Raw genomic sequence first — 43,806 nt, 5'->3', positions numbered from 1 at the left:
TGGCGCACAGTTCGTTGGCAGATTCCACGACTGAAAGATGCTTGTCTCTCCGAGGTCGGCGTTGTGCTCCACAACACCGGTGAAGTCTGGGAAACAGGCAGTGTCTACCTCGAGTCGCTCGATTGGGGTGGCCCGCCGAGCTGGCTACCCCACCACGTCCGCCGGAGCGTTCCCTGAATCCGGCGGCATCAGCCAATGGACGCGCCTGCGCGGTTACTGGCTGGAAGACGGCGCGTATCACGGCAGCGGCGTTGGGGAATGCGAGTCGTATTCTGGGGATATCGAGTGGTCAAATTACGCGCTCGAAGTGGCGCTCGTGAGCCGCTAATCGGTGACCATCATAACATCCATGTGCGCGTGCAGGTGCGCTGCGGAGCTTGCGTTTCGGGCTTTTGCAGCGCCGAATGGCTGCGTCGCCTTGTCAAGAAGGACAAAACCTATCAGCCAGTCGCGACTGCGCCGTTCGCATGGCAGTCCAACACCCGCTATACCTTGCGTTTGACTGTGAAAGACAACTCGCTGACGGCGACTGTCACTGCGCCGGATGGCACAGCGCAGACGCTCACGTGGGCCGATGATCTGCGCGATTACCAGCACGGGCAAATCGGCTTATCGACATGGCACGGCGGCCACACCCGCTTCGAATCAGTTCGGTTGACACCAACATGACACGTTTACACGAATACCAAGGCAAAGACATCCTCCGGCAGTTCGGCATTCTTGCCCAAAGGTGCAGCGGTCGCCACGCCGAATGAGGCGCGCCTGCTGGCGATTGGCATTGGCGCTCGGTCGTCATCAAGGCGCAGGCGTGGGTGACCGGGCGCGCCAGGCAAAACCTGATCCACTTCCGCCGATCGCCCGACGCAAGAGCCGCGGCGCCATCGGCTGCCGATTCTTCTGGGGCGACAGGTGGGCGGGAACTTCCGCGTCGACCGGATTCTGGTCGGAGAGCGGCGAAGCTGACACCAGGATACGTCGGCGTGATCGTCGACGATGCGGCGCGCGCCCCGGTCGTGATCTTCAGCAGCCGGGGCGGTACAGGCATCGAGTCATCGCGGCGGAGCACCGACCAAGTCGCGCGGCAGGTGGTCGATATTCGCCTCGGCCTGCAGCGGATCCGAGGCGCGCGATCTGGTGCGGCGCACGGGCATCGACGGCGAACTGCAGAGCCAATGGCGGCGTTCCTGCCCGGGGTCTACCGGCAGCGCGGACGTACGAAGCGCGTACCGCCGAAATCAACCCGCTGGCGCTCACCGAACGTGGCGAGCTGATCGCGCTGGATGCCCGCTTCACGATTGACGATTACGCCGTCTACCGTCACCCCGACCTCGGCATTGAAATCGCCCGCGAATTCGACCGCCCACCAACTGAGTTGGAGAAGATCGCGTGGAACGTCGAGAAGCATGACTATCGCGGCACCTTCTATTTCATCCAGATGCAGACCGACTTCCGCAAGGGCGAGCGCGTGATCGGCTTTCACGGCGCGGGCGGCGGCGGCAGCATGATGAACCATGGGATGCGCTGCTCGCCCACGACTTCAAGATCGCCAACTTTGTCGATACCAGCGGCAACCCGCCCGCCAGCAAAGTCTACCGCGCGGCGTGCATCATCTCAGCCAGCGCGGCATTGACGGTTATTACGCGGGCGGGAGCGGTGTCGCCAGTCGGGAACAGTTCCACTCGGCGCGCGGGCTGGTCAAGGCGTTCATGGACCAGAGTTTAGACGTCCCCGTGCTGCGCGTGGGCGGCAACGCCGAAGATCAGGCGAGCCATTCTGCTGCGCGCGAACGGGGCCTTCCCGCGCCCATCGAAGCGTATGGTCGCGACGACTCGCCCGATTTCTGTGTGGATCGCCTGCAAACGCTGGTCGAGAGCTATACCCCTGCCGAGAATCCGCCGCCGCGCCCGCCCTTCGCGCCGCAGGAGCCGTACAGCTTCGCGACGGTCACGGGCGGCACGGTGACGTATGATCACGCCGTGTGCCGCACTTGCGCCAGCAAAGCCTGCGTGCAGACCTGCGTGCCGCAAATCCTCTCGGTCGTCAATGACGTGCCCGTGCTCAACATTTCGCTGGAACAGGCGAAAAAAGGCGGCTGCACCGAATGTCTGGCGTGCGAAGTCGAATGCCATTTCCTGGGCAACCGCGGCGGGCGGATCTTCCTGCCGATTAGCGGCTTACCCGACGTAGGGGGCAACCATGTCCATTCTGATTGATCCCGACCAGCGCGTCATCATTCAGGGGATCACGGGGCGCGAAGGTCTGACGCGCGCGCGGTTGATGCGCGGCTACCATACACAGGTGGTCGCGGGCGTGACCCCCGGCAAAGGCGGCGGATGCCGAAGCCGGCGTCCCCGTATTCGACTCAGTGCGCGGCGCACGGAAGCGGTCGGTGAGGATCGACATCAGCGTGCTGTTTGTGCCTGCCGCGCTTAGTCAAATGCGGCGCTGGAAGCCATCGACGCGGGTCAAGCGCCCGGATCGTGCCGGATCGCGTGGCCGATCTACGATGTGGTAATCGACAGACGCGGCGCGGGCGGGCGCGCAGTTCATCGGCCCCAACACGCTCGGCGTGCTCAGCCCGGATAAAGGCGTGCTCGGCATGATGGGCGGGCAGGGCCGCCAGCGCGAAAGACTGCTTCTCCCCCGGCCCGGTCGGTGTGACCAGCCGCGCAGCGGCGCCATGACCAAGCACCGCACTACCTTGCCCATGCGGGCATCGGCGCATCGACGCTCGTGCACGTCGGCGGCGGTGCCATCGTCGGCCTGCCGCATGCCGAAGTGCTGAAGCTGTTTCAGGCCGATCCCCAGACCGAAGCGGTCGTCATGTTTGGCGAGATCGGCACGTCGCAGGAAGAAGCCGCCGCCGCGCTCATCGAGTCGGGCGCGTTCACCAAACCGCTGATCGCCTACATCGGCGGCAAGGCGGCCAAGAGCGGCACACGCTTCAGCCACGCCGGCGCGATCATCGAAGGGAATCGCGGCACGCATGCCAGCAAAGTCGCGCGCCTGCGTGAAGTCGGCGCGCACATCGTCGAGTCGTTCGCGGACATCCCCCGCGTGACCGCGAGCATCGTTAAGCCGAGAAAGGTCGTTCCGGTGAGCAAACCTGAGAAAGATGAAGACAGTCTGCACTGGAAGACGGCCATCACCGACATCAAGCCCAACGAGATTCGCCTGCGCGGGCAGCGTATCGACGACCTGATGGGGCGCGTCTCCTTCAGTCAGGCGATCTATCTCGCGCTAACGGGCGATCTCCCATCCGAACCCGTCGGGCGGCTGCTCGATGCGCTGCTCGTCTCCTCGCTGGACCACGGCGCGAGTCCGCCGTCGGCGCTGGCGGCGCGGACTTCGGCCAGCACGGGCGCGCCGATCAATGCGGCGGTCGCCGTCGGGCTGTTGAGCATCAACAAGCATCACGGCGGCGCGGTCGAAGACTGCATGCGCCTGATTCAGTCGGCGCTCGACCTCGCCCGGGCTGATAGCCTCACGCCGGAAGCAGCGGCGGATAAGCTGGTCGAAGCCAAGCGCGCGGCGAAAGCCCGCCTCCCCGGTTTCGGTCACCGCATCCACACCGCGGATCCGCGTACCGCCCGCCTGCTCGATCTCGCCACCGAAGCGGGCGTCGCCGGGGCGGCCGTGGCGATGGTCGCGGCGCTGCGGGATGCGTGGGCGCGGCAGTCGGGCAAACCGCTGCCGATCAACGTGGATGGCGCGATGGCGGCGGTGCTCCTCGACCTGCACATTCCCATCGAACTGGGCAACACCTTCTTCATGATGGCGCGCGTGCCGGGCTTAGTCGCACACGTGTACGAAGAACAGACACGCGAGCGCCCGATGCGCCGCATTCACCCGACCGATCATGAGTACGATGGACAGTGACCATGCTGGCAAAATTTCTGTGGATCGCCGTTCTGTGTCTATGGTTGATCGGGGGACGCGCCGTGGCGCAAAGTGAGGGCAGCGTGCTCATCCGCGAAGATTTCCAGTCGGCGACGCTCGGGCGGACGTATCAGTACACCGCCATCCTGCCCGCGGGCTATGCTGCGAGTGATGTCCGCTATCCCGTGATCTATCTGCTGCATGGGCGCGGCGACGTCATGGACTCGTGGCTCGAAGCGCGCGACATACTCGACCGTCTCATTGCGGACGGTTCGATCCCGCCGCTGATCGCCGTGCTGCCGGATATGCCGTCCAGTGACCGGGCGGGCTACTACATCGATTCGCAGTACACCGGATCGCTCTACCGCGGTGAAGCGGTCGAAACGGCCTTCATGCAGGATCTCATCCCGCACATCGACGCGACGTACCGCACCTCCACCAACCGCGAGGCGCGGCTCGTCGGCGGCTATTCAATGGGCGGCTACGGCGCGATCCGCTACTCGCTGGCCTACCCGGAGCTATTTGGCGGCGCACTTGTGCTCAGCCCGGCGGTCTATGTCCCCCTCCCGCCCGCCGATTCGAGCACGCGCGAGTTTGGCGCGTTCGGCAGCGGCGACGCCTTGTTCGACGAAGCGCTCTATCAGAGCCTGAACTATCCCGCCCTGCTGGATTCTGTCGCGGCGAGCGGCCTGCCGCTGTCCTTGTTCATCGCAGTGGGCGACGACGAGTGGAAGAACCCGAATCCGGAAGACTATCTGCACGACCTCGACATGGAAGCCCATCTGTTCTTCAATCACGTGGCGCGGGTGAGCAACATCCGCTCCGAATTCCGCGTGTATGATGGCGGGCACGATTGGGGCGTGTGGGGCGCGGTCTCGACGAAGGCTGCGCTTCCTCGCGGATTTCATCACCACGGACGGGGCACGGGCTGACGCACGGCCTGTTGCAGAGATGAAGGACAGCCTCTTTTAAAACAATCAACAATCAGGGGGATTGTAGGGACGCCCAACAGGGCGTCCGCAAATCAAACAGCCCACCCCGAATCCAGGGAGGGGAGCCAGCAAAGCCTCTTTCTCCCCTCTTTTTTCGGTTGAGGACAGGACACTTTTAACAGTTGAGCCATTGTAGGGACGCGCTTCTGCGCGTCCGTGGTCAGCGGACGGCCAGAAGGCCGTCCCTACAAGGTGTCATTTAAGGGAAGATAGTCTCGAAATATTAAAAATATCCTGCCGTGAATCTCTTCGTAGAAGGGCTGGTGGCGAGGTCGCCTTTGGCCTCACCCCAGCCTGAGCACGACCCCGTCGACCACTTTATCAACCAACGAGTTCGAATGCAGTATACTCACTACGACTCCGGATGAAGCCCTCTGCCTCGTTCCGGATGATCGAGAACGACTCATGTTGATGATGTACTTCCTCTACGGATTGTCCTTCAGTGGACTGGGACTGGCCGCCCTGCTTCAGTGCCCCGCCGGGGCTGGCGTTCTGCCGCTGCACCGCCAATTCCTTCGTTGGCCGCATTTGGCTTAGCCTATGCGGGCGTCGGCTGACCGATATGTTTCTCATCAGCGGGACACAGCCGGAAATTCAGGGGGTTCTCCATTTCCTGCGCATGGTCTTACAGCCGATCTCCGGGCTGCTGCTGCTGCGCTTTGGCTGGGGCATGCTCACGCAGATGACGCCGCTGCCCTCGTGGACGCGCATCATTCCGAGCATTTTGACCGTCCCGCTGGCCTTTGTGATCACCTACGCGGCCACCACCTTTGTGACACCTTCGCCAATCCACATCCCCATTGACATCTGGTCACGCTACCTGCTGTATCTGCCGGGCAGCATCATGGCCGGAATCGGCTTCATCCGCCAGAGCAACCAGCACAAACAGCGCGGCTTCCCCGATGCCAGCTACCTGATGATGGGCGCGGCGATCGCCTTTCTGAGCGAGGCGCTGGTCGTCGGGTTAATCGTCCCGGCGGCGCCCTATGGTCCCGTATCGTATTACGACTATGATCGCGTACATTTCGACCTCGATTGTGCCGGATCTGGACGCGCCGACCGACCCCTTCACCATCGTCGACTGGTCGACTACGCGCATGTCCTGCAAGCCACCGGCCTCCCGATCCATTCTGGCGCATGCTCGGCGCTCGCACTCCTAGTGTTCGTCGTGCGCAGCCTCGACGTATTCGATGCGATTGAGCGCCGCCGCATTCAACCCTTGCAGGAGGAACGCGATCTCGCCCAGTCCAACGTTGATTCTTGAAGTGCTGCAAGCGGCGCAAGCCTATCGTACCGTAGGGACAGAAGCGGCTGGTTGGCAAGCGGATCTCTGCCTGTGGGTCGAGGCGACGGTCAGCGAAGCGGCATTTGTCCCCCTGCTCCTCAACAATGTGGCTGTGGGTGTCCTCTGGAGCGCCCGCACCAAGTCCGATCCGTATACGGCGGATGATCTGCTCGGGTTGGAACGACTCGCCAACCAGTCGGTGATCGCCATTCAGCACAGCCTGATGGCCGCGCAGATTCAATCGCTGGCGGTCGTCGGGGAGCGCGCCCGCATCGCCCGCGAAATGCATGACAGTCTGGCGCAGATTTTGGGCTATATGAATTTGCAGGCGCAGACGCTCGAAGCGCTGTTGAAGCAAAACAAGCAGGAAGCGTTGTTCGCGGAGATTAAACGGATGCGCGAAGCCATCCAGACCGCGCACGCCGACGTCCGCGAAAACATTCTGAGCCTGCGAACCACCCTGTCGACCGAGGCCGGGGTCGCGTCGGCCATGCTCGAATATCTCGACGGCTTCAGCTTACAAACCGGCATCGACATCAAGCTAGAGAACCAGCTCGACGGTTACCTGGGCTTGTCGCCGCTCGCGGAAGTGCAGTTGGTCTGTGTGCTGCAGGAAGCGCTGGCGAACGTCCGCAAGCATGCCCGCGCCACCGGAAGTCTCGGTCAACTGACGCGGCGGGTTGGGTGCGTATCTGGAAATCACGGATAACGGCGTCGGCTTCGTCGAACCGGAACGAGGATGACTCCCCATGGTTAACTTACGCGAATGGGCGCTGCCCGTCTACACCATCATGATGCAGATGTCAGCGGGCAGCATGCTGGCTCTGTGGGTCCTGTATACGGTGGCTTTGCGCCGCTATGGGCCGGAGATCGCCACTAAACTCACCAAGAACCCGCTCATCGTCATCGTCGTGACGGTGATAACGGCGATGATTGGCTCGCATTATCATCTCAGCCGCCCCGCCTTCTCGCTGTTCGCGGTGCTCAATTTTCAGTCGTCGTGGCTGAGCCGCGAAGTCGGTTTTACGGTGGTCTTTGCGGGCTTGGCGGGCTTATTGCTGCTCGTGCTGTTGTACCGACCGAGCGGTCAAAGGCCAACTGGCGCTCGGTTGGGACGCGGTGACGATGGGCGTGGTCACGGTCTGTGCGATGTCACGGGTGTATTTGCTGCCCACTCAGATCGCGTGGAATTCCGGTCGCCACGCCGATCGCGTTTTTCTGTGCGATGGTGCTGTTGGGCGTCATCGGCATGGCGGTCGTCCTGTTGATCAATCCGTATCTTCACCTTGAACAAAGATAGCGATCTGGTGCTCATTCGGGCTGTGACCCGCCGCGTGTTAACCCTCGCCTGCGGGTGGCGATCCTCGTGGGGCTGATTGAGCTGGCGAATTATGGCCTTCCAGATTGTATTTGTACAACCAGGGTCAACCGCTCACGCCAGCCTGTATCTGCTGCTCGGCTTGTATCGCGCTCTGTTTGTCATCCGCGTCGCACTGCTGATCGCTGGCGTGCTTGCCCTGTCACTGGTTACACTCTGGCAGCAAAGACGATCCAAACCGGTCGTGCGCTTTCTGGCATCGATCTATCTGACGTTCCTGATGGTTTTGATCAGCGAAGTGCTTGGGACGGTTTCTCTTCTATGCAGTCCATGTGCGGACGGGTATCTAGTGCGACGAAAGAGTCTACCATGACCATTAAAGTGCTGATTGTCGACGATCATAAGCTCTTCCGGCAGGGTCTGCGCAACGATGAGTACCCGCGATGACATCGTCGAGGTGGTGGGTGGTGGCCACCGCCGCCGAAGCCATCAAACTGGCGGGGGCAAGCTTCCGGCCTGATGTCATCCTGATGGATATCTACATGCCTGAGGTCGATGGGCTGGAGGCCACGCGCGCTATCAAAAAACTGTATCCTGAGATCGCCGTGGTGATCCTCACATCTTCTGAAAAGGACAGCCATTTATTCGAGGCTGTGCGCGCTGACGCGGCGGGCTATCTGCTGAAAAATCTGGATGCCGACGAACTCTTCAATATGCTGGAAGGTGTGGCGAAGGGCGAAGCGGCGATGACGCGCGCGATGGCCTCCAAGGTGCTGAAGGGGATCGCCCGTCAGCAAATCGGCGGCCCCGACGAGAGATCGAAACGCTGACCGAACGCGAGATCGTGGCGTTGCATCTGGTCGCGCAGGGCGAAAGCAACCCGCAGATCGCCGAGAAACTCTCCATCTCGACCAATACGGTCAAAACCCACCTCAGCAACATCCTCAAGAAGCTGCAGCTCGATAACCGCGCGCAGGTCGCCGCCTACGCGGTCGAGCACGGGATCAAGTCGTCACCCGATTAGCGGACGGCCAGGATCTCCTCACAACCTGTGGACAAGCTGTGGGGCCATTTCCAATCGGACCGCAGTTTGCCTAACCTCACCCTATATCCCCTCTCCGAAAAGAGGAGAGGGGACTTAAAACTCTGCTTGGCAGACCTCACCTCTAGGGAAGGGAGACAACATCGCTTGCCAAACCGAATTGGTTATCGTTGGACGCGCAACGGCGCGTCCGCTGTCTTCGACCCTAACCATTAGCGGCGCTTATCACCCGATTGGGTGAGATCGAGAAATGCTCCACCCTGTTGATGTCCCCACTTGTGAAAAAAAAAGCATAATCAGCCATCGTGTGTCAGCATTGACACGGCTCGTCTCTCCTTAGTGATTCCAGCATGGGAGGAATTCTATGGCTGCCAGAGAATTTATTAATGACCTAATCACAAGTAGTATCATGTCCCGCCGCAGCTTCCTTAAATGGAGCGCCATCTTCGGTGGCACAGCGGCGGTTGCGAGCATTTGACCAGCCTCCCCGGCCAACAAGGGGTCGGCAGTGTCGCAGCGCAGGAACAGGCCGAAGAAAACGTGGTCTGGACGTCCTGCGTGGTGAACTGCGGCAGCCGCTGCCCGCTGCGCCTCCATGTCAAAGATGGCGTGGTCGTCCGCGTCGAAACCGACAACCTCGGCGACGACGAATTGGCAATCATCAGGTGCGCGCCTGCGTGCGTGGCCGCTCGGTTCGCCAGCGCATTTACAATCCCGACCGCCTCAAGTACCCGATGAAGCGGGTTGGCGCCCGTGGCTCCGGCGAATTTGAGCAGATTAGCTGGGAAGAAGCCTTTGATCTGATCGCCAACAAGATTAAAGAGCTGGTTGAGAATTATGGCAACGAATCGATTTATCTGAACTACGGCACGGGCACGCTCGGCGCGACCGTGGCGAAGTCGGCCGCCCAGCGCCACCCCGATTGCCCGCCTGATGAACTGCTTGGTGGCTACCTCAATCACTATGGCGATTACAGCGCCGCCCAGATTGAGTCCGGCCTACCGTATACGTTTGGCAACACGTGGGCGGATACGTGGGTGACCAACAACAGCATCGAAGACATCGTCAACAGTAAACTGCTGGTCTACTTTGGCAACAACCCCGGCGAAACGCGCATGAGCGGCGGCGGGATGGTCTACAGCCTCCAGCACTACAAGCAGGTCAGCGGCGCGAAGATGATCGTCATCGACCCGCGCTATACCGATACGGCGGTCACCGCCGCCGACGAATGGATCCCCATTCGCCCCGGCACCGACGCCGCGTTGATCAGTGCACTGGCCTACGTCATGATCACCGAAAATCTGCACGATCAGGCGTTCCTCGACACCTACTGCGTCGGCTTTGACCGCGCGCATATGCCGGAAGGCTACGAAGATCAGGACAGCTAATCCGACTATATCCTCGGTACGGGCGCGGATGGCGTCGCCAAGACTCCGGCCTGGGCCGCGGCGATTACGGGCATTCCCGCGCAGAAGATCGTGCAGCTGGCGCGCGAAATCGCGCTGACCAAGCCGTGCTTCATCACGCAGGGCTGGGGGCCGCAGCGTCAGGCGAACGGCGAACAGACCAGCCGCGCCATCCCCATGCTGGCCATCCTGACCGGCAACATCGGTATCCACGGCGGCGGCACCGGCGCGCGCGATCGGGTTACGGCATTGGCATGGCGGGCTTCCCGCCCCTGCAAAACCCGGTTCAGACCTACATCTCCGTGTTCAACTGGCCGGATGCCATTCTGCACGGCCGGGAAATGACCGCCACCAAAGACGGCGTGATCGGTAAAGACAAGCTCGATGTGCCGATCAAGTTCATCTGGAGCTATGCGGGCAACGCGCTGATCAACCAGCACGCCGATGTCAATCACACCCGCGAAGTTCTGGGCGATGACACCAAGTGCGAAATGATCGTGACCGTGGACGTGCATATGACGCCCAGCGCCCGCTGGTCGGACATTCTGCTGGCGGACACCACCAATCTCGAAAAGATGGACATCGCCCTGAACGGTGATACCAGCAGCATGGGCTACGCCATCTTCTGCGAGCAAGCCATTGAACCGATGTTTGAGACGATGCACGTCTACGACATGTGCGCCGAAATCGCCAAGCGACTGGGTGTCGAAGACCAGTACACCGAAGGCCGCACGGTCGAAGACTGGCTGCGCTTCTGCATCGACGAAACCCGCGCCACCAACCCGGATTGGCCGGACTTTGAAACCTTCCGCGAAATGGGCATCTACAAGGTCACCAATCAGGGTGAACCCTACGTCGCCTATCAGGGTTTCCGCGAAGACCCCGCCTCTAATCCGCTGTTGACCCCCTCGGGCAAGCTGGAAATCTTCTCGGCGCGCCTGCATGAGATCGGCCAGACGTGGGAACTGCAGGAAGGCGATGTGATTTCCGGCCTGCCCATCTACATGCCGACGTGGGAAGGCGTCGCCGACCCGCTGCGCGAAACCTACCCGCTGCAGTTGATCAGCGCGCACTTCCAACAGCGCACGCACTCGACCTACGGAACGTGCCATGGATGAAGGAAGTCGCCCCGCAGGAAGTGTGGATTAACCCCATCGACGCCGAAGCCCGCGGTATCCGCAACGGGGATCGCGTCTTCGTATACAACGGTCGTGGTAAGACGCACGTGCCGGCTCGCGTCACCCCGCGCATCATCCCCGGTGTGGTCCATCTGTCCGAGGGCGCGTGGTATACCCCGGATGCGGACGGTACCGATCAGGCAGGTTGTGTCAATGTGTTGACACGTTATCGCCCCTCCCCGCTGGCAAAAGGCGACCCCATGCACACGGTTCTGGTTGAAGTTGAGAAAGCGTAAAGGGGAATACTCAAATGGCTAACAAATTGGGATTCTACTTCAATGGCGGCGCGTGCACGGGTTGCAAGGCCTGCCAGATTGCCTGTAAAGATAAGTCGGATTTGCCCATTGGCGTCAACTGGCGGCGCGTCGCCGAATATACGGGCGGCGAGTGGGTGACCAACCCCGATGGCTCGGTTGTGCAGAACGTCTTTGCCTACTACACGTCGATGGCCTGCAACCACTGCGAAAACCCGATCTGCGCCGAAGTCTGCCCCACGCAGGCAATGTTCAAGCGCGAAGACGGCGTCGTCATGATCGACGAGAGCAAATGCATCGGCTGCCGGTACTGCGAATGGGCGTGTCCGTATGGCGCGCCGCAGTTCAACGAGGAAGCGGGCGTCATGACGAAGTGCAACTTCTGTCAGGACTACCTCGCGGAAGGCAAGTCACCGGCGTGTGTGGCGGCTTGTCCGTCGCGCGCCCTGTTCTTCGGTGAGATCGACACGCTCCGTGCCGAACACGGGACGCTGGCGGAAATTGCTCCGCTGCCCCCGGCTGACATCACCAACCCGAATCTCGTCATCCAACCGCATCACCATGCCCGCGCAGTCGGTTCCACGGCTGGCAAACTGATTAATCCCGAGGAGGTCTAGAGCGATGCAAGGGAATGAATGGTCACTCATCATCTTCACGACGGTCATGCAAATGGCCGTTGGCTCATTCGTCATTCTGGGTGGCATCCACTTTTTTGCGACGCGGCGCTATGATGCTAAAGCGGCGGACGCCCTGAGCGACCGCGCCTTACTGGCGATTGGCCCCGTAGTCGTGCTGGCCTTGCTGGTCACCTTCCTCCACTTGGGAACCCGCTCAACGCGCCGCGCGCCGTCACCAATCTCGGCACGTCGTGGTTGGTCGTGAAATCACATTGGCGCTGGTGTTTGCGGTCGGTGGCGCGGTCTTTGCGCTGCTGCAGTGGCGTAAAATCGGTTCAGCCAGTGTGCGCAATGTGCTCGGCTTGCTGCTGGCGGCGGTCGGTCTGGTGCTGGTCTGGTCGATGGCGCAGGTCTATCTGCTGCCAACCGTCCCCGCGTGGAACTCACCCGCCACCATCGTGACGTTCTTCATCACTACGTTGTTGCTAGGGTCACTGGCGGTTGGTTCGGCCTTTGTCATAACCTATCAGTATCTGCGCGGTCGCGGCAAGCTGCCAGATACCGACATCCAGTTCGACATCCTCTCCACCACCCTCCGCTGGATCGTCCTGATTTCGCTGGTGCTGCTCGGGGTTCAGTTCGTGGTCATCCCGCTGTATTTTGCCAGCCTTGCCCAACAGGGATCGGCGGCGGCGCTCAGCAGCATCTCGTTGATCCTGAACGAAGGCGGCGCTCTGCTGGCTCTGCGCTTGGTTCTGTTGTTTGTCGGCGCGGGCATCTTCTCGATCTTCATGTATCGCAGCGCGTCCAACCAGGCCAAAACCCGCGTGACGGCTTATCTGGCCTACAGCGTTCGTTTGTGTGCTGGTTTCCGAAATCGTCGCGCGCTTCCTGTTCTATCAGAGCATGGTGCGCATCGGGCTGTAGATCAAGGCGCAGCCTGACCTGTGAATAGAGAGAGATAAGCGCGAGCGGCTTTACTCCCCACTCACGCTTATCTCTATCGATCAACTATTTGGAGTAATCCATCATGGAAAATACGGACACTGTCGCACTCTCAGACAAGCTCATCGCGACCTACCTGGCCTATCGTTTTCTGGGCACGGCGTTTTTGAAGCCCCCACCGTCGACCTGCTCGAACAGTTGCAGCAGGATGATCTCTTCGCCGATTGGCCGCTGGAAAGCACGAACGACGCCCTGAAAACCGGGCTGGAGACCTTGCAGGCCTTTTTCCGCGGCTGGCAGGCGGAAGACTTCGACGCGGTCCGGCGCGACTTTGCCCGCTTGTTCATCGGCCCCGGTCACTTACCCACCCCGCCGTGGGAATCGGTGTACCGCAATGAAGAACGGCTGATCTTCGACAAGCAGACGCTGCAGGTGCGGCTCCTGTTTCGCCAGTTTGGGATGGTCGTCCCAACGGTGCGCCATGAGCCGGAGGAGTCACTTTGGGCTGGAAATGCTGTTCGTCGCGCATCTGTGTCAGGTGGCGCTGAGGGCATTCGCACCGACCAACCGTATCACACGGACATCGCTCTCGCCGCGCTTGACAGCTTCTTTGGCGAGCATATCGGCCAGTGGGCGCTGCCTTCCTCGCCGATGTCAAGGAAGCGGCGCAGACACCCTATTATCGCGGTTTGAGCTGGCTGGCGTCCGGAAGCATCCAGCACACGCTGGAAGCCTGGCACATCGAGAGCGACTCAGTGGCTTCGACATGAACCTGATCGAGCTGGCGCTGGCCGCCGAGGCCTTCGTCCAACAGCAACCGGTTATCCAACAGACGACGGCGCAGTGCGTGCGCACGAAAATGTGCACGCGGCCTGTGACCGGTGCGCGGCCCCTGTGCCGACCGGAGCCATTCGGCTGGACAGTGATTTACCCAGTGACTCCCGAGCAATGCATCAAATGCGGTGTGTGTTTACATACCTGCCCGTTGGGCGTCTTCGAACGCCCCGACGGTTTTCAACGCCTGATCTCTAATGCCCACGGCCTACGCAAGCATCAGGTGGTCGACATTGCCTGTGTGCGTCACCCTGCCCCCCAAACCACCGCGCCTGCGGTCGCTGGAGTCGTTCAAACCAAGAACTGTCTCGCCGAACTTGGCGTGTCCGCCTGGGTGGGGCTGCTCGCGGTGGGGGTTGAGCAGGTGCGCGTGCGCCTCGATGCCTGTGCCGACTGTCCGCTGCGCGTCTTATATCCCAGCATTGAACAGGGCATCGCCGCGACCCGCCAGCTGCTCGCCGAGCTGGACCGGGCGGATGCGGTCGTCCCCGTCTATGCCGCCGACGCCGATTGGGTCGAACGCCCGTTACACCATAACACACCCGCGCGTCTGTCACGGCGCGGCCTGTTCGCGTCACTGGTGAGTCCCGAGGCCGCCGCGCAGCAGCAGGCCATCAACCTCATCGATGAAGGCGATGGCTCTGACCAACTCTCCCGTGAGCGGCGCTTACTCAGGTTTTGCGCCTGCTCACGGAGCAGATGCCCGATCTGCCCGAAGCGGCGCGCCTAGACGGCGCTGGTTTCGTGCAGTTGGTGGTTTCCGATGCCTGTAACGCCTGCGGTTTATGTGAGCGCGTTTGCCCGACCGCTGCGCTGCATGTGACCAAGACCGAGGATCAGTTTATGGTCATCTTTGCAGCGCAGCGCTGTCTGGATTGCCACTTGTGCGTCGACTACTGCGAACCGCGCGCCCTGACGGTGTATGGTGCGCCGTCGCTGCGCCATGTACTGGACGAGGCGCGTCTGCTCCTGCATACCGGGCACATGAAGGAGTGCACGCGCTGCCAGACGCGGTTCGCTGGCTCACCAGAGCAAACCTTGTGCCCAACATGCACTTTCCGCCGTGAACATCCCAGCGGTGTGCATCTGCCCGAGGCGGTGCTGGCGCAATTGCCCGCCGCCACCCGTGAACGCTTACTGGCTGTGAACGCCAACCGCGCTTCAGCGCTCGAGCCTAAAGCAAAGGTAGATAGAACCAATGGCAGACCTACACGAAATTTTGGCCATCACCGAGGCGCAGCATAAACACCTGTGTCCGCGTCAGGTCCTTGGTGTGCGCATGGGGTTGTACGCGGCGGAACTGCTTGGGCTGGATCTCCCCAGTCGGATAAGCGCGTGCTGACCTTTGTCGAGACGGATGGCTGCTTCGCGGACGGCATCGCCGCCGCGACTGGCTGCACGCTCGGACATCGCACCTTGCGCCATATCGATCACGGCAAATCGGCGGCGGTGTTTGTAGATACCCAAAACCGGCTGGCGATCTGGATTCACCCTGCGCCCGAAGCGCGTCAACTCGCGGCCTCTTCCCTGCCGGACGCGAAGAGCCGCTGGCACGCGCAGTTGGAAGCCTATCAGGTGTTGTCGAACATGGATTTGTTCGTGGCTCAGGAAGTGATCTTGAACCTCTCCGTGCACGATCTCGTCAGCCGACCGGGCATCCGCGTGACCTGTGCAGTCTGTGGCGAAGAGATTATCAACGGGCGCGAGGTCATCAGCGGCGGTCAGCCGCTCTGTCGTCACTGCGCGGGTGAAGCCTATTTTCAGGTGAAGTGTGATTCAGCGTGGTTGGCCGACCCCGCAGTGATCAGCCCTGACGAGCGGATCCTGAGCCAGATCGGTGGTTGAACCGATGGCGGCGCAAATCGCGATTCTCGCGGGGGGGCAGTCCCGGCGCATGGGCACGGACAAGAGCTTTGTCCGGCTGAACGAAAGCCGCTGCTCCAACACGTGATCGAGCGCGTCTCAGCCTTGCAACTGCCGCTCGTGTTGATCGCCAATGACCCCGCGAAATACGCTGATTTTGGCCTGCCGGTGATCACCGATGTGCTTCCCAACGCTGGATCGTTATGCGGGATCTACACGGCGGTGCAGCACGGGGACGCCGAATACACGCTGTGCGTCGCCTGTGACATGCCCTTCCTCAACCCGGCGCTCCTCCGCTACCTGCTCGATCAAGCGACTGGTGTCGATGCCGTGGTGCCGTTCGTCGACGGCACCGCCCATGCCCTGCACGCGATCTACCGCCGCACGTGTCACGCCGTCATGCGGGAACAGATTCTGAGCGGCGATCTGACTATTCGCCGGGTATTTCCGCAAGTCAACACCCGCTGGGTGAGCGCCGACGAGCTGTGCTTGCTGGATCCCGATTTGCGCTCGCTGGTCAACGTGAACACGCCGCAGGAGTTGGCACAGTTTCACACCGCCAAGCCTGAATAATGGTTCAATCGGCGGTAAATTCAGAGTGATGGGTGACTGCACTCACTTCACCGTGATATAGCGCCGAACCACAAAGATCGCGACCAGATTCAACCCAATCGCCACCAGACAATTCGCCAGCAGCCCGGAAGCGAACAGCAGCGGAGCAACGGGGGTCAGCAGCGCGCGCCCAGCGTGACCGCGGTCATCAGCACCGTCATATACATCGCGCGGGCATTCGGGCTCAGCTCGGTGGCGAGGGGAATGCTGGCGACGACGCTCAATTCAAACGTGAGATAGAAGAAGAACAGCCCGACCAGCGCCAAATTCAGATTCCCCCCGGTCAACGGCAGAATGAGGCACGCCACAATGTTGCCGCTCACGCCAAGCAGCACCAGGCGCCGCTTGCCAAACTTATCGGCGAAAAAGGTCACGATGCCCTCCCCGCCCAGTTCCGACAACCCGATAACCGCCGCGGCCACTGCCAGCGCGGCCAGTTGAATGCCGAACGACGCTTCAATCCACGTGCCGAAAACCACACTCACCAGTTGATTCGCCGCGCTGATGCTGAAGCCGAGGCATAGCCCGGCCAGCGCCATCGGGCTGCTGACGGCGGCGCGCAGCGCGGGCAGCAGCGCCCCATGCTGCGCGATAGGTGCATCGCGCTCAACCCGGAACCATACCAGCAGAAAACTCAGCCCAGCGAGCAGCGCCAGCGCCAGAAACGGCGTCTGCCAGTTGTAGGTCGCGAGCAGCCACGTCATGGCCGGGACGCCGAACAGGAAGGCGCCTGACCAGGCCAGTTCGACCATACCTAGGTACAGGCCGCGCCGCTGATACGGCACTTTGTCGCCGATGTACGCCTGCATCGCCGGGCCGAGCGCCGTTCGTCCCAGGCGCCCGAACAGTAGCGCCAGCGCCAGCCCGGTGAAATCGGGCGGGATGAACACGCTGACCATGCCCGCCACGTACAACAGCAGCCCGAGGGAGCATAGTGAATTTGCGCCCGCGCTGTTCGGAGACACGCCCCATGAACGGCGAAACCAACCCGAGGAGCTGCATCAGCGTGAGCACGCTCACAATGGCGCCGACTTCGACGTTCACGCCGCGCGCGAACACGGGCAGCAGCGGGTAGATCATGCGCACGCCCGTGTCGGTGATCGTGCGCGTCCCGGTCAGCAAGGCGACGACCGGCAGCATGGGCGAAATCTTCCGCTTTTCGACCGAAGACGACATCATGAGCGCTGTCCTAAATCACTGGGAAATGGGTAGGCCCTCAGTATGGCACAGGGTCAATCAGTTTGTCTAGGGTTCAGAATAGTTCTGATGTCTCAATTGCTGGACGATGCCGGGCGCAAACGAAGGATGTGGCATTGCCTATAGGTACGCTCATTCGATGTGACCGATTTGATGCGCCGCTCCGACGTCGCCATTCGTCATCAGGAACGCTAGAAAAACCGTACATAGCGTTCATATTTGAGAGTGGAGATATGAACGGTATGTAGAATAATTTTTATGTGTCCGACTTTGGTTTACGCTTGGGCAGTCAACCCTTTCTACCGCTTAACCGGCTGGTACGGTGACCGTACACACCGGCGAATAGTGCAGGCGATCCCCTTCAATGATACGTCCCGGGAGCCGCCTCCCAGATGATGTAGAAACGCCGCACGTAGCGGTCATCGGTGGTGCGAGGCGAAGCGGTTCGCTGGCTTGCCCGGTACGTGCGGGAGCCGATGCGAATGCGCCCCCGGATCGATCTGGGCGGCGTCGCGCTTCGCCAAAGTTGTCGAAGGCCGGTGTGAATGATGGTAACCCGCTGCCCGGCCCGCAGCGGCCGTTGATCGGTTCACACGTCTCCAACGAGAGCGTATTGGTTCCCCGGCGGACGCACATTGTCGACGAAGGGGAGGTCGGCGCACAACCCGCTGACCGCGACCCGGTCAGCACGCAGCCAACTGCCGCTGCGTAACTGCCACCACACATGCCCATCAGGATCGGTCGTTTGCGGCAGCGGGTCGACCCGCTCTCCGGTTTGGAGGCTGGCGACCACTTCGTAGAAATCGCCCGGTCCGCCATACAGATCCGCGAAGCGCTGGACAGTGCGGCGGCAGGTCGTGTCCTCGGTCGCGCGGGCTTCCGGCGTGACCGCCGCTTCCATCTGTGAATGAATATAGGCTGCGCGGGCCGCGGCGATCCCCTCGGCGGAGAGCGGCTCGGCGACGGTGACGCGCGTGGGCAGGTTAGCGACGGGCAAGCCATTCACGATGGCTGGGGTATACGGCGCTGCGGCGCTGATGGTTTCCCCGGTGGCGGTGCTGTAGGAGCCCGCGGGCAAAAATTCCTCCACACCGTCCGCGCCGATCACCGCCTGCCCGTTCAGCGCATAGACGGTGAGCGCCCCATCCGCCGTGAGAAAGAAGGTTCCGGCGAGGGTTAGGTTGACGTCGTTGACACGCAGTCGGACGGCTTGCTCGACATTCGGTGTTTGCAGGAGCAGACCGGAGGTGAGTGCCCCACCGCAAAACGCAGCCGCATCGCTGTGGAGCGTCAACCGCTCAAAGGGTCGCTCGATGATCGAGGCCGCATCGGCGACCGCCAGCGTGCTGACCGTGCCGCTCACGGTCACCAGTTCGGCTGCGATCCAGCCATATTCATCTGTATTGGGAATTTGTGCGCGCAGCCACGCGCCGTCAGCGGTGCGCCCGCTGACGACCACACCTTCATTGACGCCCAGGCGGGCGAGAATCTCCCCGGAGGCGTCCGGCGTTTGGCGAAGGTTGAGCGTGCCGAGCGAAAGCGCGTTCAGCGTGACCAGCGGCGGGATCAGGTTGGTCAGTTCGGCGTTCCCGAACAGCATCAGCCACACAGCGCGTTCCTGAAGCGTGGGCAGATCGGCGCGGATGGTCAGGTGGGCGATACCGAGTTCATCCTCAGTGGAAGTGACGCGCAGCTCGTGGAACGTGTCGGCGGGCGCGCGGTCGCCGGGGAGTGCCGGGGCCAGCTCCGCCGCGAACGTGCCGATCTGCGCGCTGCCGTTGCCAATGCACACGCTTTCGCCTTGCAGTCCGTAACAGGTCGAGGACGCCCGCGCCAGATCGATCAGCACGGTGGGCGGGCAGGTGGGTACATCTTGTCCGAAAGCCGGGGATACAAGCAGGAGGAGCACCAGCACACTCAGCAGGAATGGGTTTAGCTTCATCATATCCCCCTTGATCCGACGACCGCAGCTACTGCTAGACTACCGCAAATTTCCCCAGCGTAGGTCAAGCGTCATGGTCGGCGGCGGAAATCGTATGGTAAGCGCCGCATCGATTTCCCGCATAATGAGGGTAGTCGGCGCACACGGGAGTAGCCCATGAAGCAAAAGTGGCTGCTGGTTCTGTTCCTCCTCTTATTATCCGCTGTTGGCATCACCTGGGCCCAATCCGGCCCGCCGCCGGAGGTGTTTGTCCCCTACCGGCAGATCGGCGAGCTGCGTCCGTTTGGTGTGCAGTACGACCCGACTTTTGATCGCTTCGCGTGGGTCGACCGCGACGGGCGATTGGTGCTCGTCGATGCCGCCACTTACACCGTGCAGCACGTCCTGTATGCATCGGGCGCGTTTAACGCCTACCGCTTCAGTCATGACGGGACGCTGCTGGCGCTGGCCATTGACCGCCGCGTCGAACTGTGGGACACGGCAGGCGGCGAACGCCGGGCGGTCTTCGAGCCGAGCGGAGCGAATCTGGTGCAGGGTCGCCTGCACTTCACGAACGATGATTCGTGGCTGCTGCTGGACACCGTGGTGCCCGCGCCGCCGGAAACCCGGCGCAGCGAAAATGACACCAGCATCATCCCGTGGCTGTGGGATGTCAACGCGGCGCTGGAGCGCGCCCCTTCGCGCGTGGCCAATGGCGAAATCGCGCAGCCGTTTTTCAACTTCCGCAACGGGCTGGTCGTCGGCGCGAACACCTTTCTGATCGCGGGGCTGCCGGGACGGTTGCAGGTGCTGGATGGGCGCGATAATGACTTCCCGGTCAGCGCCGAAATCCTGTCCTCCCGCTTCGAACGCGACCCGATCACGGTGTGGGAGAGCGCAACGGATGAGTTGATGTATGTCGATCCGGTGCTCGACAACGTGCTCGCGCAGGTGAACACGCGCACCGGAACGGTCTTCAATGTGCCGCTCGGACGCGATCTGAGTCAGGCCAACCTCGCCGATCTAGCGGACTTCACGCTCAGCGACAACGCGCGCACCCTGTGCGGGATCGGGTTACAGCACGAAACGTCACTGCTGCGGCTGATCTTCGGGGATAACTATGGGTCATATCAAGGTGGCGATCCGCTCACGGTGACGCTGCTCGACGTGCTGCAGCCCATGACCATGGAGGCAGATCGCGGCGCGCTCCTCGTATCGACCTTTAATGAAACGCGCGGACGCGGCGTGATCGAACTGCTGCGCCCGGTGGATATTCTCGGAATGGCGCTCAGCCCGGATCGCGCGCATCTGCTGGTCCGGCGGGCGTCCGGCGCGCAGCCCGTCGAGGTATACGGCCTCGATTCATGTGCGCTGGAACAGATCATCTACCCGACCGAACCCGATCCCGGCGGTGGACTGCTGGCGTTCAACGCCACAGGCAATGTCATCCTCGCCGACTTCGAGCGCTTTGACGCGGCGACGGGCGAACGCTTGGCGGGCGTGCCGACCTATACCACGCCCTTCGATTACTACGTGTTCAGCGCCGACAACCGCAGCCTGATCACCCTGCGCGGCGGCGAATGGCTGCGCTGGGATATCGAAACCGGCCGCATCGCCGAGCGCAAGTCGATTGCGCTGCACGGCGAGGTGCTGGCGGTCACGCCGGATCAGAGCCGCTACCTGACGCGCGCCGATGCGGCGGACGGGATCACGCTGGAAATTGTCGACATTCGCGCCGACCAGCGCCGCACTCTCACGATCCCCTACCCGACCGACGGCACCATCGAGCAGATTATTCCGTCCGACGACTGGGAAAACGCGCTGGTGGTCTACGGCCTCAACCAGACGAGCCAGCATTATCCCGGCAACGCCATCGCGGTCTACAATTTTGATCGTGGTCAGCTCGTCTACGCGGCGGGCGACGATCTGCCGCAGCCCGAAGACCGCGCTTATGGGTGGCTGGATACGCGCACGGTCTATATCAGCAGTTTCAATACAGAGTATCGGTCACAGCCCGAGCGTGTTTACGGGATTGAGTACCACGAGTCCGGCTTGCCCGCTTGCCTGGTCGCGGCGTTCCCTGATGATTGGAGGCGCTGGCAGCCCGTGTGGGAAAACCTCACGCTGACGCTGCGCGCGGACAGTCTGAACCGGTTGGCGGCGCGGATGTGCGCGGCGCTGCCCGCCGCGGCGAGTGACGTGATCGCCGCGCTGACGCCGACGCCGCGCGCAACCTATGTGTCGCTGGCGACGCCCGCCGCTTACGTGATCCCCGGCGTGCCGACCTGCCTGACTCGCGCGTTTCCCGGTCAAGCGGTGGATTACGCAGCGCTGTGGCGTGAAATGACCACCGATCTCACCCCGGAGGCGGTCGCCACTCTGGAAACGATGCTGTGCGAAGGGCTGATCACGTCGTTGAGCGGCATTGAGCCGACGGCGACGGTCAACCCGAATATGCTCGTGCCCCCCACGGCGACGCCGGTCGATGCTGCGCCCGAATCGGTGGAAGGAGCCGACCGCTATCGCCCGGACGTGATCGCTATCGACATACTGACCGGCAATCGGACGCGCGGTGACTATCTGCCGCCGCAGGGCAGTTCCACGCCCGGTTTGGACCGCGACCTCCTCAGCGAACTGTGGCTCAACCAATTCGGTACGTATCTGGGCGAGCGCGCGGTCAGCGCGGATGGGACTCTGCTGGCGGTACGCGATCCGAACGGCTTCGTGCAAATCTACCGCCTCACGCGCTCGTACAACGACTTCATCGCAGATGAGTTGAACGCGATTGCCACGCGCGCGGCAGGCGGCGGTCCGTCGATTGGCCTCCTCCCGACCGCGACGCTGCCCTTCGATCCGATTGGGGAGATTCGTCCCACACTCACGCCGACGATCACGCCGACCCCGCCGCCGCTGCCATCCGCCACCGCTGTTGGGTCGCTGGTGGGCGTAACCGAGGACGTGTGTCCGGCGCGGACATTGAGCACGCTAGACGCGCTCCCGCCCGGTTTCGCCCCGCCGGGGCGCCTCTTCACCGCGCCGCCACCCGAAACGTTCGATGCGGTGTGGGTGCTCAACCCGCGCACGGGCACTTTTCATCCCGACAATACGATCCCGCGCTGCCACTTGAATGGATCATGCTACCTCTCCCCGAATGGCGCGTGGATGGTGTATCAGGCCGACGGGGTGCTGGTCGCGCAGCCGGACGGATCGGCGGCGCGCACGCTGTTCCCGTTGGAAGCCGCGAATTACTTCCCCGAGGCGTATGCGTGGGCGGGTTCGACGCTGGTGCTGCGCCGCCGGGAATGGCTGCCGGATGAACGCGATCCGGTCATGGTACTGCGCGACTTTGACCCGACGACCGGGCTGGTCTCCGCGCCCTATCGCCGCGATCCGCCCGTGGAGATCGCCGGACTGCCGACGACCGAACTCGCGTGGCAGCCCGGCGGCTCGCTGGCCCTGGTCAGCACGCCTTACGGCATCGGCGGGGCGAAATACTACCTGTATGACGCGGTGAGCGGGACGGCGGAATACTTCGCGCGCAGCGAGGACAGTTCGCTGTGGTATGAGTGGCGTCCCGATGGCGGCGCGCTCTACTATCATGTGAGCGGATCGGACGCGCTGTGGAACGTCTATGACGTGCGCACTGGGGAATATACGGTTCTGGGCGACACGCCGCCGGGTGGAACCTGGTCGCCGGATGGTCGCTATCGCGTCGAGGTGGCCTTTCTGCCCGCCGATGAAGTGCGCGCGCGGGTCGCGGCGGGTGATCTGCCGCCGCAGTTCCAAATCTGGGATAGTCACACTGGGGTGACGCGGCGCTTCTGCGTGCCGGAAAGCGGGCTGTCCAGCAATGCGCCGCTGGATTTCACCTGGTCGCCCGATAGTCGCTACGTGGCCTTCCTCGCCTATCTGCCGCCGCAGGGTGACGCGCCGAACCCGACCGGGACTCCGGACGAACCGCCGCCGACCGCCACACCGATCCCGTTGGAGCAGCAGTACCAGTTCAGCGCGGCGCGCACCATCATCGTGGATACGCAGACCGGGCAAGCGGTCGTCGTGCAGACCGGGATCGGCGATCTGCTGCTGTGGACGGAGGGCGGAGAATGATCTCGAAATCGCACACCCGGGAACGCCGCTGCTGGCTGAGTGCCGCGCTGTTGGTGGTCTTGCTGTTGTTCGCCGTGCCGCTGGCATCAGCGCAGGAGACCGCGCTCGCCTATGTCACCACGCAGGATTTCGTCGCGCTGCGGCATGGCCCGGGGCGCGCCTTCGAGCGCATCACCGTGGTGCCGCCGGAAGTCACGCTCCCGGCCTACGGGCGCTCGTCCGACACGCAGTGGATTCAAGTCGAGTATGAGGGACAGCGTGGGTGGATTGCGTCGATTCTGCTCGTGTGGAGCGGTGACGTGATCAACCTGCCCGTTGACGGGGTTGATCCGGAACCATTCATCCGCCGCGCCGCCGCGCTCGGCATGACCACGCGCGAAACGCCCATCTACCCCGCGTTCACGCACATGCTGCCGCAGTATCAGGTCGGGACCATTCCGGAGGGAGTCGCGCTGGAACTGACCGGGCGTGTCGGCGAAACGGGCTACTTCCGCTTTCAGGTACGCTACGAAGGCCAACTGTACTGGGTGGGATCGTGGGACATCCGGCTGATCGATGGCGATTATCACCGCCTGCTCGATCTGGCCTATCTGTTCCCGTATGGGCGGCTCGTGCAGTCGCTGGAGGAAAACTTAGCCTTTTCGCTGAGCAGCTACACGCGCATTCTCAGCGTGTGGCAGCGCTTACAGCGCGGCGACCGCGTCGCCTGCGACCCGCTCCCGACATATGTCGAACGCACACTCACCGACGGCGATGTGCTGAAAGAACCGCTGTTCGCGCCCGTCATCGTCCCGCTCGACAACGCGGTGAGCGCTATCAACCGGACGATCAGCGTCTTCGCCGATGCCTGTACCACGCCGGGCTACACACTCACCCCGGAGATCATCAATACCCAGCTTGTCGAACTTGCCAGCGCCCAGCGCAACCTGATCCTCGCCGGATCGCTGCTCGAACCGCTGCGCGCGCGTAATCCGCTGTTGGACAGCGGGACTTAACCGACCTCATTCGAAGGAGACGCTTGAACCATGAAACGCCTGTCTGTGCTGTTCATCATCGTCAGTGTGCTGCTGCTCGTCGTCCCGGCCTTCGCGCAGGACGCCACCCCGACGCCGCTCCCGCCTGAACCGATCCCCGACTGCCCGACGTTCGAGACCGAACCAACGGACATCCGCGTCGGCTACTACATGGGGCAAGGGAGCGCCTATCTGGCGACTAGTCAGTTGATCGAGGCCAAAATCGCGTTCGCCTGCGTGGTCGAAGTCATCGAGCCGAGCTTATATCGCCGGATGGATGGGACGCGCCGAAACCTACTTCCATCTGCGCGAGTTTGTCCGCGCGCAGTACGACTACAATACGGCACTGGATTACGACCCCAACCTGAAGGAAGCATTCAACAATCGCGGCGTAGTCTTCGCGGCGCAGTACGATTTTGCCCGCGCCGAAGCGGATTTTCAGCGCGCGATCGAACTGGATGGCACTTATCTGGTCGCCGTGAGCAATCTGGCCATGATCCGCGCGGCGCAGGGGGATTACCGCGGCGCGCTCAGTGTGCTGGAAGACGCGGTAGTCGCCTCTGGCATTGACGGCGTGATCGCGGAGTATGCTGACCCCGAACGCCCCGACAACGCCACGCCGATCCCGTTCGATCCGCTCGCGGCACGCCTGTACGCGCTGCTCGGCATCATCAGCGAGGCGCAGGCACGCGATCAGTTCAACGCGTATTTGTACCTGTACAACGAATCGCAGCAGTTCCCAGATCAGCGCATTGCCGATGTGGCTGGCGCGCTCGACTCGCGCTTCACCTTTGATCTACGCTTGGACGATGGATCGTGGCTGATCCTCGACGATTTCCTGTCGTGAGGGCGATCATGGGACGTCTGCTGCTGGTGCTGCTGTGCGCGCTCATTCCCTTAGGCGCGGTCGGGCGCAGGCTGAGGTGGAATGCGCCCCACCGCCCGCCGGAATCAGCGCGGCGTATTCGTATTACGTCGGCTGGGGGATGCGCAGTTGGCGCGTCAGGCCTATGCCGCCGCTGTCGTGCACTATACCTGCGCGCTCCAGCTCGATCCGGATTATGCGCCCGCTTACGCGCGCCGGGGTTACGCACAGATCAACTTAGGTGACGGTGACGCGGCCATGAACGACTATAACCGCGCGCTCGAACTGGATGAAGCGCTGGTGGAAGGCTATATCAATCGCGGGGCATTGTATGTGCAGTTGGGTAATTTCGGGCTGGCCATCGGCGATTTTACGCTGGCGGCGCAGCTCGACCCCAACAGCGTGTCGGCGCTGAACAACCGCGCCATCGTCCACGCGATTGAAGGCAATTACGCCGAGGCGATTGCTGATCTGGAAGCGGCTATCGCGCTGGATCCGGACGTCGCGCCCCCGTATGCGACGCTGGCGGCGGTCTATTCGGCGCTGGCGGCGGAAAACTATCAGCGCTTTGTCGCTGTGAGCGGGTCGGTGGCGCGCTTGCCCGCCGGGACACCGCCCGAAGTGCTGGTCGCCATCGACGACAGCCTGCGCAATGGCAATTACACGTTCTGGCTCACGCTCGTCACACCGGGGGAGTGAGGTCGCCATGAAACCGCTTGTAGTGCTGCTGCTCTGCTGTGTGCTGGTGGGGGGCGTCTCCGCGCAGGATGGCGGGCGCGGTGTGGTGCGCACCAGCTACCGTGACGATGGCGCTTTAGTGCAGCTCCTGCTGCCGACGCTCTATGCGCTCGACCCGGCAACCGGGCTGCCGACGGCAGCGGGTGCGGGCAATTTTGGTCTGGTGCTCAACCCGGGAGCGGGGCCGGTGCTGCATCTGCGCGACGATCTGCTGTGGGGGGATGGCATGCCCGTCACCGCCTACGATGTGTTGTACAAATATGTGATCGACGCGACCACCAGCTACGCCGATGCGGACGGGCTGCACGTCTTCAACGATTTCATCGTGGGCGCACGGTTGATCGATGAGTACACGCTCGAACTGGATTTTCTCGATCAAACCTGCGCCGCGCCCGTCCGCGTGAATCAAGCGCTGCCACTGGCTCACGTACGCGCGCCAGACTTTCGCGCGTTCGTCGACGCGGTCGGCACTCCCGACGAACTGCTGACGCTTCCTGAATGGATCGCCGCGTATCGCGCTTATTTTGCTGACCGTGTCCCGCGGTCTACGTCCACGCTGCCCCTGCCGGGGACGCCGTTTCAACTGATGGAGGCGCAGTCTGATCAGGGGCTGCATCTAGTTTCCGACGATCTGGCCGTCGTCTATTCGCCAGCCCCGGCGGGATGACCCCGGTCGAACGCTTCCTCACCGGGCAGACCAATCTGCTGCTCGACGTGCCGTTTGACCGCCGCGCCGATGTGCGCGCCGCGCGCGACGTTCAGATCGCCGAGATGCCCGGCGGATCGTGGGATATGCTGCTATTCAACCTTGCCGACCCTACGCGCCCGCGTGATGCCTATGACGAAGACGGAGCACGGCGCGATCAAGGGCAGCACCCGCTGTTCGGCGATCTCCGCGTGCGGCGGGCGGTGCAGTTGGCGATCAACGTAGACGAGGTGATCGAGAGCGCGTTTCACGGGAACGCCACGCGCATTGCGGCCAACTACCCGCCGACCTCGTGGGCGTTCGATCCCGACCTTGCGCCGCTCGGTTACGATCCCACCGAGGCCGAGCGCCTGCTCGATGAGGCGGGGTGGGTCGATGTGGACGGGGATGGCGTTCGCAACTGCTACCACTGCCTCTACGGGACGGAAGGCATGGACTTCTATTTTCTGATCGGCCTTGACCCGCAGCAGGCCTGGCGAGCAGCTATGCGGCGGCTGAATCGGTCAGCCGCCAACTGCGGCGCGTCGGCCTTGCGGCTCAGGTCTCAGAATCGCCCAGCGCCCGCCTGCAGGAATTTGACGCCTACTGGTTCGCGTTTGGGGCAGAAACCGCGCTCAACCGTGATCCGGATCAGGCGGCGCTGTGGTCGACGGCGGCGGATGTGGTGGACTCGGGGGACAATCCCGGGTCATATTCCAATCCGCGCGTCGACGCGCTGCTCGAACAAGCGCGGATGCTCCCCGGTTGTGACGTCGAGCAGCGGGCGGCGCTGTACCGCGAAGTCTCCGCGCTCTTGCAGGCCGATCAGCCCGCGGTGGGCTGTATGCGCGGCATGAGTTCTACGCCGCGCGGGGCATCGAGAATTTCGCGCCCTATCCCGATAATCCCCTGTGGAATGTGACGACGTGGAGGGTGCATCCGTGAACAACCTGCTCCGTTTCAGCCTCATGGTTGTGCTGCTCACATTGGTCTCGCTTCCCGCTCACGCGCAAACCGATTTCGTGGGCGTAGTGCGCGTCGAAAGCGCTTTTGCGCGTGCCCTACCCGCCTTTGACGCCGAACCACTCGCGTCCGTGTTTGACGACGAACGGCTGGAAATCATCAGCCGCAACCTTGACGGCTCGTGGTTTGAGGTGCGCCGACCGGGGCGCTTCAACACGCTCGGTTGGGTCTTCGAAGGCATCATGGACTGGGATTTCCAGCCCGAACTGCTCCCGCTGGGCGACTTCACAACGGGCGTGGTCGGCCCCTACCCGCTGACCCAGTCCACGGATGACGCCATTTACGTCAACGAAGGCGCGTATCTGCGCGAACAACCGCTGCGCCGCGCTCGGATGATCATGGAACTCCCCGCGCTGATTACGATTCCGGTGCTCGGGCGCAATCAGGATGGCTCGTGGGTGTTCGTCAACTACCTCGGGCAGCAAGGTTGGATGATCGCGTTTGCGGGGCGACCGATCCCCAATTGGCTGCACATCCCCATGCCGCCCAATCTGCCCCTGTTGGAGACGCCGCCCGTCGTGACCATCCCGGTCGAGCTGCAGCAGGCGCAAATCGACCGCCTGCGCGCGTTCATCCACGAGCGCTATGCGCTGGCGGCGGGCTCGAGACGTTCTGGTGGCGTGTGTTTCGCGGGGAGATTATGCCGTGTGCCGCGCCGCCGGAAATCGTCGACTACCCCTACGGTGAAGCCGATGTGCGCGAACTGCCGGGTTCGGACGCTATGCGCCGGAGGTCGCCAAGCCGTCGCTTACCTGAACCGCGCCCGCGAACCGCTGCTGCACTGTGGCATCGTCGGCCCGGAGGTGACGATTGACGCGCGCAACGCGGCAATCAACGCGCGGGTGGTGTTCGATGCGACGCTCGAACGACTGCAAATTCTGGAAGACGAGGTCGTGCAGGTGCGCCGCTGACGTGAGTTAGGACTAACCGTTTCGACCCCACTCCCGACCCCTCCCGAATTCAGGAGGGGAGACAGCAAAAGAGTTATTTTTCTATCCGCCCCTAGTTGGGGAGCGGTGCGGAGTGCGGGTGCGCCCGAACGGATTCCAGGCTGCTACCCGCGCCACGGGGTCGGGGACGGCGTGGGCGTGAACGTGGCGGTCGGGATCGGCGTCGGGGTGTAGATGCCCGTATAGGGTTTCTCAAACGTCCCGCCCGTCTGCAACAAACACACCTGCTGCCAGTTGTAGCGGTAGCTCGAATTTGTCCAGTACGGCGCGACGCGCCACGTGTACGTGCCCATCTCCCACGGTAAGTCACTCAGGATGATGCGTGACTGGGGCTGGGTGCTGTCGAAGGCGCGGCGGTCACCCGTCGGCGAAATGACGATCACGCTGTAGACGTTCGCGCCCGTCAGCGCGGGGAACGTCACCGCCAAGGCGGTATCGCCCGCCATGAAATTCCCCGTCAAGGTGAACTGTCCCTGCCACTGCGAACACAGGTCTTCCGAGAGATCGAAGCTGTCCGGCACACGTCCGTTGGCATCGCGCGGGAGCAATCGTCCGGTCGGCGGGATGGAGTTGAAGGCGACACTGGTGCGCAGCAGGCGGGCGTAAATCCACGCCAAACCGTCGCCGTATTCGACTTGCAGCCACTGCCGGCCATCCCAGCGCGTCAGAAAATCGCCCGCGCGTCCGACGACCACCAGCGACGTATCACGCGGGATGCGCCCAATTGTGGGATAGGCGAAATCCGGACCCGCGCGCACCTCCGCCTGATCAACCGTCACCAGCGCGTAGATGGAATTGATCGGCGGTTCCTTGGCGCGGAGGGCAGCGCTTCCAGCGTACGCCAGCAGCAGGATGAACAGGGCCAGCAGCGGAATGATGCTTCTCATGGGAGTCCTCTCGCAGCGAATCAGCACATCTGCTTCCATTATAGGACTGCGCGGGGGGGCGGCGACTTGACGCTCGCCCCACGGTTGCGCGTTGATAGGCAGATGGTAGCTTGAGCGAGACCTAGGCAGATCCCAAAATTCCAAAGCACTCGGGTTATGAAGGGAAGAGAACCAACCAGTGTCGCGGTAGTTGGCCAACAGGAAACAAACAACCGCTTTATTGTCCTCGCTGGTGAGTAATCGTCAGCTCCGGGATTATGCGAGACACTTTCCCACTCTCGGTTACCCCCATGCAATCGTTTCCCATACCCATCCCGTCACAATGCCAGTGTCCCATCCCCATAGCATCCACGTGATACCAGCAGTTACTTTCGACACTGACATTGTCAACGATGGCAATATTCACGACGACGAGGACAATCCCGGCGTTAGTGGTCTGGAAATTGCCTTGCAGACTGACGAAACTGCCGGGTTGCACGGTTTGCAGCAGGGGATCGTTAGGCGCGAGCTGAACAGAAATACTGTTAACGACCAGAATATTTCCGTCGATGGCTTCCACGGGGCCGTCAAGGCCGACAGTCGCGCGATTGTCCGCCGCGGGGGCTGCTGCATTTGGAAGGTTGCTGACCGCTGCGGCGAGCACCACACCGCTGTCGTTCAGCACACCTTCTACTCGAACCACATCCCCCACGTCAATGATCTGGAAAATCGGGTGGTCGGGTTCGACGTCAATCTGAAAGCCATAGATGGTTATCACATGATCCGTGATGCTGTTCACTGGCCCTTCAATCGTGACCAGCCTGTCTGCGGTTGGCGTCGGCAGGGGAATAGGTGTACCAGACGGAATTACTTGAGCAGTGGGCGGCAGCGTTACGGTCAGACTCGGCCTGAATTCTGACGCAACCGAGAGCGTTATCACCATGACCTCCAAGGAGACTGACTGCCCCTTCATCGCCGCTCTGAGCCTGTGTGATGAGTTGCTGCTCATTCGGTGGCTGGTGCATGAACTGTCCATAACCTGACGAGTGTGTCCCAGCTCTTCACAATCTGGCCGCACATCCTTACGGATTCAAATGCCACAACCCAATTCCAGTGTGCTTGGAGAATCGGGTAAATCCGCTAGTGTTACGGCAAGGTCATTCCATATGCCTCACTCTTAAGATCATCCCTGAAGAAGCGCGGTTGACTATCGTAGCTTGCCACAGTTTGCCTCCTTGTTCGCGAAGAAACGGCGCTCATGAGAATAGCCCTGCTTTTTCAATGCACAAACGATATCTTTAATGTCTGAATAGATGTTCATATGTGAGCAGCAATGAAACAGAAACAAGAACTTAATGACCTCTACTGTGAGGACGCTGTCATTCATCCGGAGCAGGTCGCACATGCCCGTCTCCATCTCATCGACGGTGACAATGCTCTAAAACTCGCGGATTTCTTCAAGATGCTCGGTGACCCAACACGATTCGCATCATGTCGGCGCTGGCGGATACAGAACTGTGTGTATGACATTGCTGCAGTTGTCGGTATTTCACAATCGGCAGTATCGCATCAACTGCGTCTCCTACGTACCGCCGGTTTAGTCAAGCCGCGTAAATCTGGCAAACATGTGATGTACACGCTCGATGACCACCACGTATCGGAGTTGTTCCGGTGTGGTCTAGAACATATTTCCCATCGTTAAAGCACATATATTGAGAGGACATCTGCATTATGGCACACCACATTCATGAACAGCACCAGCATACGCATAGTGAGCACTGCGGACACATTCGGATCATCCACAACGGACATGTCGATTACCTGCATGATGGACATCTGCATCATATGCACGAAGATCATTATGATGAGCATGTGATCGAGATCAGTGATGCCAACCCAAACATTTGCAGCGCAATTTCGTGCGGTTGCGACCACATTGACTCTGGACATCCCTTAGTTCCGCATGGCGACCACTACGATTATCTGGTGAACGGACATTTGCACCACAAACACGGCGATCACTGCGATGATCACGGAACGGTTCAACTCGCGTAAGCCTGCCAACAACGCTGCCGCTCGGAGGGACAATATACTGTTCGACCGGCAGCAGCTTTATGAGTACGTGTGTTCGCTTTGCGCTTCAGCATTTACCACTGCCGCAAAGGTAACGTTTGCCAGTTCAAGCCACTGTGCAGACATCCGCTCCGCCAGTACACCCCCCTTGAAGCGCCTTCGCTGTGGATACGCCTCGATTGTGCGTGCCCGGTAACTCTGTTCATGAACTTCGACAACCCAGTGCTCATAAGCCGCGATCCAGAGAAATGCAGCATGTAAGAGCAGATAGGCATCGGAAAACCGAGTGTCCGCGCAACCGCTCGGCAGGTCGCGTTCCAGCCAAGCTGAAGGAGCAAGATCCGTTTCTGGTATCCACCGAACGTGGAAGCGATCCCGACCGATGAACAGACTGCCGCGCTCCGGCGCGGCAATCCACAGTCCCCAACCCCACAGCGTCAGTGCGCCATCCGGTATTGCCTCATACAGCGTATAGGCGCTGTGATAGCGCGGTTCCGGCGCTGGGCGTTTGATGAATCCATACTGCGTGAGCAGGTTGCCTTCAGCCCGGCGCACGTCACAGCCCCAGCACCACATTTGTTGATCGATGAGTCCGATCCCGGTCTTAAAGATGTCGTCCGGTAGGTTGAGGAGCCGCCCCCCAGCATGCTGACGATTTCGTTTCCCCATCTGGATCTACTTCCGCCAGCGCAGCCATTCCATCACACCATCTTTGATGCGCTCTAGTTCTGAAGCGGGTTGATTGATCGTCAACGCGCCTTCAAACCGGGCCTGCAAGTCCTCAGGATCGACGCCACCGTATGAGCCGATTACGACCAGCTGGGTGTGCGGTGTTTCGTCTGCGCGCCACGGCTCGCCAAACGTCAGGCTGACGCGCTTGCCGACGACATGCAGCACGCCCCGGTTCTCTGGCATTTCGCTGAGCTGGACGAAGCCTTTCGCACGGTAAACCGTGAGCGGCAAGTTCTCGACCGCCTTCCGCAGTCCTTTGAATGATAGTGGTTCGTCGGACCGCCAATTCCACGTCTCAAAGACAAGGCTGTGATCGGGATGATGGTGGTCGTGATCGTGGTCATTATCGTGATCGCGTTCGTGTTCATCGTGATCATGATGGTGATGCTCATGATCATGATCGGTCGGTACGCCCGCTTCCTGCACATGCACATCTTTTGGTGTCACCGCTTCCAGGCGTTCCGGCGCATACGCCCCCACTCCTAATACCAATTGGGGTGGGACTTTGCCATAGCTTGTTTCGAGGATCCGAGCGCGGGGCACGATCTCGCGTATCCACGTTCTGATTTCCTGAAGCTGCACTGCATCGACCAGATCGGCTTTGTTGATCACGACAATATCCGCCACACCGACCTGCGCCATGGCGAGGAAATACTGATCGCCTTCGAGCACATCGCCGCCTTGTTCAGCATCGATCACCGTGAGGATACTGTCGAGACGCACATACGGCTTGAGATCGGGCATCATAAACGTCGATGCAACGCCCGCCGGATCAGAGACACCGCTGGTCTCGATGATGATGTACTCCGGTTTTTCGGTGCGCCGCAGCAGATCGATCATCGCCCGCAGCAGATCGCCGCGAATGGTGCAGCAGATGCAGCCGTTCGACAGGCTGACCATATCGGCGTCATCGCCATCGACGCTGACCACCGACTGCGAATCAATGTTGACCGCGCCGAAGTCGTTGACCATCACTGCCACGCGCAGCCCGTGATCGCTGTGCAGCAGATGATTGAGCAGGGTGGTTTTGCCCGCGCCGAGAAAGCCCGTCAGGATGGTGATCGGGATGGGTGTACGTGCTGATTGTGTCATTTTCCTCAAGACCTCTTATTCAGGGACTATTTCTGTTACGATCACTGCGCCTTGGTCATCGCCCATGAGGAGCAGTCGGTCATCCGGCGACCAGGCGACGTGCGAAACCGCACCCAGGCCGCGAAAGCCGCCGAGCGGCGCTTCACGCTTATCGGGCAGCCACACCAGGACCGCGCCATCCTGCCCACCGGAGGCGAGAACAGCGCCGCGCTGCTGAAAGGCGAGTGTGGTCAGCAGGTCTTGATGCGCGGTGAGCTGAATCGGCGTCGTCCCTTCAGGACCTTTGCCGCGGAACTTCCACACGATCACCGTTTCACCGCCGCCCGTCGCCAGATACTTGCTGAAGCGATCCCACGCGAGTTCGCGAACTTTCGTTGGATAGCCCCACATCATCGACGGTTCCGGTTTGCGCGCATCCCAGAAGATGATGCTGGAGTCCTGCTGCCCGGCGGCGAGGACGCGCCCATCCCGACTCCAGCACAAGCGCAGGGTTGATCCTTGCCATGTGAGTTTGCGGATCGGTTCGGCGCTGCTGGCTGACCAGATGACCGCGCCGCCATACGCGCCAACCGCCAGATGATCCGTTCCCGGTTTCCACGCAATATCGGTAACCGTGCTGGCATGATCGCTGTACTCGCGGATTTGCTCTCCGTGCGCATTCCACAGCCGAACCAGCTTGCCCGCCGCCGTCGCCAGAAGATCGCCTTTGGGCGACCAGAGTGCGCGCTCACCCCAGCTCGCCCCGGTTTTCAGTGTGTGGAGCGCCTGCCCCGTCTGCACATCCCACAGGATCGCCTTACCGTCTTGCCCGATACTGGCGAGGCGCATGCTGTCGGGATGCCAGTCGAGCGCGTTCGTCCCCATGGCGTGACCGGGGAGCGCCGCCGTGACGCTCCCACTCATCGCATCGAAGACGCGAATCTCCCCACTGACAGCGGCGGCGGCAATTCGCTTGCCATCGGGCGACCATACCAACGCAATCACATAATCGTCGAGCGAAGCGCGCCAGCGCCCCACAAAGCGCACACGGGAAGCTACGCGAGACATGCGCGAAAATCCTCGTTCAACTGGGCGCGGTTCAGGTTGCGCCCGATGAAGATCAGCGCGTTATGGCGCAGTTCCAGCCCCCATGGGCGATCCGGACGGCCATCGAACAACATGTGCACACCCTGGAAAACGTAGCGTTCCGGCTGCCCCTGAATGCTCAATACACCCTTCATACGGAAGATGTCCTGCCCCTGTGTCCGCAGCAGGTTCCCTAACCAGCGGTTGAGCTTGTCCGCGTCCAGATCGCCGGGGACGGTGATCCCAACCGAGGTTACTTCTCATCATGTTCGTGATCCGGCTTGTACTCGCGGGTGAACTGCGCTTCAAGGCGCGTCGCGCCGTTGAACAGTGCCGCGCCGAATTCATCCGGGTGATGTTCGGTGAACAGCGTGTTTACGCCCGCTTTGGCGATCTGCACGACAAAGCGCGTGTCGCCGCTGTCGTTCAGGACGAGCTGAGTCAGCGTTTCGCCGGGGGTGAGCACCCCGCCGTGTGTCAGCTCGTGATCCTCGTCGCTGAATACAATCACCGCTCGTTCGACCAACGCTGCCCGCGCCGCATCGTCGCTGGCGCTCAAGGGCAGCAGACACACCTGCATCGCCGGATCGGGACCCTCTCCCATCACCCATTCGTACACGCCGGGCTGCAAGTCATACACGCCTGACCACTCGAACGGGTATTCCGGTTCCATGAACTTGGGATCGACTTCCAGCGCCCGGTCCACATTAAAGCCGCCGACATTCAGCACGCGCTCCATCTCGACGACGGCGTTCTGCGTCCGGTAGATTTTTGCGGCGGCGTTCATTGCGTGCAGGCGGGCTTCCAAGCGGTCGAGGTCGGCGGGCGCGACCAGATCGGTTTTATTGAGCAGGATGACATCGGCAAACGCGATCTGCTCCTGTGCTTCGTCGCTGTCATCGAGATGCTCCCAGATGTGCTTGGCATCGACGACGGTCACGATCCCGTCAAGGCGCAGATGACGTTCCAGTTCAGCGTCCATGTAGAAGGTCTGCGCAACCGGACCCGGATCGGCCAGCCCGGTCGTCTCGATCATGATGTAATCGAAGCGGTCGCGGCGCTTCATCAGGTTGCCGAGGATGCGGATCAAATCACCGCGCACGGTGCAGCAGATACAGCCGTTGTTCATCTCGAACACTTCTTCGTCCGCGCCGATCACCAGTTCATGATCGATGCCGACTTCCCCGAACTCATTTTCAATCACGGCGATGCGCTTGCCATGCTGCTCGGTCAAAATGCGGTTGAGCAGCGTCGTCTTGCCGCTGCCCAAAAAGCCCGTCAGCACGGTGACGGGAACACGGGTATCGGTCATGGTCGTCATATTTGTCCTCTTCTCAATCGTCTTTATCGACAGCAGTAGCAGCCCACAGCATGGTTCTTCTTGGGCGGCGCGCTCGTTTGAGCGGGGGCGCTGTTCCCTGCGCCGCGCAGGAAGGCCGGGACGCTCAACGCCCGCTGGGTGAGCAGGCTGTCACATTCCGGGCAGGGCAGCACATCGTCGGCTTCTTCCCACGAGCGGCGCGCTTCAAAGTGCGCCCCGCATTCGTCACAGGCATACTCATACAAGGGCATGGATCAGCTCCTTCAGTTCGTCCGCGTCGCGCAGTGTATGATCGGCGTGCGTACTCAGGTTGGCGGCGAAATACGGGTGACGCTCCCACAGCGCCTCGCTCACGAGCGCCAGTGTGATCACCGCGCGATCCGGTGCGCGTAAACTGTTCAGGATCAGGGCGAGCGCATCCGGCGTGGCGCTGCTCGAGACCGGGATCAACGCGGTGTCGCAGTCCAGCCGGTTGATCGTACTCGATCGCCGAATGCCAGCGTGCAGCACGCGCACCCGCCCGGCAAACGCCATGTCGGGTAATCGAGGCGCAGCGCTTGATCGGCGTTGTCGATCACCTGCACTTGCTCTCCACGCATCGTGAAGGCTTCGGCAAGGGCACGAACCGCAGCGCGTTTCTCGGCGTGATCCAGCCCGGTGATCGCAATCAGTTTCATCGCACTCACCCCACCGAATCGAGCGGCAGATAGGCTTGATCGCCGTTCAGCGCTGCACCCCACGCGAAGCCGTTGAACACCAGCTCACGCAGCGGGGCAGACGGCAGCATAAATCCAGCACTCGACAGCAGCCCTTCGATGTAGTCGTAGATCGCGACGATTAGCCGCTCGTCGTTGATGGAATGGAACCAGATTGGCTGACCGTCAAATTGCAGCAGCACGACATTCGCCAGCGAACAGGGACCTAAACAACCGCTTTGCGTCAGGTGAACGTGGTTGCGCAGTTTGCGCCGTTCCCATTCGTGGTGATACAGGTCTTGCTGGACAGTAGCAAAACCTTTGTCGGTGCGGCCACAGCAGCAGCCGAGCGAACACACAAACAGATGCCCGCGTTTCTTCACCATGTTGATCGTCTCGCCGTCCGCGCGGGTGACGACGGCCATCCGCGCCTCATTCATAGACCGTTTCCATTTCTTCCTCGTCTGCTTCGATCTGCCGAGAGCGGCGCAGGCTGTGAACGATCCACGCGGCGGCAAACAGTGCCGTCGCCGTCAGCACAATCGCCGCGCCGGACGAGACATCGGCGTAGTATGAGGCATACAACCCGACGATCCCCGACAGCACCGCGATTCCGATTGCAAGCGCAAACATGCGGCTGAGGCGCTGCGTGAGCAGGGCCGCCGCGGCCGCCGGGGTGATCAGGGAGCGCGCTCGTCATGACCACGCCGACCACCTGAATACTGCTCACGACCGTGAACGCCAGCAGGATCAGCAGCAGATAGCGCAGTCGGTTCGCCCGCAAGCCGATCACTTCGGCATGGATCGGGTCGAACGAGGTCAGTTCGAGTTCTTTGTGGAACAGCACCAGCAGCGCCAGCGTCCCTAAGGTGATCACCGCGATCAGAATGAGTTCATCCGTCGTCACACCGAGGATGTTGCCAAATAGGATGTGCGAGAGATCGCGGAACGAGCGCACCGTGCTGATCAGCAGGATGCCGAACGCGAACATCCCCGTGAACATGATGCCGATAGCGGTATCCTCGCGGATTGCGTCACGCCGCGACAGCCAGCCGATGCCGAGCGCCGTCAGCACCCCGGCGATCAGCGCGCCGCCGAATAAGCTCCACTGGTTCAGGTAGGCGACGACCAGACCGGGCAGCACGGTATGCGCCAGCGCATCCCCGATGAACGCCATGCGCCGCAAAACGACATATACGCCGATGCTGGCACAGCCAAGCCAACGAGCACTCCGGCGATCAGCGCGGTTTGCATGAAGCCAAAGCGAAACGGCTCGATCAACCACTCAAACAGATTCATACGCCCACCTTCATCCCGGTGAATGCTCCCGGCGGGGGCGCGACTTCGCGCCCATTTGCCAGATACAGCGCCGCGTCAAAATCCGTCTCCAACCGTCCGAGATCATGCGTGGCAGCGATCACGGTCTTACCCTGTTCGCCTAAGCGCGCCAGCACCGCGACGATGATCGCCCGTGTCTCGGCATCCACCGCATTGAGCGGCTCGTCGAGCAGCAGCAGATCGGCTTCTTGGGCTAATGCGCGTGCCAGCAGCGCCCGCTGCTGCTGCCCGCCGGAAAGCTGCCCGATCTGCCGTTCTGCCAGATCGCTTAAGCCAAGTTGATCGATCACGGTGTCGACCAGCGCGCGATCCTGCTGCGACGGACGCTTGAACCAACCCAGATGGACATAGCGCCCGGTCAAGACCAGGCGCCGCAGCGTGACTGGAAAGCGCCAGTCGATCTCGCCGCGCTGCGGCAAATAGGCGACCCGGTGATGACACGCCCCCGGCGGGTTGCCGTAGATGCGAATCTCGCCGCTGCGAATCGGCAGCAGTTTGGCGACGGCTTTGAGCAGCGTCGACTTGCCCGCGCCGTTCGCCCCGACCAGCGCCACCCGCGCCCCGACCGGGACCGTCAGGCTCACATCGCGCAGCGCCAAGCGCTTCGTTCCGGGGTAGACCAACGACAGTCGTTCGACCACGAGCGCGGGCGCGCCGGGGAGCGGGTCTTGATGCTGGCGGTGGCTGTAGGGCAGCGCGGGATGATTCATGATGCCGCCGCGTCTTCGTCCAGCAGCCATTCCGAGAACGGATCATCAAAGCGCCGCCACTTCTTCGCACCGAGCGCTATTTCAGCCTCGGTGAGCAGACATGAATCGAGCGCAGCGCGGATGGCTGCCTGATCCATCTCAATGCCGATCACGACAAGTTCCTGACGACGGTCGCCGTACTCACCCTCAAAATAGCCCCTGATCTCCGCCACCAGCGCGGGATCATCCGGATATTCGTCGGGCGGGGTATCCGCCCACCATTCGCCACCATAGTCGAGCGAAATCACATCACCCGCCTGTGACCACACGCCAACCATGTTGTGCCGCGTCGCCAGCCACACGAAGCCTTTCGAGCGCAGCACGCTGTCGAGCGCGTCGCTTTCCAGTACCTCCATCAAGCGTGCCGGGTGAAAGGGACGGCGGGCGCGGTAGACGAAACTGCCCACGCCGTACTCTTCGGTTTCTGGGGTATGCGGCTCACCGGACAGCCATTCGGAGAACGTCGAGGCCCGGTCAAAATCGAAGCGACCGGTGTTCAATATCTCGGTCAGCGTGACCTGTCCGTGATCCGCGTGGATCAGTTTCGCTTGTGGATTCAGCTTGTGCAGCAGTGCCCCGCCGGTGCAGTTGTTCAGGCTGCACCAGATCGATCTTGTTGACGATGATCACGTCCGCGAACTCAATTTGATCGACCAACAGATCGACAATCGTGCGCTCGTCGTCGGGCGTTACACCGATTCCGCGCTCCGCCATCGTATCGAGCGAGGCGACTGCGCATGATGTTGTGCGCGTCCACCACCGTGACCATCGTATCGAGGCGCGTGATGGCACTCAGTCCGCCATCCGTGTCGCTCACCGGAAAGGTGAACGTTTCCGCAATCGGCAGCGGCTCGGAAATGCCCGACGATTCGATCAACAGGTAATCGAAGCGTCCTTCCCGCGCTAACCGCGCGACTTCGACCAGCAGATCATCGCGCAGCGTGCAGCAGATACAGCCGTTGCTCATTTGCACCAGTTTTTCATCGGTCCGGCTGAGCGCTGCGCCGCCATCGCGCACCAACTGCGCATCGATATTGATCTCGCTCATGTCATTGACGATCACCGCGACGCGCAAGCCTTCGCGGTTGTGTAAGATGTGAGTGAGCAGGGTCGTCTTGCCTGCGCCCAGAAAGCCGGACAGGACGGTCACAGGAAGTCGGTTCATGAGCTTGCTCCGTTCGTCTGCCAGATCCGGGAATGGATCGGGGGGAAGGCCGCCCATCGATCTGGGAGTGAGCGCCATTTCTTCATCAGTAAGCAGCGCCGCATTGAGACGCGCCAGCATGTCCGCTTTCGCATGTCGATCCCGATGAAGACCACCTCCTGCCGCCGATCACCGAACGGCTCCCTGCCAGTATTCCGCGATGTATTCCAGCGTCACTGGGTCTTGGGCGCGTTGTGCCGCCGGAACGCCTGCCAGCCAGTTCGCGGGGGGGGGCAATCGCGGGCGACATGCCCGGACAGCGACCAGTTAATGCCGAGATTATGGCGTGAAGCCAACCACATGAAGCCTTTCGGAGCGCAGCACGGATTTCATCAGGTCACTCTTGATGAAGTCCATCACGCGTTGCGGGTGAAACGGGCGACGCGACCTGAAGACGAAGCTGCTGAGGCCGTATTCTTCGGTCTCTGGCGTATGCTCCCCTTGCAGTTCTTTCAACCAACCAGCGGAGCGCTGCGCGGCATCCATATCGAACAGGTTTGTGTTCAGAAGCGCTTGGGGCGCGACTCTTCCCTCCTGTGCGCGCACCAGCCGCGCCGTCGGGTTGAGCTTGCGCACGGCTTCTTCAACCCGCCCTAATTCCGCCTCGCTTACCAGATCGATCTTGTTGACTCCGGCGACATTGGCGAACTCCACTTGATCGATCAGCAGGTCGGAGACGGTGCGGCATCTGTTTCGCTTCTGCCATGCCGAGCGCCGCCAAGCGGGCCCCTGTTTCACATCTTCCAGCCAGACGCTGGCATCCACAACGGTCACCATCGTGTCCAGGCGCGATATCTCCATCAAACTGACGCTGTCCTCAGGCGTGGTGAACGAGAATGTCATGGCGACGGGCAGCGGCTCGGAAATTCCCGTTGATTCGATCAGCAGGTAGTCGAAGCGTCCTGCACGCGCCAGCCGCGCCACTTCGACCAGCAGGTCATCGCGCAGCGTGCAGCAGATGCAGCCGTTGGTCATCTCGACCAGCTTTTCTTCGGTGCGGCTGAGCGCAGCGCCGCCGTCGCGCACCAACTGCGCGTCGATGTTGACCTCGCTCATGTCGTTGACGATCACCGCGACGCGCAAGCCTTCGCGATTGTGCAGGATGTGATTGAGCAGCGTCGTCTTGCCCGCGCCGAGAAAGCCGGACAAGACCGTGACGGGAAGCCGATTCGTGATCGTCATTCGGTCAGCGCCTTCAGGCTCAAGCCGTGCCGCCGCAGGAATCCGGCAGCCCGATCCAGTCAATCGTGCGCAGTTCCTGCGCCGTCACGCGCACTTTGACAAACTGCCCGGTTTCCTCGACATAGATTGATTTGGATTGCAGATCTGGGTTGAACTTGCGCCGAGTCGCCCGCATCGAAAACGAACGCTGGTTGCCGAACATCGGCTTGTCTGGGTGATTTTGTGTTTGCCTGCCATCTATGGTTCCTATCTTGTCTTTGCGTGAAAGAAAGCGCGTGAACAAACCTGTCCACGCGCTTTTTCTGGATTGCGTGACGCTGCCGCTATTGCAGCGCGGTTGTGATCACATCTACGTTGTAACGCATCATCTCCAGATACGTCGCTCCCGGCGTTCCCGCCTGACCGAGCGCATCGGTGTACAGCGTCGGCGCAAGGACAACGCCAGCTTCATCGGCAATCCGCTGCATCAGGTCGGGATTGGTGACGTTCTCCGCGAAGATCGCCGGAACGCCTTCCGCCTGAATGAATTCGACGAGGTCCGCGATTTCGCCCGCGCTCGGATCCGCCGCTTCGGTGCTGACCGATTCCAGCGCCGACGAGATTTCGAAGCCGTATTCATCGCCGAAGTAACCGAACGTGTCGTGCGAGGTGACGAGGATGTGGTTCGCTTCCGGGATGGTTGCCACCTGTTCGCGGATGTAAGCATCGAGTTCGGTCAACTGCGCGGTATACGCCTCCGCATTGGCGTTGTAGGTGTCGGCGTTTGCCGCATCGGCTTCGACCAGCGCGGCGCGGATGTTTTCGACCATCACCACGGCGTTGTTGGGGTCATGCCAGATGTGCGGATCAAACTCGCCATGTTCGTGGGCATGGTCTTCACCTTCTGCGTGTTCATGCTCGCCGAGTTCACTCTCCGGTGCCATCCCGAAAGCCGCCAGCGCCGACGGCTTGCCGCCGACGAAGATTCGTTCTTCGGAGATTTCAAGCGTTTCGAGGTTGACGCCGCGAATGTCACCGGGCAGCGGTTCGCTGACATACGCCATGTGTCCGTTGACGACGAACGTCGGGCGGGCAGCAGCGCGGCCAGAAGCCGGCGCGAGGAACGGATCGACCACCTGCACGGTGCCTTCGACTGCGCCCGTCGCAATGTCGATCACATGCAGATTGCCATCAATCGTCAGCGCGACCAGCTTGGACGGGTCTTCGCCGTGAAAGCTGAAGCGCCACACGGGTGCCGGGGCTTCGATCACGATTTCGGCTGTGCCCGCGACCGGATCGACGCGCACAATGGTGTTTTGTCCGTAATTGCTGATCAGGTAGGGCGCGCCTTCGACAGCGTACAGCGTGCCGGTGCGCAGATCGGGGTTGTCTGTCGGGTTAGCAATTTTGCGCAACACTAACGTCTCGCCATCGCGCTCGACCAGCAGAATCCCGTCAGCACAGCCAAACGCGACACCCGTATCGCTGTAGGCAGCCTCACCGTGCAAGCCGGGGCATTCGGGGAAGCTCTGCACGATTTCGCCGTCGAGCGTCATGACATCCACGCCAATTGGTAGCGCGTCATCGGCATTTTCCATGTTCGGAGCAGACATCAATACGACATCGCCCATCGGCACAGCCACGCCGTGATGCGGGCGCGCCGTCGTCACCGTGACTGTTTCGCCTGCGAATAGATCTTCTTCAGTAAAGATCGTCGCCGCGCCATCGCCGTCGTGGAAGATGGCGATCTGGTCGTGATGTACGACATAGTGAATGGGGGTCGTCCCTTCAATCGCAACGTCAAGTAGCGCCGGACTGCCGAAATCAGTATGAAAGTGATCGTCGTGCGGCAGTGCCGGAACGCCGCTGTCGATCACGTTGGTGATCCCGCCGTTCGTTTGCACGGCGAAGGCGTAGCGCCCGCTCGGTGACGGATACAGCGATGCTGCTGCGGTCAGTTCAAAGTCCGCGATCACCTCGTTGCTGCGCAGATCGACGATCTGAACCGTCCCGCTTTCGTAGTCATTCACGATCAGGCGCGTGCCGACCATTGGCTCGCCTTCCATGTAGCCGCCGTCACCTTCACCTTCGTGTTCGTGGTCATGTCCTTCAAATGCCAGCGGTTCGATCCCATCGCTGACGACGACGCGCGTCGCGGTCGAACCGGAAGCGGTATACAGATCATCGAGCCACGTCTCGAATTCAAGGCCGTTCTCGAAAATCAGATCGGCTTCCGCCAGTGCGACCGCATCCTGCGGCGTGGGTTCATAAACATGGGAATCGCCGTCGGGACCCACCAGCACGGTGAGTTCAACCGCATCTCCGGCGATGTTCTGAACGAGATCGCCGAGAATGCTGTAAGTGGCGACCACCCGCAGCGGCGCATCCTGCGCTGCCGCTGGGAGTACAAGACCGAGACTGAGAAGTAAAAGGACAACGATAACCGAACGCATAGTACGCATGAACTCTCCCTAGAATGGAATTAGGAACGGGTCTGACAAAGGCTGCACATCCCAAGCAGTTGGATATGCGCGGCATGAAGTCGGTATCCGCGCTGCTGGGTGAGTGCTTCAAGCTGAAGCTGGAGCGCATCGCCTGCGAGAAACTCTGCTTTCCCGCACGAGATGCACACGAAAAGAGGACGTTCGCTGTCCTGCGCCAACACGTACTGATTGCAGTGATGCAGCCCATGAACGCGGCGCACAAAGCCAATTTCTTCCAGTGTGTCGAATAGGCGATAGACGGTGGCGCGCCCAGTATGCGGACGCTCACCGCGCACAAACTCC

General features: G+C 61.5%; 58 protein-coding genes and 4 pseudogenes. 38 read left to right on the top strand and 24 right to left on the bottom strand.

Translation table 11 applies throughout. The annotated features are described in order from the left end of the window. Positions 1-100 precede the first annotated feature (100 nt). The 5 genes from IPK17_RS21070 (at position 101) to IPK17_RS21050 (ending at position 2,433) form a co-directional block, all read left to right on the top strand. The gene (locus tag IPK17_RS21070; RefSeq protein ID WP_343419673.1) at positions 101-328 is read left to right on the top strand and encodes a hypothetical protein; all 228 of its coding nucleotides are present in this window, start codon (positions 101-103) and stop codon (positions 326-328) included. Beyond that, complete coding sequence (locus IPK17_RS21065) at positions 286-669, top strand: hypothetical protein (protein WP_343419672.1); 384 nt, start codon at positions 286-288, stop codon at positions 667-669. The genes IPK17_RS21070 and IPK17_RS21065 overlap by 43 nt, the downstream gene beginning before the upstream one ends. Before the next feature lie 109 nt (positions 670-778). Continuing rightward, positions 779-1,630: a hypothetical protein gene (locus IPK17_RS21060; protein WP_343419671.1), complete on the top strand. Its 852-nt coding sequence runs from the start codon at positions 779-781 to the stop codon at positions 1,628-1,630. Continuing rightward, positions 1,602-2,213, top strand: a complete 612-nt coding sequence (locus IPK17_RS21055) for a hypothetical protein (protein WP_343419670.1) — start codon at positions 1,602-1,604, stop codon at positions 2,211-2,213. The genes IPK17_RS21060 and IPK17_RS21055 overlap by 29 nt, the downstream gene beginning before the upstream one ends. Then, positions 2,197-2,433 (top strand): hypothetical protein, encoded by a 237-nt coding sequence (locus IPK17_RS21050; protein WP_343419669.1) that lies wholly within the window; start codon positions 2,197-2,199, stop codon positions 2,431-2,433. Before IPK17_RS21055 ends, IPK17_RS21050 begins: the two co-directional genes overlap by 17 nt. Here the strand turns inward: IPK17_RS21050 and IPK17_RS41100 are convergent, their stop codons facing one another. After that, on the bottom strand, positions 2,434-2,709 hold the full coding sequence (locus IPK17_RS41100) for a hypothetical protein (RefSeq protein ID WP_502748961.1): 276 nt from the start codon (positions 2,707-2,709) through the stop codon (positions 2,434-2,436). Positions 2,710-2,733: 24 nt separating this feature from the next. Between IPK17_RS41100 and IPK17_RS21040 the strand changes: the two genes are divergently transcribed. The 18 genes from IPK17_RS21040 (at position 2,734) to IPK17_RS20955 (ending at position 13,609) form a co-directional block, all read left to right on the top strand. Then, positions 2,734-3,879, top strand: coding sequence for a citryl-CoA lyase (locus IPK17_RS21040; protein ID WP_343419667.1), 1,146 nt, complete (start codon positions 2,734-2,736; stop codon positions 3,877-3,879). A gap of 2 nt (positions 3,880-3,881) precedes the next feature. Beyond that, positions 3,882-4,811 (top strand): alpha/beta hydrolase, encoded by a 930-nt coding sequence (locus tag IPK17_RS21035; protein WP_343419666.1) that lies wholly within the window; start codon positions 3,882-3,884, stop codon positions 4,809-4,811. A gap of 502 nt (positions 4,812-5,313) precedes the next feature. Next, entirely contained in the window at positions 5,314-6,135 is an 822-nt protein-coding gene (locus tag IPK17_RS21030) for a hypothetical protein (protein ID WP_343419665.1), read from the top strand. Then, positions 6,125-6,865, top strand: a complete 741-nt coding sequence (locus IPK17_RS21025; RefSeq protein ID WP_343419664.1) for a sensor histidine kinase — start codon at positions 6,125-6,127, stop codon at positions 6,863-6,865. The genes IPK17_RS21030 and IPK17_RS21025 overlap by 11 nt, the downstream gene beginning before the upstream one ends. 40 nt (positions 6,866-6,905) lie before the next feature. Continuing rightward, positions 6,906-7,424, top strand: coding sequence for a DmsC/YnfH family molybdoenzyme membrane anchor subunit (locus IPK17_RS21020; RefSeq protein WP_343419663.1), 519 nt, complete (start codon positions 6,906-6,908; stop codon positions 7,422-7,424). A 123-nt stretch (positions 7,425-7,547) separates the two neighbouring features. Next, positions 7,548-7,847 carry a hypothetical protein gene (locus tag IPK17_RS21015; RefSeq protein WP_343419662.1) on the top strand — a complete coding sequence of 100 codons (300 nt, stop codon included), beginning with the start codon at positions 7,548-7,550 and terminating at the stop codon, positions 7,845-7,847. A 94-nt stretch (positions 7,848-7,941) separates the two neighbouring features. Then, entirely contained in the window at positions 7,942-8,304 is a 363-nt protein-coding gene (locus IPK17_RS21010; protein WP_343419661.1) for a response regulator, read from the top strand. A 14-nt stretch (positions 8,305-8,318) separates the two neighbouring features. After that, positions 8,319-8,498 carry a response regulator transcription factor gene (locus tag IPK17_RS21005; protein WP_343419660.1) on the top strand — a complete coding sequence of 60 codons (180 nt, stop codon included), beginning with the start codon at positions 8,319-8,321 and terminating at the stop codon, positions 8,496-8,498. 382 nt (positions 8,499-8,880) lie between these two features. Beyond that, complete coding sequence (locus IPK17_RS21000; RefSeq protein ID WP_343419659.1) at positions 8,881-8,994, top strand: twin-arginine translocation signal domain-containing protein; 114 nt, start codon at positions 8,881-8,883, stop codon at positions 8,992-8,994. After that, the gene (locus IPK17_RS20995) at positions 8,949-9,254 is read left to right on the top strand and encodes a hypothetical protein (RefSeq protein ID WP_343419658.1); all 306 of its coding nucleotides are present in this window, start codon (positions 8,949-8,951) and stop codon (positions 9,252-9,254) included. The genes IPK17_RS21000 and IPK17_RS20995 overlap by 46 nt, the downstream gene beginning before the upstream one ends. Beyond that, positions 9,194-9,904, top strand: a complete 711-nt coding sequence (locus tag IPK17_RS20990; RefSeq protein ID WP_343419657.1) for a molybdopterin-dependent oxidoreductase — start codon at positions 9,194-9,196, stop codon at positions 9,902-9,904. Before IPK17_RS20995 ends, IPK17_RS20990 begins: the two co-directional genes overlap by 61 nt. Before the next feature lie 90 nt (positions 9,905-9,994). Beyond that, positions 9,995-10,267, top strand: a complete 273-nt coding sequence (locus IPK17_RS20985; protein ID WP_343419656.1) for a molybdopterin-dependent oxidoreductase — start codon at positions 9,995-9,997, stop codon at positions 10,265-10,267. Next, entirely contained in the window at positions 10,177-11,040 is an 864-nt protein-coding gene (locus IPK17_RS20980; protein WP_343419655.1) for a molybdopterin-dependent oxidoreductase, read from the top strand. The genes IPK17_RS20985 and IPK17_RS20980 overlap by 91 nt, the downstream gene beginning before the upstream one ends. Then, positions 11,037-11,336, top strand: a complete 300-nt coding sequence (locus IPK17_RS20975; RefSeq protein WP_343419654.1) for a molybdopterin dinucleotide binding domain-containing protein — start codon at positions 11,037-11,039, stop codon at positions 11,334-11,336. The genes IPK17_RS20980 and IPK17_RS20975 overlap by 4 nt, the downstream gene beginning before the upstream one ends. 14 nt (positions 11,337-11,350) lie before the next feature. Continuing rightward, the gene (locus IPK17_RS20970; RefSeq protein WP_343419456.1) at positions 11,351-11,971 is read left to right on the top strand and encodes a DMSO/selenate family reductase complex B subunit; all 621 of its coding nucleotides are present in this window, start codon (positions 11,351-11,353) and stop codon (positions 11,969-11,971) included. A 4-nt stretch (positions 11,972-11,975) separates the two neighbouring features. Beyond that, positions 11,976-12,236 carry a hypothetical protein gene (locus tag IPK17_RS20965; RefSeq protein ID WP_343419653.1) on the top strand — a complete coding sequence of 87 codons (261 nt, stop codon included), beginning with the start codon at positions 11,976-11,978 and terminating at the stop codon, positions 12,234-12,236. Beyond that, complete coding sequence (locus tag IPK17_RS20960) at positions 12,223-12,915, top strand: DmsC/YnfH family molybdoenzyme membrane anchor subunit (protein WP_343419652.1); 693 nt, start codon at positions 12,223-12,225, stop codon at positions 12,913-12,915. Before IPK17_RS20965 ends, IPK17_RS20960 begins: the two co-directional genes overlap by 14 nt. A 199-nt stretch (positions 12,916-13,114) precedes the next feature. Then, entirely contained in the window at positions 13,115-13,609 is a 495-nt protein-coding gene (locus IPK17_RS20955; protein ID WP_343419651.1) for a TorD/DmsD family molecular chaperone, read from the top strand. Here IPK17_RS20955 and IPK17_RS20950 read toward each other — a convergent pair. Further along, a complete protein-coding gene (locus IPK17_RS20950) occupies positions 13,596-13,733 on the bottom strand; it encodes a hypothetical protein (RefSeq protein WP_343419650.1) in 138 nt (45 codons plus the stop codon). The two genes, IPK17_RS20955 and IPK17_RS20950, sit on opposite strands and share 14 nt — an antisense overlap. A gap of 147 nt (positions 13,734-13,880) precedes the next feature. On the opposite strand from IPK17_RS20950, the gene IPK17_RS20945 reads away from it, so the two are divergent. The 5 genes and pseudogenes from IPK17_RS20945 (at position 13,881) to mobA (ending at position 16,186) form a co-directional block, all read left to right on the top strand. Next, the gene (locus IPK17_RS20945) at positions 13,881-14,480 is read left to right on the top strand and encodes a hypothetical protein (RefSeq protein ID WP_343419649.1); all 600 of its coding nucleotides are present in this window, start codon (positions 13,881-13,883) and stop codon (positions 14,478-14,480) included. Continuing rightward, on the top strand, positions 14,429-14,995 hold the full coding sequence (locus tag IPK17_RS20940; protein ID WP_343419648.1) for a 4Fe-4S binding protein: 567 nt from the start codon (positions 14,429-14,431) through the stop codon (positions 14,993-14,995). The genes IPK17_RS20945 and IPK17_RS20940 overlap by 52 nt, the downstream gene beginning before the upstream one ends. After that, positions 14,949-15,092 carry an FmdE family protein gene (locus IPK17_RS20935; RefSeq protein ID WP_343419647.1) on the top strand — a complete coding sequence of 48 codons (144 nt, stop codon included), beginning with the start codon at positions 14,949-14,951 and terminating at the stop codon, positions 15,090-15,092. The genes IPK17_RS20940 and IPK17_RS20935 overlap by 47 nt, the downstream gene beginning before the upstream one ends. Further along, positions 15,086-15,595, top strand: coding sequence for an FmdE family protein (locus IPK17_RS20930; RefSeq protein ID WP_343419646.1), 510 nt, complete (start codon positions 15,086-15,088; stop codon positions 15,593-15,595). The genes IPK17_RS20935 and IPK17_RS20930 overlap by 7 nt, the downstream gene beginning before the upstream one ends. Before the next feature lie 4 nt (positions 15,596-15,599). Next, positions 15,600-16,186: pseudogene (gene mobA, locus IPK17_RS20920) on the top strand (molybdenum cofactor guanylyltransferase). Positions 16,187-16,341: 155 nt separating this feature from the next. Here the strand turns inward: mobA and IPK17_RS20915 are convergent. Continuing rightward, entirely contained in the window at positions 16,342-17,190 is an 849-nt protein-coding gene (locus IPK17_RS20915) for an MFS transporter (RefSeq protein WP_343419643.1), read from the bottom strand. A 113-nt stretch (positions 17,191-17,303) separates the two neighbouring features. Between IPK17_RS20915 and IPK17_RS20910 the strand changes: the two genes are divergently transcribed. Further along, positions 17,304-17,474: a hypothetical protein gene (locus IPK17_RS20910; protein WP_343419642.1), complete on the top strand. Its 171-nt coding sequence runs from the start codon at positions 17,304-17,306 to the stop codon at positions 17,472-17,474. A gap of 537 nt (positions 17,475-18,011) precedes the next feature. Here IPK17_RS20910 and IPK17_RS20905 read toward each other — a convergent pair. Beyond that, positions 18,012-19,367 (bottom strand): SH3 domain-containing protein, encoded by a 1,356-nt coding sequence (locus tag IPK17_RS20905; RefSeq protein ID WP_343419641.1) that lies wholly within the window; start codon positions 19,365-19,367, stop codon positions 18,012-18,014. A 153-nt stretch (positions 19,368-19,520) separates the two neighbouring features. Here IPK17_RS20905 and IPK17_RS20900 point away from each other — a divergent pair, with 153 nt between their 5' ends. From IPK17_RS20900 to IPK17_RS20870, 7 genes are all read left to right on the top strand, one after another. Then, positions 19,521-23,450, top strand: a complete 3,930-nt coding sequence (locus IPK17_RS20900; protein ID WP_343419640.1) for a hypothetical protein — start codon at positions 19,521-19,523, stop codon at positions 23,448-23,450. Continuing rightward, the gene (locus tag IPK17_RS20895; RefSeq protein WP_343419639.1) at positions 23,447-24,445 is read left to right on the top strand and encodes an SH3 domain-containing protein; all 999 of its coding nucleotides are present in this window, start codon (positions 23,447-23,449) and stop codon (positions 24,443-24,445) included. Before IPK17_RS20900 ends, IPK17_RS20895 begins: the two co-directional genes overlap by 4 nt. A 295-nt stretch (positions 24,446-24,740) precedes the next feature. After that, entirely contained in the window at positions 24,741-25,310 is a 570-nt protein-coding gene (locus IPK17_RS20890) for a tetratricopeptide repeat protein (protein ID WP_343419638.1), read from the top strand. Between the two features lie 81 nt (positions 25,311-25,391). Next, positions 25,392-26,027, top strand: coding sequence for a tetratricopeptide repeat protein (locus tag IPK17_RS20885; RefSeq protein ID WP_343419637.1), 636 nt, complete (start codon positions 25,392-25,394; stop codon positions 26,025-26,027). 7 nt (positions 26,028-26,034) lie between these two features. Further along, the gene (locus tag IPK17_RS20880) at positions 26,035-26,733 is read left to right on the top strand and encodes a periplasmic substrate-binding domain-containing protein (RefSeq protein WP_343419636.1); all 699 of its coding nucleotides are present in this window, start codon (positions 26,035-26,037) and stop codon (positions 26,731-26,733) included. After that, positions 26,730-27,608 carry an ABC transporter substrate-binding protein gene (locus tag IPK17_RS20875; protein WP_343419635.1) on the top strand — a complete coding sequence of 293 codons (879 nt, stop codon included), beginning with the start codon at positions 26,730-26,732 and terminating at the stop codon, positions 27,606-27,608. Before IPK17_RS20880 ends, IPK17_RS20875 begins: the two co-directional genes overlap by 4 nt. Positions 27,609-27,692: 84 nt before the next feature. Further along, a complete protein-coding gene (locus IPK17_RS20870; RefSeq protein WP_343419634.1) occupies positions 27,693-28,685 on the top strand; it encodes a hypothetical protein in 993 nt (330 codons plus the stop codon). 143 nt (positions 28,686-28,828) lie between these two features. Here IPK17_RS20870 and IPK17_RS20865 read toward each other — a convergent pair whose 3' ends face one another. Together IPK17_RS20865 and IPK17_RS20860 are read right to left on the bottom strand one after the other, a co-directional pair. After that, on the bottom strand, positions 28,829-29,611 hold the full coding sequence (locus IPK17_RS20865) for an SH3 domain-containing protein (RefSeq protein WP_343419633.1): 783 nt from the start codon (positions 29,609-29,611) through the stop codon (positions 28,829-28,831). A 217-nt stretch (positions 29,612-29,828) separates the two neighbouring features. Beyond that, entirely contained in the window at positions 29,829-30,533 is a 705-nt protein-coding gene (locus IPK17_RS20860) for a DUF5666 domain-containing protein (RefSeq protein ID WP_343419632.1), read from the bottom strand. Positions 30,534-30,923: 390 nt separating this feature from the next. Here IPK17_RS20860 and IPK17_RS20855 point away from each other — a divergent pair, with 390 nt between their 5' ends. Then, a complete protein-coding gene (locus IPK17_RS20855; RefSeq protein WP_343419631.1) occupies positions 30,924-31,292 on the top strand; it encodes an ArsR/SmtB family transcription factor in 369 nt (122 codons plus the stop codon). A 29-nt stretch (positions 31,293-31,321) separates the two neighbouring features. Next, positions 31,322-31,645 (top strand): hypothetical protein, encoded by a 324-nt coding sequence (locus tag IPK17_RS20850; protein ID WP_343419630.1) that lies wholly within the window; start codon positions 31,322-31,324, stop codon positions 31,643-31,645. A 57-nt stretch (positions 31,646-31,702) separates the two neighbouring features. Here the strand turns inward: IPK17_RS20850 and IPK17_RS20845 are convergent, their stop codons facing one another. The 18 genes and pseudogenes from IPK17_RS20845 to IPK17_RS20760 form a co-directional block, all read right to left on the bottom strand. Then, positions 31,703-32,332, bottom strand: coding sequence for a hypothetical protein (locus IPK17_RS20845; RefSeq protein ID WP_343419629.1), 630 nt, complete (start codon positions 32,330-32,332; stop codon positions 31,703-31,705). 6 nt (positions 32,333-32,338) lie between these two features. Continuing rightward, positions 32,339-33,487, bottom strand: a complete 1,149-nt coding sequence (locus IPK17_RS20840; RefSeq protein WP_343419628.1) for a CobW family GTP-binding protein — start codon at positions 33,485-33,487, stop codon at positions 32,339-32,341. 15 nt (positions 33,488-33,502) lie between these two features. Further along, complete coding sequence (locus IPK17_RS20835; protein WP_343419627.1) at positions 33,503-34,534, bottom strand: WD40 repeat domain-containing protein; 1,032 nt, start codon at positions 34,532-34,534, stop codon at positions 33,503-33,505. Further along, positions 34,522-34,776 carry a CobW C-terminal domain-containing protein gene (locus IPK17_RS20830; RefSeq protein ID WP_343419674.1) on the bottom strand — a complete coding sequence of 85 codons (255 nt, stop codon included), beginning with the start codon at positions 34,774-34,776 and terminating at the stop codon, positions 34,522-34,524. Before IPK17_RS20830 ends, IPK17_RS20835 begins: the two co-directional genes overlap by 13 nt. Positions 34,777-34,805: 29 nt before the next feature. Further along, complete coding sequence (locus IPK17_RS20825) at positions 34,806-35,873, bottom strand: CobW family GTP-binding protein (protein ID WP_343419626.1); 1,068 nt, start codon at positions 35,871-35,873, stop codon at positions 34,806-34,808. Between the two features lie 23 nt (positions 35,874-35,896). Further along, positions 35,897-36,124 carry an FmdB family zinc ribbon protein gene (locus IPK17_RS20820; protein ID WP_343419625.1) on the bottom strand — a complete coding sequence of 76 codons (228 nt, stop codon included), beginning with the start codon at positions 36,122-36,124 and terminating at the stop codon, positions 35,897-35,899. Next, positions 36,111-36,323 carry a hypothetical protein gene (locus tag IPK17_RS20815; RefSeq protein ID WP_343419624.1) on the bottom strand — a complete coding sequence of 71 codons (213 nt, stop codon included), beginning with the start codon at positions 36,321-36,323 and terminating at the stop codon, positions 36,111-36,113. Before IPK17_RS20815 ends, IPK17_RS20820 begins: the two co-directional genes overlap by 14 nt. Beyond that, positions 36,320-36,550, bottom strand: a complete 231-nt coding sequence (locus IPK17_RS20810; protein ID WP_343419623.1) for a hypothetical protein — start codon at positions 36,548-36,550, stop codon at positions 36,320-36,322. The genes IPK17_RS20815 and IPK17_RS20810 overlap by 4 nt, the downstream gene beginning before the upstream one ends. A gap of 5 nt (positions 36,551-36,555) precedes the next feature. After that, positions 36,556-37,008, bottom strand: coding sequence for a (2Fe-2S) ferredoxin domain-containing protein (locus IPK17_RS20805; RefSeq protein WP_343419622.1), 453 nt, complete (start codon positions 37,006-37,008; stop codon positions 36,556-36,558). Next, positions 37,001-37,201: a metal ABC transporter permease gene (locus IPK17_RS20800; RefSeq protein WP_343419621.1), complete on the bottom strand. Its 201-nt coding sequence runs from the start codon at positions 37,199-37,201 to the stop codon at positions 37,001-37,003. Before IPK17_RS20800 ends, IPK17_RS20805 begins: the two co-directional genes overlap by 8 nt. A 112-nt stretch (positions 37,202-37,313) precedes the next feature. Beyond that, positions 37,314-37,745: pseudogene (locus tag IPK17_RS20795) on the bottom strand (metal ABC transporter permease); the annotation flags it as partial. Then, positions 37,682-37,867, bottom strand: a complete 186-nt coding sequence (locus IPK17_RS20790; protein WP_343419620.1) for a hypothetical protein — start codon at positions 37,865-37,867, stop codon at positions 37,682-37,684. The gene IPK17_RS20790 and the pseudogene IPK17_RS20795, both read right to left, overlap by 64 nt. Then, on the bottom strand, positions 37,864-38,616 hold the full coding sequence (locus tag IPK17_RS20785) for a metal ABC transporter ATP-binding protein (RefSeq protein ID WP_343419619.1): 753 nt from the start codon (positions 38,614-38,616) through the stop codon (positions 37,864-37,866). The genes IPK17_RS20790 and IPK17_RS20785 overlap by 4 nt, the downstream gene beginning before the upstream one ends. After that, positions 38,613-39,820 (bottom strand): annotated as a pseudogene (locus IPK17_RS20780) (GTP-binding protein). Before IPK17_RS20780 ends, IPK17_RS20785 begins: the two are co-directional and overlap by 4 nt. 27 nt (positions 39,821-39,847) lie before the next feature. Continuing rightward, positions 39,848-41,041 (bottom strand): annotated as a pseudogene (locus IPK17_RS20775) (GTP-binding protein); the annotation flags it as partial. A 19-nt stretch (positions 41,042-41,060) separates the two neighbouring features. After that, positions 41,061-41,243 (bottom strand): bL28 family ribosomal protein, encoded by a 183-nt coding sequence (locus IPK17_RS20770; RefSeq protein WP_343419617.1) that lies wholly within the window; start codon positions 41,241-41,243, stop codon positions 41,061-41,063. Positions 41,244-41,364: 121 nt separating this feature from the next. Then, positions 41,365-43,482 carry a metal ABC transporter solute-binding protein, Zn/Mn family gene (locus IPK17_RS20765; protein ID WP_343419616.1) on the bottom strand — a complete coding sequence of 706 codons (2,118 nt, stop codon included), beginning with the start codon at positions 43,480-43,482 and terminating at the stop codon, positions 41,365-41,367. Positions 43,483-43,502: 20 nt separating this feature from the next. Further along, positions 43,503-43,806, bottom strand: a 304-nt coding sequence (locus IPK17_RS20760) for a Fur family transcriptional regulator (protein ID WP_343419615.1), incomplete at its 5' end; no start/stop codon positions are given.

The organism is Candidatus Flexifilum breve (assembly GCF_016713355.1).
Note: the sequence above shows the minus strand (reverse complement) of the source record. Positions and strands in the feature narration are given on the sequence as shown.

Coding starts and splice junctions, on each gene's coding strand:
- IPK17_RS21050 (WP_343419669.1), top strand. CDS start 2,197: ATGTCCATTCTGATTGATCCCGACCAGCGCGTCATCATTCAGGGGATC.
- IPK17_RS41100 (WP_502748961.1), bottom strand. CDS start 2,709: ATGGGCAAGGTAGTGCGGTGCTTGGTCATGGCGCCGCTGCGCGGCTGG.
- IPK17_RS21035 (WP_343419666.1), top strand. CDS start 3,882: ATGCTGGCAAAATTTCTGTGGATCGCCGTTCTGTGTCTATGGTTGATC.
- IPK17_RS21020 (WP_343419663.1), top strand. CDS start 6,906: ATGGTTAACTTACGCGAATGGGCGCTGCCCGTCTACACCATCATGATG.
- IPK17_RS21015 (WP_343419662.1), top strand. CDS start 7,548: ATGGCCTTCCAGATTGTATTTGTACAACCAGGGTCAACCGCTCACGCC.
- IPK17_RS21000 (WP_343419659.1), top strand. CDS start 8,881: ATGGCTGCCAGAGAATTTATTAATGACCTAATCACAAGTAGTATCATG.
- IPK17_RS20995 (WP_343419658.1), top strand. CDS start 8,949: ATGGAGCGCCATCTTCGGTGGCACAGCGGCGGTTGCGAGCATTTGACC.
- IPK17_RS20980 (WP_343419655.1), top strand. CDS start 10,177: ATGGCGGGCTTCCCGCCCCTGCAAAACCCGGTTCAGACCTACATCTCC.
- IPK17_RS20975 (WP_343419654.1), top strand. CDS start 11,037: ATGAAGGAAGTCGCCCCGCAGGAAGTGTGGATTAACCCCATCGACGCC.
- IPK17_RS20970 (WP_343419456.1), top strand. CDS start 11,351: ATGGCTAACAAATTGGGATTCTACTTCAATGGCGGCGCGTGCACGGGT.
- IPK17_RS20965 (WP_343419653.1), top strand. CDS start 11,976: ATGCAAGGGAATGAATGGTCACTCATCATCTTCACGACGGTCATGCAA.
- IPK17_RS20935 (WP_343419647.1), top strand. CDS start 14,949: ATGGCAGACCTACACGAAATTTTGGCCATCACCGAGGCGCAGCATAAA.
- IPK17_RS20910 (WP_343419642.1), top strand. CDS start 17,304: ATGCGCACGCCCGTGTCGGTGATCGTGCGCGTCCCGGTCAGCAAGGCG.
- IPK17_RS20905 (WP_343419641.1), bottom strand. CDS start 19,367: ATGATGAAGCTAAACCCATTCCTGCTGAGTGTGCTGGTGCTCCTCCTG.
- IPK17_RS20900 (WP_343419640.1), top strand. CDS start 19,521: ATGAAGCAAAAGTGGCTGCTGGTTCTGTTCCTCCTCTTATTATCCGCT.
- IPK17_RS20895 (WP_343419639.1), top strand. CDS start 23,447: ATGATCTCGAAATCGCACACCCGGGAACGCCGCTGCTGGCTGAGTGCC.
- IPK17_RS20890 (WP_343419638.1), top strand. CDS start 24,741: ATGGGACGCGCCGAAACCTACTTCCATCTGCGCGAGTTTGTCCGCGCG.
- IPK17_RS20885 (WP_343419637.1), top strand. CDS start 25,392: ATGCGCCCCACCGCCCGCCGGAATCAGCGCGGCGTATTCGTATTACGT.
- IPK17_RS20880 (WP_343419636.1), top strand. CDS start 26,035: ATGAAACCGCTTGTAGTGCTGCTGCTCTGCTGTGTGCTGGTGGGGGGC.
- IPK17_RS20875 (WP_343419635.1), top strand. CDS start 26,730: ATGACCCCGGTCGAACGCTTCCTCACCGGGCAGACCAATCTGCTGCTC.
- IPK17_RS20865 (WP_343419633.1), bottom strand. CDS start 29,611: ATGAGAAGCATCATTCCGCTGCTGGCCCTGTTCATCCTGCTGCTGGCG.
- IPK17_RS20860 (WP_343419632.1), bottom strand. CDS start 30,533: ATGGTGATAACGCTCTCGGTTGCGTCAGAATTCAGGCCGAGTCTGACC.
- IPK17_RS20855 (WP_343419631.1), top strand. CDS start 30,924: ATGAAACAGAAACAAGAACTTAATGACCTCTACTGTGAGGACGCTGTC.
- IPK17_RS20850 (WP_343419630.1), top strand. CDS start 31,322: ATGGCACACCACATTCATGAACAGCACCAGCATACGCATAGTGAGCAC.
- IPK17_RS20845 (WP_343419629.1), bottom strand. CDS start 32,332: ATGGGGAAACGAAATCGTCAGCATGCTGGGGGGCGGCTCCTCAACCTA.
- IPK17_RS20840 (WP_343419628.1), bottom strand. CDS start 33,487: ATGACACAATCAGCACGTACACCCATCCCGATCACCATCCTGACGGGC.
- IPK17_RS20835 (WP_343419627.1), bottom strand. CDS start 34,534: ATGTCTCGCGTAGCTTCCCGTGTGCGCTTTGTGGGGCGCTGGCGCGCT.
- IPK17_RS20825 (WP_343419626.1), bottom strand. CDS start 35,873: ATGACGACCATGACCGATACCCGTGTTCCCGTCACCGTGCTGACGGGC.
- IPK17_RS20820 (WP_343419625.1), bottom strand. CDS start 36,124: ATGCCCTTGTATGAGTATGCCTGTGACGAATGCGGGGCGCACTTTGAA.
- IPK17_RS20810 (WP_343419623.1), bottom strand. CDS start 36,550: ATGAAACTGATTGCGATCACCGGGCTGGATCACGCCGAGAAACGCGCT.
- IPK17_RS20805 (WP_343419622.1), bottom strand. CDS start 37,008: ATGAATGAGGCGCGGATGGCCGTCGTCACCCGCGCGGACGGCGAGACG.
- IPK17_RS20800 (WP_343419621.1), bottom strand. CDS start 37,201: ATGTTTGCGCTTGCAATCGGAATCGCGGTGCTGTCGGGGATCGTCGGG.
- IPK17_RS20790 (WP_343419620.1), bottom strand. CDS start 37,867: ATGAATCTGTTTGAGTGGTTGATCGAGCCGTTTCGCTTTGGCTTCATG.
- IPK17_RS20785 (WP_343419619.1), bottom strand. CDS start 38,616: ATGAATCATCCCGCGCTGCCCTACAGCCACCGCCAGCATCAAGACCCG.
- IPK17_RS20770 (WP_343419617.1), bottom strand. CDS start 41,243: ATGTTCGGCAACCAGCGTTCGTTTTCGATGCGGGCGACTCGGCGCAAG.
- IPK17_RS20765 (WP_343419616.1), bottom strand. CDS start 43,482: ATGCGTACTATGCGTTCGGTTATCGTTGTCCTTTTACTTCTCAGTCTC.